Raw genomic sequence first — 57671 nt, 5'->3', positions numbered from 1 at the left:
TGAGACATGGTTCGTGAAAAGCTTGGACAAATAAGAAGTTTGGTGTTAATTGCCATAGGTGTAGCAATTTATACTTTCGGTTTTGTCAAATTTAATATGGCAAATGCTCTTGCTGAAGGTGGGGTTGCGGGTGTAACCTTGATTGCCCATGCTCTTTACGGAATCAACCCTGCTTATTCGTCACTTATTTTGAATGTTCCTTTGTTCATTCTAGGGGCTCGAATTTTTGGACGAAAATCGCTAGCACTAACTATTTATGGCACTGTTTTGATGTCATGGTTCATCTGGTTTTGGCAACATGTGCCGATTCAGATTGTTCTCGAAAATGATATGATGTTGGTTGCTGTCGTTGCTGGTTTATTTTCTGGTGTCGGTAGTGGCTTGGTCTTTCGTTACGGCGCTACAACGGGCGGAACAGATATTATCGGACGTGTTATCGAAGAAAAATTCAGTTTCAAACTTGGTCAGACACTACTTTTTGTCGATGCCGTGGTTCTTACAGCGTCGCTGGTTTACATTGATTTACAACATATGCTTTACACGTTGGTAGCAAGCTTTGTTTACAGTCAAGTTCTGACAATTGTCCAAAATGGTGGTTACACAGTGCGTGGCATGATTATTATCACACAAAAATCTGAAGAAGCTGCGCAAGCTATTCTTAATGGCATTAATCGTGGGGTTACTTATTTGAATGGTCAGGGGGCTTACTCTGGAGATGAGAAAAATATTTTGTATGTGGTTTTAAATCCAGGTGAAGTCCGTGATGTTAAAGCCATTATGGCAGATTTAGACCCAGATGCTTTTATTTCAATCATTGATGTTGATGAGGTTGTGTCATCTGATTTCAAAATTCGACGAAAAAACTATGATAAATTGTAGTCAATAAAGAAAAAAGATGCGGTATTTTTCACCCATCTTTCTTTTTTTGATATTATAATCTGGAAAATTGGTAAAATATTACTAAAACGATTGAAAACGCTTGCTGATATATTTTTTTGTGATATGATTAACTTTGTAAGGATTGTTACTGGTCAAACAGGCAAAACCTAAATAGGTACAGAAATAGGATTGTGAGACGCACTGTTCACAGGCTTATTTGGTATTTATTTAGGTTTTTCTTATGGCTCGAAACATAACTAAAAAGAGAAGGGGCTTATTCGTATGGCAAAATATACAGAATTGGCAAAAGACATTATCGCACATGTTGGTGGTAAAGAAAACATCAATAGTCTTAAACACTGTGTTACACGTCTTCGTTTTGATTTGAAGGATGAATCAAAAGCTGACGATGATTATCTTAAACAGCGTGATGGTATTGTAACTGTTGTTAAGGCAGGAGGACAGTATCAAGTTGTTATAGGTAATCACGTCCCAGATGTTTATGATGAAGTTATCAAAGTTGGTGGTTTAGCAGCTGGTGGTAGTTTAGATATTGATGAAAGGGATACCCATCCTAGAGGAAACCTTTTTGATCAATTTGTTGCCTTAGTATCAAGCCTATTCCAACCAATGCTGGGAGCTTTGTCAGCAGCAGGTATGTTAAAAGGTGTTGTTGCTTTGATGACAGCATGTGGGGTTCCGACAACCGATGGAGCCTACATCGTCTTAAATGCGGTTGGGGATGGTTTCTTCCAATTCTTGCCAATTATTCTAGCTTATAATGCAGCTAATCGTTTTAAGATGAACAAATTTACAGCAATGGCTATTGCATTTGCTTTGGTTTATCCTGATATTGCTCAAAGTTTTACGGGTGATGCTCCGCTTTATACGTTGTTCAAAGGAACAGTCATTGAGTCAGATATTTATGCAACTTTTCTTGGATTACCGATCATTTTCCCAGCATCAAGTTATCTTCAAACTGTCCTTCCTATTTTGTTAGCTATTTTTGCTGGTGCAAAACTTGAAAAGTTCTTTAATAAAATCATTCCAGATGTAGTTAAAGTTTTCATTGTTCCATTTTTTGTGATGCTAATTACAGTACCACTTGCTTTCATCATCATTGGACCTTTGATGACTTGGGCATCTGACCTTGTAGGTGTTGTTTTCCAAGCAATTTATGATTTCAATCCAATTGTTTTTGGGCTTATTTTGGGGGCATTGTGGCAAGTACTTGTTATGTTTGGTCTTCACTGGGGACTTGTACCGATTGCTATTTTGGATTTTGCAACAAAAGGTTATAGTACTCTCCTTGTAGCTTCAGTTTCAATTTGTTTTGCTCAAGCTGGATCACTACTCAATATTTTCTTAAGAACTAAGGAAGATAAGGTAAAACAATTAGCTATCCCAGCATTTATTTCTGCTTTATTTGGTGTTACTGAGCCAGCTATTTATGGTATTACTCTTCCAATGCGCACGCCATTTATCATGACTTGTATTGCAGGTGCGATTCAAGGGGCTTTCCTAGGTTTCTTTAATGTTACTGGTTATACGATGGGAGGTATGGGATTGTTTGCCATTCCATCATATATCTTGCCTGCAGGTATGACTGGTGATACTAATAATGTTTGGTACTTCATTGCTTCAATCGTTATCTCATTTATCTTGGGATTTGTTTTGACACAATTTACAAAAATACCAAAACTTTATGAAAAATAGTAACTATGTGGGTGTCATACCCACTTTACTACTTTTTAGGATATTATCAATTTAGAGGGAGAGATAAGTATGAAAAAATCACTCTCAAAGGGAATCGTTTTGAGTGCTGTTAGTTTTTTGGGAGTGTTTGCAGGAAGTCAAGTTGTATCTGCTGACACTGATGTTACTATTGCTAAAACATCAATTGTTGTAAAGGGGTATGAGTTTGGTCCAGCAGTACCAAAAGTTGTTGTAAAGTTAGACAGTAAAGTCTCTAAAGTATCAAAAGAAAATGTCACTATTACAACGGCAGGTACAGAACGCCAAGTCAGCAAGGTTTATTTATCTGATAAAAATGGAAAAAAAGTTACCAAAGATAGTAAGTACATCACTATTCAAATGCCAGTTACTTTTGACACCGAATCAAATTCTGGTGTTGCCAGTCCTTTCTTTTACAACATGGAGAATTTCCATAATACATGGGTAGATGATTACACGGTTTCAATTCAAGGGTTGACAGTAACTGTAAACGGCGAAGAAAGCGAGCTTGACAGTGAGAGCAACGCTATTAACAATCGCATTTCAACAGATGTAGCAGCATTTAGCAATCGTGGGTCTTATTCTGGAACTTACACGAATCCGTTGACCAATCAAGATGAAGAACTCACCCTTCAATATGCCGCTTATGAACCAGAAATTTTGAAAAATGGAAAGAAAAATCCTTTGATTATCTGGCTACATGGGCAAGGCGAAGGCGGTACAGATACCGATATTACATTGTTGGGAAATGAAGTTGTAGCGCTTGCTAAGGATGATATCCAATCACATTTTACAGCAGGTAAGCAAATGGGAGTCTATGTTTTAGCGGTTCAAACTCCAACGTATTGGATGGATGAGGGTGATGGTACAAATGGAGCGGGGGCAGGTGTGTCTCGCTACACAGAGGTACTCATGGATACTATTAAGGATTACGTTTCGAATCATTCAGATGTGGATACAGACCGTATTTATTTAACTGGTGGTTCAAATGGTGGTTACATGACGCTTAATTTAGCTATCAATAATACAGATTATTTTGCAGCGCTTGTTCCGCAGGCGGCAGCCTATTCTTACTATCAATATCAGCGTAATGAGGACGGTACTTATACAACTGTTCCTAGTGATACAAGCTTGTCTGGCACAGCATTTGTCAAAACAGATGATATCTACTTTGACGAGGATAAAATTGCTGCGCTTAAAGATATTCCAATTTGGTTTATCCATGCCGCTAATGATACGGTTGTCAATCCAAGCGATTATTCTTTACCAATCTATAAAGCTTTAGTAAATAGCGGAGCAACGAATAAATGGTTCTCATATTATGAAAGTGTTGAAGGTTCAGACATGAAAGATACCTCTTATCTTGGACATTGGTCATGGACGTATTTCTTCAATGATAAGGTGTCTGGTGTACAAAGCGTTTCTGATATTAAAGAGGCTGACGACCTTTCAGGTTTTTCACCAAGCAATAAAACTAATGGTGGAATAAGCACCGTAAAAGTTGACGGAACAGCTTATGATAACATTTTTGATTGGTTAAATGCTCAGAAAAAATGAGTTTAGACAAATGAAAAAAGCCGTTTAACACGGCTTTTTTGTTAGGGGTGAAATAGGCTACCTAGCATGATAGCTAAAGCGGCATTCCCTTTATATTTTTCAGGACTGTCAGCAACTTCGTTGTAAAGTGCTGTGATTTCAGATTCTGTTTTGAGATGATGTGTTAGTAAATGTTGAGAAATGGCATGTGCCAGTTTTGTACGTGCCAACTGGTCATTTTCATTTTTTTCTAAATCCTGCGCTACTGCAAAAATATCTGCTTTCAGTGGCTCGTTATCTGGTAGGCTAGCATAGGCTTTACTAAGTTTTTGCATTAATTGATTTCCTTTTTCCATAAATAAAATCTCCTTTGTTGTTATGCTTACAGTTTATAATTTTGATAGAAAAAGATCAAGAAAAAAAGAACGAGAAATAATCTCATTCTCTTCGCTTTTATAAAGAAATAATTACATTTCGTTTGGTGCTTCAACACCGAGAAGACGGAGCGCTTCTTTTAGAACAGTTGCAGTAGCGTAGCTAAGTGCTAGGCGGCTATCACGTTCTGGGCTTTCATCAAGGATACGTGTGTGTGCATAGTATTTGTTGAAGCTTTGGGCTAGATTGATAGCAAATTTTGCAACAATAGAAGGTTCAAAGTTGTCAGCGGCACGTTTGATGATGCGTGGGAAGTCTTGGATAAGTTTTACAATTTCCCAGCTTTCAGCATCATCAAGACTGTAAACTTGGTTGACAGATGGTGTAAACTCAGCTTTACGAAGAATAGATTGGATACGTGCGTGTGCATATTGTACGTAAGGTCCAGTTTCACCTTCAAATGATACCATAGCATCAAGGTCAAAGTCATAGCCATTCAAACGGTCTGTTTTCAAATCGTAGAATTTGATAGCGCCGACGCCAACAGCGTGAGCGACTGCTTCCTTGTCAGCAAGGTTAGGATTTTTAGCATTGATTTGGTCTTCAGCGCGTTTGACAGCTTCGGCAATTGTTGGTTCAAGAAGGATAACATTACCTTTACGAGTTGACAGTTTTTTACCTTCTTTAGTAACAAGTCCAAATGGAACGTGAGTAATATCTTCATTCCATTCAAATCCCATTTCGTTAAGGACCGCTTTTAATTGTTTGAAGTGAGCAGATTGTTCGTTACCAACGACGTAAATGGCCTTGGCAAAGTCGTAAGTACGTTTGCGATAAAGAGCGGCAGCCAAGTCACGTGTGATGTAAAGTGTTGCACCGTCAGATTTTTTGATAAGAGCTGGGTGTTCGATACCATATTTTTCAAGGTTAACGACTTGAGCACCTTGAGATTCTTCAAGAAGTCCTTTTTCTGTCAAGATATCGACAACTTCGTCCATTTTATCGTTGTAGAATGCTTCCCCGTTAAAGCTATCAAAAGAAACACCAAGTTCATCGTAAAGACGGTTGAATTCAACAAGACTTTCGTCACGGAACCATTGCCAGAGTGAAATAGCTTCTTCGTCGCCAGCTTCCAATTTACGGAACCATTCGCGAGCTTCTTCGTCAAGTTCTGGTTGTGTTTCAGCTTCGGCATTGATGCGAACGTAAAGTTTTAAGAGTTCGTCGATTGGGTGAGCTTTAACAGCCTCTTCGTCACCCCATTTTTTGTAGGCAACAATCAACATACCGAATTGTTTACCCCAGTCACCGAGGTGATTGATTTTAACAGCTTTATAGCCGAGTTTTTCAAAAATATTAGCCAGGCTATCACCGATAACGGTTGAACGAAGGTGTCCAATTGAGAATGGTTTAGCAATGTTTGGGCTTGACATATCGATAGCAACGTTGCGACCTTCTCCTAAATCTTGACTAGCATAGTCGCTTCCGTTTGCAATAACTTGACCCAAAATATCAGCAGAAATGCTTTTCTTATCAAGGAAGAAGTTGATGTATGGACCAACAGCTTCGATTTTTTCAAAGCCAGTTGCATCCATTTTTTCGGCAACATCAGCAGCAATCATTTGGGGTGCTTTGCGAAGGATTTTTGCTAATGAGAAAGCAGGAAAAGCAAGGTCACCCATATCAGAATTTTTTGGAATTTCAAGTAGATTAATAATTTGTTCTTGGTCTAATTCTGGAACAATATTTTGAATGCGTTCAGCAATTGTACGTTTTGTATCCATGAGTTTCTCCTAAATTAGTTAGTCATATTATTTTAACATAAAAATAAGAAATAAACGAGATTAGCTGAAAGAAAACGTTTGAAGCAGTAAAAAATAAGTTATCATAAGGAAAACAGCGCAAAAGAGAGATGAAAAATTTTCTTTTTTTTGGTATAATTTTAAGGATAAATATACACAAAGGGAAAGCTATATGAATAAAATAGAACGTCAAAATCGAATCAAACGTTTGATTCAATCAGGTCATATTGGAACACAAGAAGAAATCAAGCGTCATTTGCAAGAAGAAGGGATTAGTGTTACTCAAGCAACCTTGTCACGTGACCTTCGTGAGATTGGTCTTTTGAAATTACGTGATTCATCAGGTAAGCTTTATTATAGTTTATCAGAAACATCAGAGACAACTTTTGGTGCTAATATCCGCTCATATATTTTGAAAGTTGCTCGTGCTGGGTTCATGCTTGTTCTTCATACTAATCTTGGTGAAGCAGATGTTTTGGCAAACTTGATTGATAGTAGCGACATTCCAGAGATTCTTGGAACGGTGGCAGGTGCGGATACTTTGCTGGTTATTTGTAAAGATGAAGAGACTGCCCAAGCATTTGAAAGAGACCTATCAACGAGCTTATGAGTAAGTATGACCAAGCAGTGGACAAGTTAGTTCAAGCTATTCAAAAGCACGATAGTGTGCAAGAATTTCAAAAAGTAGAACAAAAAATCAAAACTTTTCCAGAACTTGACAGTCTTGTTGACGATATGAAAGCTTATCAGCAGGAGGCTGTGCTTTATCACAAGATTGACAAGTTAGTGGCTGAAGAAGCAGCAGGAAAACAAGCTGACCAGCTACAAAAAGACTTATCGGATCTCCCGATTGTCAAAGATTATCGTAACAAGATGCAAGATGCTAGTGATTTGGTTCAATACATCACGAAAAACTTGGAAACGAAAATTAACGAGGAGTTAACTAATAATGACAAAAGATAAAATTTCTCCAGGCATGCAACAGTATTTGGACGTAAAAAAAGATTATCCAGATGCTTTTTTACTTTTCCGCATGGGAGACTTTTATGAATTATTTTATGATGATGCGGTTAAAGCTGCACAGATTTTAGAGATTAGTTTAACTAGTCGTAATAAAAATGCTGACAACCCAATTCCAATGGCAGGTGTGCCTTATCATTCTGCGCAACAATACATTGATGTATTAGTGGAAATGGGTTACAAGGTGGCAATTGCTGAGCAAATGGAAGACCCAAAACAAGCCGTCGGTGTGGTTAAACGTGAAGTCGTTCAAGTGATTACGCCAGGGACAGCTGTTGATTCCTCTAAACCAGATAATGCTAACAATTTCTTGGTGGCTATTGATTCTGACGGCAAAACGTTTGGGCTAGCCTATATGGATGTGTCAACAGGTGAATTTTTCTCAACAAGTCTTTCTGATTTTACAAGCCTTAGAAGTGAAATTCTGAACCTTAAAGCGCGTGAAATCGTTGTTGGTTATGAGCTTTCTGAAACAGAGCAACATAGCTTAGTCAAACAATTAAATTTACTCTTATCGTTTGAACAAGAACGTTATGAAGATGTGCATTTAATCGACCCAGATTTAACAGCCTTAGAAATTTCAGCAGCTGAAAAATTGCTACAATACGTTCATACAACGCAAAAACGTGAGCTAAGCCATTTGCAAAAATTGGTTCATTATGAAATCAAAGATTACTTGCAAATGTCTTACACGACAAAATCTAGTTTGGATTTATTAGAAAATGCTCGAACAAGTAAAAAACATGGTAGCCTTTATTGGTTACTAGATGAAACTAAAACGGCTATGGGAATGCGTCTGTTGCGTAATTGGATTGACCGTCCTTTGGTGAACCAAGCACAGATTGAAGAGCGCCAAAATATTGTTCAAGTTTTCCTAGATAATTTCTTTGAGCGTAGTGATTTGACGGATAGTCTCAAAGGTGTTTATGATATTGAACGTCTAGCGAGTCGTGTGTCATTTGGAAAAGCTAATCCAAAAGATTTATTACAACTCGGTCATACCTTGGCACAAGTGCCAAGGATTAAGGCGATTTTAGAATCGTTTGAAAGCCCTCACCTTGACAAGCTTGTCAATAGCATTGACACTTTGCCAGAACTAGAATCGTTGATTCGATCAGCTATTGACCCAGATGCTCCTGCTGTTATCACAGAAGGCAGCATTATCCGTACAGGTTTTGATGAGATTTTGGATAAATACCGTAAGGTTATGCGCGAGGGGACTAGTTGGATTGCAGAAGTTGAAACTAAGGAACGTGCTGCAAGTGGGATTACCAATCTAAAAATTGATTATAATAAAAAAGATGGATACTATTTCCATGTAACAAATTCCAATCTCTCTCTAGTGCCAGATTATTTCTTCCGCAAGGCAACGTTGAAAAATTCAGAGCGTTTCGGAACGGCAGAATTGGCTAAAATTGAAGGTGAGATGTTGGAGGCGCGTGAGCAATCAGCAAGCTTAGAATATGATATTTTTATGCGCGTTCGCGGACAAGTTGAGCGTTACATTACTCGTTTGCAAGACTTGGCTAAGGCGCTTTCAACCGTTGATGTTTTACAAAGTTTAGCCGTTGTTGCAGAAAATAATCATTATGTTCGTCCAACATTCAACGATAGCCATGAGATTAAAATTGAAAAAGGTCGTCATGCGGTCGTTGAAAAAGTCATGGGAACGCAAGAATATATTCCTAATACGATTACGTTTGATGCCGATATCAACATTCAGCTAATTACTGGTCCAAATATGAGTGGTAAATCAACTTATATGCGTCAACTTGCCTTGACCGTTATTATGGCTCAAATGGGGTCTTACGTAGCTGCTGAAAGTGTCAATTTACCAGTATTTGATGCGATTTTCACGCGTATTGGTGCGGCAGATGATTTGATTTCAGGACAGTCAACGTTTATGGTGGAAATGATGGAAGCTAACCAAGCTATCAAACGTGCAAGTTCTCAATCCTTGATTCTTTTTGATGAGCTAGGTCGTGGTACAGCAACCTATGACGGTATGGCTTTGGCGCAATCAATCATTGAATATATCCATGATCATATTGGTGCAAAGACCATGTTTGCAACCCATTATCATGAGTTGACAGCTTTGTCAACGATCTTGACGCATCTTGTCAATGTTCACGTTGCGACTCTTGAGAAAAATGGTGATGTGACTTTTCTTCATAAAATTGCAGAAGGTCCAGCAGACAAATCTTACGGGGTTCATGTTGCAAAAATTGCTGGTTTACCAGAAGAATTATTACAACGTGCGGACAGTATCTTGACAAATTTAGAATCAGGTGCTGCGCAGCTTCAATTGACCCCTGAGGTGGAAGCTGAGCCAATTACTATAAAATCAGAAGTAGCAGAACCAGTGGCAGAGCAACTAAGTTTATTTGCTGATGACTCATCTAATCAAGAAGTGATTAAAGTACTCAAAAAAGTTGATTTGATGAATTTAACACCAATGCAAGCCATGAATGTTATTTATGAATTAAAAAATATGTTGTAACAATAAGAGGCAGTCTTAAAGAAGATTGCTTTTTAGTTTGTGTTATAATAGAGGATAAACAAGCAAGAATGAAAGGAATAAGGCTGCCTTTAAAAGGCTTGCTAATAAATAAATCATGAGTAAAATTATTGAGTTGCCAGAGGTTTTGGCTAACCAAATTGCAGCGGGTGAAGTTATTGAACGACCAGCTAGCGTTGTCAAAGAATTGGTGGAAAATTCGATTGATGCAGGGAGCAGCCAAATCACCATTGAAATTGAAGAAGCTGGTTTAAAGAAAATTCAAGTGACAGATAATGGCGAAGGAATTGCTCAAGATGATGTTGCATTAAGTTTGCACCGCCATGCCACAAGTAAAATTAAAAATCAAGCTGACCTTTTCCGTATTAGGACGTTAGGTTTTCGTGGTGAAGCGATACCGTCAATTGCCTCCATTAGTCATTTTACAGTCAAAACAGCAACGGCAGATGAAAATTATGGAACATTGCTAGTAGCCAAAGGTGGTGAAATCGAAAAACAAGAACCGATTTCTACACCCGTTGGAACCAAAATTACGGTTGAAAATCTCTTTTATAATACGCCAGCACGTCTTAAATACATGAAAAGTCTCCAATCCGAATTAGCTCATATTGTTGATGTGGTGAATCGTTTGAGTTTGGCGCACCCAGAGGTAGCTTTTAGCTTGATTAATGATGGTCGTCAAATGACAACAACATCTGGTACTGGTGATTTGCGACAAGCAATTGCTGGTATTTATGGGCTTAATACGGCTAAAAAAATGATTGAGATTTCGAATGCTGACCTCGATTTTGAAGTGTCTGGTTACATTAGTCTGCCAGAATTGACACGAGCGAACCGAAACTATATTACGATTTTGATTAACGGTCGTTATATTAAAAACTTTTTGCTCAATCGTGCGATTTTGGACGGTTATGGTTCAAAATTGATGGTGGGACGTTTTCCGATTGCTGTTATCGACATTCAAATCGACCCTTATTTAGCTGATGTCAATGTTCACCCAACGAAGCAAGAAGTTCGTATTTCAAAGGAAAAAGAATTAATGAGCTTAATCAGCTCTGCTATTGCAGAGAGTCTGCGTGAGCAAGATTTGATACCTGATGCTCTAGAAAATCTGGCGAAATCAAGCACACGTGGGCTTCCGAAACCAGAGCAAACGAGCTTGCCGTTGAAACAAACAGACCTTTATTATGATAAAGAACGTCGTGATTTCTTTGTTAAGTCAGATACGGTTGAAGAGCAACCAGTACAGTTATTCAATGAGGTTGACAACTCTGTCAAGGAAGTTGACAAGCAACAAACATCAGTGAAATATGCGCAGCGTTCCGAAGTAGATAATCAAGATGATGAACATGATAATCTCGATTTTAAAAACAAGACAAAAATCAATAAGATGATTGAAAGTCTTGATAATGAGGAGTCATCAACTTTCCCAGAATTAGATTATTTCGGACAAATGCACGGAACGTATCTTTTTGCACAGGGAAATGGTGGGCTTTATATCATTGACCAACACGCTGCTCAAGAACGTGTTAAATATGAATATTATCGTGAGAAAATCGGCGACGTTGACAGCTCTTTACAGCAGCTTCTCATGCCATACCTTTTTGAGTTTTCTGGAGCTGATTTTATTAAGTTGCAAGAAAAAATGGAGCTGTTAAATCAAGTTGGTATTTATCTAGAACCATATGGAAACAACACTTTTATTCTCCGTGAACACCCAATTTGGATGAAAGAAGAGGAAATTGAGACGGCTGTTTATGAGATGTGTGATATGCTGTTGTTGACAAATGAAGTATCGGTGAAGAAATATCGTGCAGAATTGGCAATCATGATGTCATGCAAACGCTCAATCAAAGCGAATCACATTCTTGATGATTATTCCGCCCGACATCTTTTGGTTCAGTTATCACAATGTAAGAATCCTTATAACTGTCCACATGGACGTCCAGTTCTTGTCAACTTTACCAAAGCTGACATGGAAAAAATGTTCCGCCGTATTCAAGAAAATCACACAAGTTTAAGAGAGTTAGGAAAATACTAAGATGTATGATTATATCAAAGGAAAATTAACTAAAATTACCGCCAAATACATTGTTATCGAGGCTGGAGGGCTGGGCTATATTGTCAACGTTGCTAACCCATACAGTTTTTCAGACCTTGTCAACCAAGAGGTTCAGATTTATTTACACCAAGTCATTCGTGAAGATGCGCAATTGTTATTTGGTTTTCACACAGAAGATGAAAAAGCTGTTTTTCTTAACTTGATTTCAGTTTCTGGGATTGGTCCGACAACTGCGCTAGCGATTATTGCGGTTGATGATAATGAAGGGCTTGTCAATGCGATTGACACTAGTGATATCAAGTATTTGATGAAATTTCCAAAAATTGGAAAAAAGACAGCTCAACAAATGGTCTTGGATTTAGCAGGAAAATTTGTCGATGTTTCGGTGGAAAATGGCAAAGCTTCTCAGACAAAAACAGCTACAAACGAGCAGCTTGAGGAAGCTATGGAAGCTCTTTTGGCACTTGGCTATAAAGCTGCAGAGCTCAAGAAAATTCGTAAGTTCTTTGAAGGAACAAATGAAACAGCAGAACAATACATCAAATCAAGCCTTAAAATGTTGATGAAAGCTTAATTTAAAGCTTTTTTGGCTATTGTTTCACATGAAACACTCCTCAACTTATCAGTTGGGGAGTGCTTTTATATGCTTAAATTTACTTGTGCTTTGCTACTTCTTGTTCAAGTGCTTCAAAAATCTTTTCTCCTTTTTCGGTTAAGTGCAGTAGAGACATTCCTTTATCAATTAAGCTATTATCATCACGACAACTGCCAAGGCGGACTTGCGCAATTCCTAAAAAGTCATAGCGTTTTAATTCCTTAGCAAGTTTTAGGGCTTCTAGAGAAAATGTTTCACATTCTTTGGTTTGATGATTGTCCAGATAAATGCTTGCGAGATTGGTTAACAAGGTCAATTGCAACGGCTTGATGTTGTAAAGGTCGGTGTATTTGACTAAGTTAGTTAAAATTTTGGGAGTGATTGTTTTCAGAGTCTCTAGTGGAAAATGGTAAAGAATTGTTAATAGTAATTTGAAATCATTCTGATACCAAGTGTTTTGTTTTTCAAGATAATACCAAATTTTCTGAGTTTTTTCTTGAAAGGTAGTATCTTTTGATTCCCCACTAAATTCTCTTACGTGGATAGTAACAGTTAGTCTGTCAAGAAGTTGTTGAATCGGTATGTCATGGTGTATTTGAAGATATTCTTGACATTGTCGTTTGAGAGATAAGAGCTCGGTGTTGTCGGTAATTGATAGATTATTATTAGCGATATTTAATAATTTTTGACGTTCACTTGGCTGATAGACATTGCAAATGTATTCAAATTCTTCCAAGTTCATGTTGATTTGCTGGAGAAGAAAAATGAAAGTATCAAATTTAGGGATAACTTGACCGCCTTCGATACGAGCCAGGGTAGAGCGGGCGAGCATGTCATCACAAATTTCTTCCTGTGTTAACCCCTTTGATTGCCGAATATCCTTATAAACTTTTCCAAAAACCCAACGCATATCCTAATCTCCTAAAAAATTTGTGTTACTAAACGCTACAAAATGTTATGTTGAGTTGTTTTTATTGTATCATATAAGTATATATTTAAAAAAATAATGTATAGTCAATATTAAATTTGGCATAGATGTGAAAGGAGAACTATTAGGATGAAAAAGTATTTTCCATTTGTAATTATAATTGCATATATTATCAGTCTCTTTTTGCCGTATGCGTCTGGTATTTCAGTTGAAAGTTATCAGTTAACGACTATTTCAGGGACTTCATTTTTGAAAAATCATTGGCTTGTTGCTAGTATTTTGATTGTTTTGCTACTGATTTATTAATGACGTGGCAAGCAATCGTTAGTGGTTGGCAATGTTCTCCTTGTTTTAATTGGGGTATTCTTGTTGTATTTTTATCTGATTCCATTTATCGGTGCTTTTGGCGAAAGTTTTATGTCAGGACTTCGACTCATCAGGGATACACTAGCGACTAGCTTAATGATTGGTTATTATTTATCTGCTCTATTTGCTTTTGTGGGATACTTTTGGCTCATTAAAAAACGCCGTAAATAGTGTTACTAAACGCTACAAAATGTTATTTTACTTTATTTTCGGTGTATGATAGACTAAAGGAGGTTTTATATGGTGAGAAAGAATATTATTATATCACTTTCAGCTTTTGCCTTATTAGGCGCATTTGGTGCTAGTTTGACAACAAAGCAAACTTCGGTTCAACCAACTAAGGTTGTGACAGCTGATACTAAAGATACAGTCGTGAAACAACAATCATCAGTTGATGACGAGGTGGCACAGATTAGTAATACAACTATTCGAGAATTTGTTCAATACTTTAGAGCCACTGGTGAAAATCCAGATGAGTTTTGTCTGATGACAAATGTATCGTTGTCATTGATGATGGAATAACACCCGCAGATAAAGCACTAGTAATTGGCTATTCAGCTGATGATGCAGAATCAACAGTTGTTGGTAGTTTGACAACTGAAGAGGGCACGATTACTTTTGACACTAGTGTCCCAATCCAATCCGCAACAATTGCTGAAATCAAAGCAGCCGCTGCACAATATCAATAAAAGGAAAGCTGGCCATTAGTGATTTGGTCAGATTTTATAGGTGAAATGGATGAAAAAAGAAGAAAACTATGTCAAATGTTTTTTAATACTACTAATTCTCCTTGTTTTAATCATTTCTGGTGTTTTAACCATGAAGTCTGGTCGATTGCTATTTCTTTTTGAGGGGATAGGGTTAAGCCTAGGTGTCGGTGTTACTTGCTTCTATTGGCAGAAACGGCATTGATGAGGTTTACATGGTTGTCAATTAGGTGTAAACGTGGTGCTAACTGCCAAAAAGATTGTTTTTCTGGTTTAGTTTAAAGTTTCAAATAAATCTTGACATCATCGGGAAATAAGAGTATCCTGTAAAGAAAAATTGATATGATGAGGGTAGGTGGGAGTTATGAAAAGTATTACTAGGAACACTTTTGTTTACCTTTGGGCAAATTTTTTAGTTACGGTGGCTTATTCCATGCCGCACTCGATTTTAACGGTTATTCTATTGTCAAAAGGGTTGAGTTTGTCGCAGATTTTGATTGTTCAATCAGCTTATAGTATTGCGATTGTTCTGTTTGAATTTCCAAGCGGGTTGATTGCAGACAATTATTCCCGCAAAAATATTTATAGTCTATCAAAGTTATTTTTGATAGTGATGTTTTTGATTGTCCTTTTTAGTAACAATTTTTACCTTATCTTCGCTGCTTGGTTTTGCTATGGGATTGCTTCGGCTTTGGATAGTGGAACGCTTGATGCCTACATTATCAATCAATTAAAAATAGCTCATCGTGAGGACGACCTTCGAAAATTTCTAGCGCTCAATAATCGTTTGGAAATTGTTGGGCTTTTATTGGGAAGTAGTCTGGGTGGTGTTCTCTATCTAAGCATTGGTATCAATATTTATGTTTTAGGTATCGCCTTTTTAGTGGCTTCAACTCTTGTGACATTTTTCTTTTTCAATGAAAATCTAAAAACTACGACACTAGAAGAGAGTCATGTTTCTGTTTTAAAACAGCAGATTACAGATAGTTTTATCGAGTTAAGAAAGCAACCACGACTGGGTGTTATTCTGATTTTTGATTTCTTGACGCAAATCTTTTTTCAAACTCATTTTCAGTTGTGGCAATCGTTTTTCCTGAGTAAAGGTGTGGATACCAAATATTTTCCAGCCTTTTACATCGCTTTTCAAATTATCACGCTGTTTTCATATTCTATCAATATGGATGGGATTAAAAAATACGCAGGGCTTATTAAGTTTTGTCTGTTGATTATTTTTCTTCCTTTGACCTTCCTTTCAAAACACCTTTGGGTGTTATTGCCAGCTTATTTTATTTTCATCTTTGTTTTTTATGTCATTGAATTTATTTTGAATTATTATTTCAACAAAATGGTGTCAATTGACAATATCTCGTCTCTTGTTTCCTTTAAATCGACCATTAGTCGCTTGGGAAGTATTTGTTTATTGTGCCTTTTGAGCTTAATGGTAAAAGTATTTGCTGTTGAAAAAGTCATGGCAGTCAACTTTATGGCATCATTACTTTTCTTGTTTTTACTAGTCATTATATGGTTAAGAAAACAGCCTAAGTTGACAAAGTAGTAAAGTAAGTTGACAACATATTAAACTAATATTTTCTCATTAAAATCTGGCTTTGTAGCAAAAAGCAGCAAATTTGTTGCTTTTTTTGATAGAATAAAACTAAATTACGAATAGATAAGTAGGTGGCAATTATGAAAGCTGAAATCATTGCTGTGGGAACAGAAATTCTAACAGGACAAATCACAAATACAAATGCTCAATTTTTATCGGAAGAATTTGCCAAGTTAGGAATTGATGTGTTCTTTCAAACAGCTGTTGGTGATAATGAAGAACGTCTTTTATCAGTTATTGATTTAGCAAGCAAGCGAAGTGAATTAGTTGTCTTATGTGGAGGGCTTGGTCCGACAGAAGACGATTTAACAAAACAAACGTTAGCAAAATATTTGGGACGCGATTTAGTCTTTGATGAACAAGCTAACAAGCGTTTGGACGAATTTTTTGCGACACGTCCGCAGTTTGCTAGAACGGCTAATAACGAACGTCAAGCACAGCTGATTGAAGGGTCAATACCGTTGCAAAATAGCACTGGTTTGGCTGTTGGTGGCGTGCTAGAAGTAAATGGCGTGACCTACGTTGTTCTCCCTGGACCACCGAGTGAATTAAAACCAATGGTATTGGATTCTCTAGTGCCTTTGTTGTCTGGAGACCATAAGCAGCTTTATTCACGTGTGTTGCGTTTCTTTGGGATTGGTGAAAGCCAGTTAGTGACCGTCTTGGCAGATTTGATTGATAACCAAACAGACCCAACGATTGCTCCGTATGCGAAAACAGGTGAGGTGACCCTTCGTTTATCAACCAAGGCAGATGATGTGACGTCAGCAAAAGCGAAATTGGATGCTCTAGAGCATAAAATTCTAGCCAAAAAAACATTAAATAGTATTCCTCTTGAACAGTTACTTTATGGCTACGGTGATGATAACAATATGGCGCGTGTTGTTTTTGATTTGTTGAAAGAAAAGCACAAAACTATTACAGCTGCAGAAAGTTTGACCGCAGGGCTATTCCAATCTAGTATCGCTGATTTTTCAGGGTCATCTGCAGTATTTAATGGCGGATTTGTGACGTATAGTATAGAAGAAAAATCAAAAATGCTTCACATTCCTCTTAAAGATTTGCAAGAACATGGTGTAGTAAGTCACTTTACAGCTGAAAAAATGGCAGAGCAATCACGTTTATTGACAGATGCTGATTTTGGTATCGGTTTGACAGGTGTTGCAGGACCAGATAGCTTAGAAGGACATCCAGCAGGAACAGTTTTCATTGGTATTGCGACTAGAGAAAAAGTTCATTCTATTCGTGTTGTTATAGGTGGGCGAAGCCGTTCAGACGTCCGTTATATTGCTACTTTATATGCTTTCAACTTAGTACGTCAAGCTTTATTACAAGGCTAAAATTTGGTATAATGGAGTTAGTATCTCGAACAAACAGAAAGGGAAAAATTTGGCTAAAAAGACAAAGAAAACAGAAGCTATCACTAAAAAATTTGGTGATGAGCGTAAAAAGGCACTTGATGATGCCTTGAAATTAATTGAAAAAGATTTCGGTAAGGGAGCTGTTATGCGCCTTGGTGAACGTGCTGAACAAAAAGTTCAAGTCATGAGTTCAGGTAGCTTGGCTCTTGATATTGCTTTGGGTGCAGGTGGTTACCCTAAAGGGCGTATCATTGAAATTTATGGACCTGAAAGTTCTGGTAAGACAACTGTTGCGCTTCATGCAGTAGCACAAGCTCAAAAAGAAGGTGGAATTGCTGCCTTTATCGATGCCGAACACGCACTTGACCCAGCTTATGCTGCGGCTCTTGGTGTTAACATTGATGAGCTTCTCTTGTCACAACCTGACTCTGGGGAACAAGGTCTTGAAATTGCAGGAAAATTGATTGACTCAGGTGCTGTTGACCTCGTCGTTGTCGATTCCGTTGCTGCCCTTGTACCTCGTGCCGAAATCGATGGTGACATTGGTGATAATCACGTTGGTTTGCAAGCTCGTATGATGAGTCAAGCAATGCGTAAGTTGTCAGCTTCAATTAATAAAACAAAAACAATTGCTATTTTCATCAACCAATTGCGCGAAAAAGTTGGTGTGATGTTTGGTAACCCAGAAACAACACCTGGTGGACGCGCGCTTAAGTTCTATGCGTCAGTTCGTCTTGATGTTCGTGGTAACACACAAATCAAAGGTTCTGGTGACCAAAAAGATAGCAATATCGGTAAAGAAACTAAAATCAAAGTGGTTAAAAACAAAGTTGCGCCACCATTTAAAACAGCTGAAGTTGAAATTATGTATGGTGAAGGAATTTCACGTACGGGTGAGCTTGTTAAGATTGCTAGCGACCTAGACATCATCAAAAAAGCAGGTGCTTGGTTCTCGTATAACGGTGAGAAAATCGGACAAGGTTCTGAAAATGCGAAGAAATATTTGGCAGAGCACCCAGAAGTCTTTGATGAAATCGACCACAAAGTACGTGTTCACTACGGTCTCGTAGAAGAAACCGAATATGAAGAAGCTGCAGATGTTGTTGAAGAATCAGCAGCAACTAATGATAATGTTGACGAAGTTGTTCTTGATTTAGATGATGCTATCGAAATCGAAGAATAATTCATAATAACGTTGAAACTCTGGGACAATTGTCTCGGGGTTTTCTTGTGTAAGAATGTCAATCTAAGATGAAAATATTTGACCTGATTTTCGATTTTTTCAGAAATAAATGGAGCGTTTTCAAAATTACAAATGATTTTTTTAGATTTTTATTGAAAAAAATAATCTTTTTAATTGACTTTTTGAAAAAATAGGTCTTAGGTCCTATGTTTTCGTTAAGGTTGGTGTGCTATAATACAACTATCATGGGATAGAAAGTGAGAGTGCACATGATTAAAATTTACACAATTTCAAGTTGTACAAGCTGTAAGAAAGCCAAGACATGGCTAAACGCTCATCAGCTCCCTTATAAAGAACAGAATTTAGGAAAAGAACCACTAACACGAGAAGAAATTTTAGCGATATTAACTAAAACAGAAAACGGGATTGAAAGTATCGTTTCATCTAAAAACCGTTATGCAAAAGCACTTGACTGCGATATTGAGGATTTAAATCTGAGCGAGGTTATTGACCTTATTCAAGAAAATCCGCGTATTTTGAAGAGTCCAATTTTGATTGACGATAAACGCCTTCAAGTAGGGTACAAAGAAGATGATATTCGTGCTTTCTTGCCACGTTCCATTCGTAATGTGGAAAATGCAGAAGCTCGCCTTCGTGCAGCGTTGTAATAGATAGTCTAAAAGCTCCGTTTAGGAGCTTTTTTGATATTTTCCTTAGCGTATATTGTTAGAATCGAGGAATTTTTAAGGGTTATAGTAGTTGATTGTGCGTGGAAAAAACGAGTGCTTTGCTTTTTTATTTTTATAAAAATAGTAAAAAGTTTGGTGATAGTTGAGGGATGGGGCAAAGGTTGCTTAATGGGACAATTGAAATGAAGGATTTGAAAATGAAAATAAACTTTGGTGAAATAAAGTCAGATTCTTGTGAAATCTTTGTGAATAAGCTATAATAAATAGTGACAGCTATTTTAGAAAGAAGGTGTAAGTATGGGATTTACAGATGAAACTGTACGCTTTAATTTAGACGATAGCAACAAGAAAGAAATTAGTGAAACCTTAACAACTGTGTATCGTTCTCTCGATGAAAAAGGGTATAATCCAATCAATCAGATTGTTGGTTATGTCTTAAGTGGGGACCCTGCTTATGTTCCTCGTTACAATGATGCCAGAAATCAAATTCGTAAATACGAACGAGATGAAATTGTTGAAGAGCTTGTCCGCTACTATCTCAAAGGAAATGGAATTGACTTGAAATGAGAATTATGGGACTAGACGTTGGCTCAAAGACAGTTGGTGTTGCTATCAGTGACCCGCTAGGATTTACAGCACAGGGCGTAGAAATTGTCAGAATTGACGAAGAAGCTGGCGAATTTGGTTTTGAACGACTTGAAGAGTTAGTTAAACAGTATAAGGTTGATAAGTTTGTTGTTGGTTTGCCTAAAAATATGAATAACACAGAAGGTCCTCGCGTAGAAGCTAGTAAGGCATACGGTGATAAAATCAACGAACTTTTCAATATTCCTGTTGATTATCAAGATGAACGTTTGACAACTGTTCAAGCAGAGCGAATGTTGGTTGAACAAGCTGATGTTAGCCGTGGAAAACGTAAGAAAGTTATTGATAAATTGGCTGCGCAGCTTATTTTGCAAAATTATTTAGATAGAATGTTTTAATCTAATCATTAATTCATTAAAGGAGAAACTTTATGGCACATAACCATAATCACGATCACGAACATGAAGTTATTACACTGGTAGATGATCAAGGTAATGAAACACTTTTTGAAATTCTTTTGACTATTGATGGACGTGAAGAGTTTGGGAAAAACTACGTTCTCTTGGTACCAGCGGGTGCTGAAGAAGATGAACAAGGACAAATTGAAATTCAAGCTTACTCATTTACTGAAAATGAAGATGGAACTGAAGGTGACCTTCAACCAATTCCTGAAGATTCAGATGCTGAGTGGGATATGATTGAAGAAGTTTTCAATAGCTTTTTAGATGAGGACTAATATTGTCTTGATATGTTGAAGGGAAGTATAGGTTATGCCTATGCTTTTTTTCATGCTCTTTTACGAATACTAAGTAAAGGAGGTGTGAATCATGGCAAAGAAAGCGTGTTTGAGCAAAGAAGAAAGAAGCTTCTTGAAGCGCTATAAAACCAAACCTTATCACCGTTTTAGGGAAATTTTAGTTTACTGTGCTATACTCCCCAAATTGACTAATGATTAGTTTCTGTTATACTTAAAGTATGACAATTCAAGGAGAGAATAAGTGAATACATCAGAACAAGTAAATGTAGATCAGAGTACTGCACAATCTTACAGCCGTTCAAGTCGTTCAGTTCGTAAGGTTAGTGAGAACAAAAGTCACCAAGAGGCGTCTAGAAGAACAAAGGTCCCACGACCTCATAAACTTTACCTTTTAATATTGAGTGTTGTTGTTAGTTGTTTGTCGGTATCAATACCAGTCTTTACAGATATGGCAAATAGTGTGCAATCTCAAAACCTTTACATTGGTTTAATGTTTACCAAAGGACAACTTCCGTTTACAGATATGTTTGCGACAGGTGGCTTCCTTTATTATGCTTTGATTGCTTTGGCTTACTATCTTGGTTCTACGTTGTGGTTGGTGCCAATTCAAATTGTAACGTTCTACTTATCAGGAATCTATTTCTATAAATTGGTTAATTACTTTACTAGTAGCCAACGTGTAGCAGTTGCTTTTAGTGGTATTTTTTACCTATTAAACGTTGCTCTTGGTTTTGGTGGTTTGTATCCTATCCAATTTGCGACGCCATTTGTTATGGTATCTTTGTGGTTCCTAACAAAATATTTTGCGGATATCATTAAAGACGAAGCCTTTATCCTTTATGGATTTGCTGGCGCAGCAGCAATGCTTTTAGAGCCACGTACTTTGGTGTTCTGGGGGCTTTCTTTCCTAACCATTATCGTTTATAATTTAACACAAAAGCATTTTGCTCGAGGATTATATCAATTATTGTGTATCATTTTCGGAACAATTCTTGTCTTTTACACAGTTGGTTACTTTATCCTGAATTTGCAGGTGTTGTCATCCTATATTTCTCAAGCAATTGTTTATCAATTTACGTATTTTGCGACAAATGATAGTAATTTTATCTTGACATTGCTATTCCAAGTTGTTGTAGCTCTAGTTTCAGGGATTTTACTTGGTGCGCTTACTTTTGGAAAAATCACTAAGGGAGCTAGTGACAAGGTATCTAAATGGCTTATCTTCCTTGTTTTCTTAGGCTTCTTAGTTATGGACCTTTTGTCACAAAGTTATCATTTCTATCATTTGTTAACAGTATTGCCTTTTGGTTTGTTGTTAACCGCAATGGCATTGGGTGAACGTTATCAACGCAGCTTGACGAAAATATCACATCGTCGTAAGAAATCATCTTGTGGTGACAATGGTATTTTTGGATTATATCTAAGTTGTCATCTTTATTTGCCGATTTTGGTGCTTGTCATTGGTGTGGGACAACCTGTGGTTTCTCATCTTTTGTCAGCTAGTACTGATAGTGAGCGTTCAACGATTGCAAGCTATTTGAAGAAGCAAACATCTAGTGATGATACGATTTACGTTTGGGACACATCATCTAAGGTTGGGATTGAGAGTCAGTTAGCAAGCAGTTCACAATTTACATCGCCTGTTGTGAATACGACTAAAACATCTAATGAAAAAACATTAGAAGATGAATTATTACAAAATCTAGCGTCGTATATTGTTGTTAATAATGATGAAAAAATTTCTGATACAATAAAAAATGATATTTCTTCAAACTATGAAGAGGTCTCAATCAGCGGTGTATCAGGCTTTACCGTCTATCATAAAAAATAGAGGATAAACGCAATATCTTGTGGTCTAATAAAAAAACGACCACAAGATATTGATTTTTTTTTCTTACGTGTTATAATAGACGAGTGAGAAGGAGTGTTCATATGATTACATTAGAAAAAGAAACAATTGCGACTCAACCAGCTGTTAAAGTTATCAAACGTGATGGACGTTCTGTAAACTTTGATGCAGATAAAATTTATAATGCTTTGGTAAAAGCAAGTATTAATGTGACAAAAATGTCACCAGTTGTTGAAGCAAAATTGGAAACTATTTCAGATAACATCATTGCTGAAATTTTTGATCGCTTCAAAGATAATGTCAAAATTTATGAAATTCAAAATATCGTTGAGCATGAGCTTCTAGAAGCAAATGAATATGCGATTGCACAAGAATATATTAATTATCGTACAAAACGTGATTTTGCGCGCTCTCAAGCGACAGACATCAATTTTACGATTGATAAACTATTGAACAAAGATCAAACTGTCGTTAATGAAAACGCCAACAAAGATAGTGAAGTTTTTAATACTCAACGTGACTTGACTGCAGGTATTGTTGGTAAATCAATTGGTCTTAAAATGCTGCCAGCTCATGTTGCCAATGCTCACCAAAAAGGTGATATTCATTATCATGACCTTGATTACAGCCCGTACACTCCAATGACAAACTGCTGTTTGATTGATTTCAAGGGTATGCTTGCAAATGGCTTCAAGATTGGTAATGCGGAGGTAGAAAGTCCAAAATCTATCCAAACTGCAACAGCGCAAATTTCACAAATCATTGCGAACGTTGCATCAAGCCAATATGGTGGTTGTACAGCTGACCGTATCGATGAATTTTTGGCACCATATGCTGAGCTTAACTATAAAAAACATCTTAAAGATGCTCAAGATTGGGTAGCAGAAAACCGTCGTGAAGATTATGCTTGTACAAAAACGAAAAAAGACATTTATGATGCTATGCAAAGTCTTGAATACGAAATCAATACGTTGTTTACATCAAACGGACAAACACCATTTACTTCTCTTGGATTTGGTTTGGGAACAAACTGGTTTGAACGTGAAATCCAAAAAGCTATCCTAACTATCCGTATTAAAGGTCTTGGTAGTGAACATCGTACAGCTATTTTTCCTAAACTTATCTTCACTTTGAAGAGTGGTTTGAACCTTGAAGTGGGGACGCCAAACTATGATATTAAACAATTAGCTTTGGAATGTGCAACAAAACGTATGTATCCAGATGTTCTTTCATACGATAAAATCGTTGAATTGACAGGTTCATTTAAAGCGCCAATGGGATGTCGTTCATTCTTACAAGGTTGGAAAGATGAAAATGGTGTCGAAGTTAACTCAGGTCGTATGAACCTTGGTGTTGTGACTGTAAATCTTCCACGTATTGCCATGGAATCAAATGGCGACATCAATAAATTCTGGGAAATCTTCAACGAACGTATGGGCATTGCTAAAGATGCACTTGTTTACCGTGTAGAACGTGTTAAAGAAGCGACACCAGCAAATGCGCCAATTCTTTACCAATACGGTGCTTTTGGTAAACGTCTCGGCAGATATGATAATGTTGATGAACTTTTCCGTCATCGCCGTGCAACGGTTTCACTTGGTTATATCGGACTTTACGAAGTTGGTACAGTCTTTTATGGTCCAGAATGGGAAACAAACCCAGAAGCCAAAGAATTCACAGTTGATATCATTCGTAAGATGAAAAAATTGTGTACAGAATGGTCAGATGAATTTGATTATCATTTCTCAATCTATTCAACACCGTCTGAAAGCTTGACAGACCGTTTCTGCCGTCTTGACACAGAAAAATTCGGTATCGTTAAAGACATTACAGATAAAGAATACTACACAAATTCATTCCACTATGATGTTCGTAAGGATCCAACACCATTTGAAAAATTAGACTTTGAAAAAGCTTATCCAGAAGCTGGTGCAACAGGTGGCTTTATCCATTACTGTGAATACCCAGTTCTTCAACAAAATCCAAAAGCTCTAGAAGCTGTTTGGGATTATGCTTACAGCCGTGTTGGTTACCTTGGAACAAATACGCCAATTGATCGTTGCTATAGCTGTGGATTTGAAGGTGACTTTACACCAACTGAACGTGGTTTCGTTTGTCCAAACTGTGGTAACAGCGACCCGAAAACAGTAGATGTTGTTAAACGTACTTGTGGATATCTTGGAAACCCACAAGCCCGTCCAATGGTTAATGGTCGTCACAAAGAAATTTCTGCTCGTGTGAAACACATGAACGGTTCAACAATTAAAAATCCTGGTGATTACAGCAAACATAAAGCTTAAAATGGGAAAATAACAGGGCTCTCAGTTCTTGACAAAGTCACCAACCTGTCAATTCGGGAGTTTTTCCTGCTTATTTTAAACGAGTCATTTTCCTTGTTTGAGACTTCTTATCACTTATATCAAATATGGAAAACGCGTTAATAAATATGGTTTAGACAGTTTCAGGACATATTGAAGCTGGAGACATTTGTCCCAGCTTCTTTATTGTATTAAATAGATAGTTTAATGAAAGGAAAGCATATGGGAAAATATCAGTTAGATTATAAGGGTATGCAACAAGTTGAACGTTTTCACGAAAAACATTCAAATGTGAAAACTGACAAAAAAGCGCGTGTTAATCAGTTGAAAGCGCAGTTTTTAGAAAAAGCTAAAAAGAAAAGCAAATAGAGGTACCGTTTATGCAATTACGAAGACCTGAATTATCAGATAAAGCAGCTGTTATTGACATGATGAAAGAATTTGAGGCAAGTCAATCTGCTCATGATGGCGGTTTTTGGTCTGTGGATAACTTTGTTTATGAGGACTGGATTGAAAGAAATCAATTAAGTGAAATGGGTATTGATGTGCCGTCAACGTTTGTTCCAGCGATTCAATTTGTTTCTTTTGGTGATAACGGAAGGGCTCTAGGATTTTTGCATTTACGTTTATGTCTAAATGATAATCTCTTAAATAAGGGGGGACATATTGGGTATTCGATTCGTCCGTCAGAGCGTCATAAGGGATTGGCTAAGGAACAGCTTCATCTAGGTTTACTAGAAGCTAAAAAGAAAAATATCAAGCAAGCTTTGGTGACTTGTCACATGGATAATATTGCTAGCCGAAAAGTGATTTTGGCAAATGGTGGTGTTTTAGAGGATGTCCGTGAGTCAACCGAGCGTTATTGGATAAATTTGGATGAAGAATAACCTGTGGATAAGTGGAAATTAAAACTAGAAAGAGGCTAGGATGGAAGAAAAAAATTGGAATACTCCCGAGCCTGGTGAATGGAAGTCAGAGGAATTAAGTCAAGGACGAATCATTGACTACAAAGCTTTTAACTTTGTTGACGGTGAGGGTGTACGCAATTCTCTTTATGTTTCTGGGTGTATGTTTCACTGCAAAGGATGCTACAATGCGGCAACGTGGTCTTTCAAGGCTGGTATGCCTTATACACAAGAGCTTGAAGAGCAAATCATGGCTGATTTGGCACAACCTTATGTTCAAGGGCTAACGCTTCTTGGTGGTGAACCATTTCTTAATACGGGGATTCTGTTGCCATTAATCAAACGTGTGCGTCGTGAATTGCCTGAAAAGGACATTTGGTCTTGGACAGGTTATACATGGGAAGAAATGATGCAAGAAACGCCAGATAAGCTGGAAATGCTTAGCTTAATCGATATTTTGGTTGACGGACGTTTTGATATTACCAAGAAAAATTTAATGTTGCAATTCCGTGGTTCTTCTAATCAACGTATCATTGACGTTCAAAAGTCGTTGAAAGCTGGTGAGGTTGTCATTTGGGATAAATTAAATGACGGTGACCAAAAGTTTGAACAAGTCAGCCGTGATGATTTAATTTAAGGAAGTGAGATTGAAGAAAATTTATTCTTCGATCTTTTTTATTAATAAAATTGCTGGTTATCATTGTATTAGTGGGATTTCCTAGTTAAACAATTCACTGTAGGTCTTGGTTTTGGTATAATAAGGGTATGAGCAGAATTTTAGATAATGATATTATGGGTGATGAGGAATTTGCGGAGCGCACGCTTCGTCCTCAGTTTTTAAAAGAATATATCGGACAAGATAAGGTTAAAAATCAGCTAAAAATCTTTATTGAGGCAGCAAAATTACGTGACGAGTCTTTGGACCATGTGCTATTGTTTGGACCTCCAGGTCTTGGTAAAACGACAATGGCATTTGTGATTACTAATGAATTAGGGGTGAATTTAAAACAGACATCTGGACCTGCTATCGAAAAAGCTGGTGATTTGGTTGCTATCTTGAATGATTTGGAACCTGGTGATGTGCTTTTTATTGACGAAATTCATCGTATGCCAATGGCTGTGGAAGAAGTACTTTATAGCGCCATGGAAGATTTTTATATTGACATCATGATTGGCAATGGCGAGACTAGTCGTAGTGTTCACTTGGATTTACCGCCGTTTACCCTGATTGGTGCGACAACACGTGCTGGTATGCTTTCTAATCCTTTACGTGCTCGTTTTGGCATTACTGGGCATATGGAATACTATGACGTTGAAGATTTGACAGAAATTGTTGAACGCACGGCAGATATTTTTGAAATGGAAATTGTCCATGAAGCTGCCCAAGAATTGGCACGACGTAGTCGTGGAACACCTCGTATTGCTAATCGTCTCTTAAAACGTGTACGTGATTACGCCCAAATTATGGGAGATGGTATTATCACAAAAGATATTACCGATAAAGCATTGACGATGTTAGATGTTGACCATGAGGGGCTTGATTACATTGACCAGAAAATTTTGCGTACCATGATTGAGGTTTATAACGGTGGTCCTGTCGGTTTAGGAACGCTATCCGTTAATATCGCTGAAGAGCGTGATACTGTTGAGGATATGTATGAGCCGTATTTGATTCAAAAAGGCTTTATTATGCGCACTCGTACTGGTCGTGTGGCAACTGAAAAAGCTTATGAACATTTGGGCTATCCTTATTCGGAAAAATAATTTTTTAGCTTAAGGTAAGTTTAAGCAAGTCTTTATATACTGTAAACAATCCTAAAACTTTTCTTTTTCATAATCTCCTGAAAGAACTCCGCTAGTGGGGTTCTTTCTTTTTTTGTTTTGAACCGCAAAATGAGTAGAAAAATAGTAAATTTAAGCCATAGGTAACGAAAAATAGCACAGAAAAGAGTAAATTTTGGGCAATTTCTCCTAACTTGTGGAAGTTTAGTCAAGAATAATAGCTGTGGAAAAGTACACAACTCTTTTTTTGTGAAAATCTTAGAACTCCCTTTAGGGTAAGGTTTCTAGTAAGTTTTGAGGTAACTTCTTCTTGTGAAAAAATGAGTTATCAACAAGGTGTTTTCAAATTTTGTGGAGTAGTGATAAATATTGATATTATAGGATTATTTAGGTATTTATACACAAGTTATCCCCAATGTATAACCATACTTATCCACAGGTTGTGAATAAGTGTTGATATCTGTGTAAAAAAGCTGGTGATTTTCGGCTTTTTTTACGTATTTGCAGAATACTTTGACTTGTCCACAGAAAATTTCATGAATAAAAGCCTAACACGTATAATAAACCTAACCCCAATTGTTAGATTCTTGTCTAATTCTTGGGGTTAGGTCCGTTGTCTATGTTAGGCTTTTTGATGCTACTATAACATGTAGTTATAAACTTGTGAGAACATAAAGAGTGACTAATGTGTGCTTCGTAATACATTGTTACCTAAGGGCGATTTGTTATTAAATTTTGCAGTTAAAAGCGAGAAATGTCTACTTTCGACAAGTGAGCGGATAAATTCACGATTATAGGAGATGAAATTTGTAGAATCTAGGACAAGTGTTCCAACTGTTGAGAAAAATCTAAAAGATATTAACGATACAACTGGTGAAACTACTGGTTGGCAAGATTCTGCTGATTACGATATTAACGATTCAGTACCTTTCCAATTGACTGCTACATTACCGGATAATCTTGCTTCGTATGATGAATACTATCTTGAATTATCAGATACACTTTCAACTGGTTTAACTTACAATAAAGATGCCAAGGTCTACCTTGTAAATGGTACTGAAAAAACTGATATTACTTCTTCATTCACAATTGCTGCTGATAGTTCGAGTTTCAAAATTAATAATTTAAAATCACTTAATGGTGTTACTTCTCAGGTAAAACCTTTGATGGTTGCACCATTCCTTGTAATATTTATTCTAATCGTGCTTTTATTGGTGGTAAATGTTTACCGCAGATTACGACATTAATGCAAAAGCAGCTGGACATTTTATATCCAGCTGCTTTTTGATTGAAGAAAATTTTTAATGCCTTTCTTAGCTTTTTCGCTTTTCAATTTCTAGGTTCAGGCTATGTGAACAGCAGTAAGTATCGTTTTTGTGCTCGCTTCGTTCACAAATCATTCTGAAATTGGCTAGTAACAATAATTATTTGTAACTAGTTTCTTTTTGATAATCCCCTTAGGCGCTGTGAGTGGTAGGGCTGACAGTTCAGCAGGAAATCCAAGGTATTTCAAAACTTTCGAGATATGGGAGAGACTGCGTTTTTTTATTCTCAAATAGGTGTCACGTGTTACTGTGGTTTTCGGGTTGCGAAGTCAACGAAGCGGAATTTTTCGAGTTTGTGTCTGCTTTCGGTGAATTGGAATTGGTGTTTGTTGGCGAGGTAAACTTTTGATTTGACAGAGACAACGTGGTGTTCGGCACCGATGTCAAGGAGTAGTTTGTCACGGTCAGTTAGCTGGTCAATGGTGATTTCTTTTTGAGCGAAAGCGATGATGAGGTGGAGTTGGTTTTCAAGGTAATCGTAAATGGATTGTTCGGCGATTTCTCGTGTCATATTTGGCACGATTTTTTTGTCTAAATAATCAATGTCAAGGACAGAAGCGGTGCCGTCAACGACACGTTGGCGAATGATTCGCCAGACAAGGTTATTTTTCTTGAAACCTGTCAGCGCAGCTAATTTTTCATCAACGATAAGTTTATCAATGGCAATGACATTGGTTTTGGAATTGATATGGTGAGCATCGACCAGTTCTTTATAGCTTGTGAGCTGTGAAACGGGAAAATCAATCTGCTCGTGTTTGATGACTTGAGAGCCAGAACCATGAATTTTCTGGATGAGCCCTGCTTCAGCAAGGAGACTAAGCGCTTTGCGGATAGTGTCACGGCTCATATGGTAGGTTTGGGTTAGCTCGTTTTCGGTGGGGAGATAGTCACCAGCTTGGTAAATGCCAGAGGTAATATCGTGTTCAAGGTCTTTAAAGATTTGTTCGTATTTTTTCATGAGTTATGTTGAGAAATTCCTTTAGTTTTATAAAGTTGTTTTTAAATTACCATACGACTTGGAAAAAATCAAGAAAAAATGTGCTTATTTACAGCAAACAACTTGCAGACAAAATAGGAAACGATTACAATAACCTTGTAAATAAAGCTAGCAACTATTTATAGACTAACAAAGGAGTCGGTTTTACCGAAGACATATGGGAAAATTTGAAAGAGATGCCCGTGAAATGCTTGAAGCTATCGGCGGGAAAGAAAATATTGCGGCGGTAACGCATTGTGCGACGCGGATGCGTTTTGTTTTAAATGATGAGAGTAAGGCGGATGTTAAGCGTTTGGAAGCCATCCCTGCGGTTAAGGGGACATTTACAAATGCAGGGCAATTCCAAGTAATTATCGGAAATGATGTTCCTATTTTTTATAATGATTTTACAGCGGTTTCTGGTATCGAAGGGGTATCAAAAGAAGCGGCTAAATCAGCTGCGCAGAAAAATCAAAATTGGTTACAACGTGCGCTTGCAATGTTGGCGGAAATTTTTACACCTATCATTCCAGCGATTATCGTTGGTGGTTTGATTTTAGGTTTTCGTAATATTCTTGAAGGTGTTGAATGGTCAGCATTGAATGGTAAGACGATTGTTGAGGTTTCTCAATTTTGGTCTGGTGTGAACTCATTTTTGTGGCTGCCAGGTGAAGCGATTTTCCACTATTTACCAGTAGGAATCGTCTGGTCTGTGACACGTAAAATGGGAACTAGCCAGATTCTGGGGATTGTTCTGGGGATTTGTTTGATTTCTCCAAACCAACTGTTAAATGCTTATAATGTTGCCAGCACATCAGCTGCTGAAATTGCGGCAAACTGGACTTGGGATTTTGGTTTCTTTACGGTTCAAAAGATTGGTTACCAAGCTCAAGTTATTCCAGCGCTGTTGGCAGGGTTGTCTTTGGCTTACCTGGAACGGTTCTGGCGTAAGCATATTCCAGAAGTGATTTCGATGATTTTTGTGCCGTTTCTATCATTGATTCCAGCATTGATTTTGGCACATACGGTGCTTGGTCCGATTGGTTGGACAATTGGTAAAGGTATTTCGGCAGTGGTACTTGCTGGATTGACTGGTCCTGTGAAATGGCTCTTTGGTGCTATCTTCGGTGCACTTTATGCGCCACTTGTTATTACTGGTTTACACCACATGACTAATGCGATTGATACACAATTGATTGCGGATGCTGGTGGTACTGGGCTTTGGCCAATGATTGCTTTGTCAAATATTGCTCAAGGTTCTGCTGTTTTGGCGTTTTATGTGATGAATCGTCATGATGAACGTGAAGCTCAAATTTCATTGCCAGCAGCGATTTCAGCTTATCTTGGTGTCACAGAACCAGCACTTTTTGGGGTTACCTTGAAGTATGTTTACCCATTTGTTGCAGGGATGATTGGTTCAGGTATTGCAGGGCTATTCTGTACAAGTTTCAATATCACGGCTAATGCGATTGGTATCGGTGGTTTGCCAGGTATTCTTTCGATTCAAGCAAAATACATGGGCTTATTTGCCATTGATATGGTGATTGCAATTGTTATTCCATTTGTTTTGACATTTATTTTCCGTCGTGTTGGTTTCTTGACAAAAGCTGAAGATGAAGTGAAGTCAGATGAAAATTCACAAGTTCAGGCAGTTGTTGAGGCTAAAAAGGATGCGGAAGTGCCTGCAGGAACAGTGATTTCTATCCAAAGTCCGCTTGCAGGACGCGCTAAAAATTTGAGTGAAGCACCAGACCCTGTTTTTGCCCAAGGTGTTATGGGACAAGGTGTTGTGATTGAACCGACAGAAGGAGAATTGGTTGCGCCAGTTGACGGTGTAGTATCAGTTCTTTTCCCAACAAAACACGCGATTGGTTTGGTTTCAGATGAAGGTCTTGAATTGCTGATGCATATCGGTATGGACACGGTAAATCTTGACGGAGACGGCTTTACGGCTCATGTTAAGCAAGGTGATAGAGTGTCGGTTGGTGATGCTTTGATTAGTTTTGACATGGCAGCTATTCAAGCGGCTAGCTATCCTGTGGTGACACCTGTTATTGTGACCAATCAAAATGATTTCCAGACGGATGTTACGCGAGAATTGCCGTGTGATGTTGCGCGTGGGGAAGCGATTTTTACAGCAAGTAAATTGTGATAAAGGAGCAAAAATTGGCATTTGATAAGAGAAAAGTCGTTTATCAGATTTACCCAAAATCTTATAAAGATACGACAGGCAATGGCGTAGGGGACTTGCGTGGGATTATTGAAAAATTACCCTATTTGGAAGAATTAGGTGTTGATGTCATCTGGCTCAACCCTTTCTATCCAAGTCCTCAACGTGATAATGGGTACGATATTTCAGATTACACAGCGGTCAATCCCTTATTTGGGACAATGGCTGATTTTGAAGAATTAAGTCAAAAAGCTAAGGAACATGGTATTGAATTGATGCTTGATATGGTTTTGAATCATTGTTCAATAGAGCATGAATGGTTCCAAAAAGCTTTAGCTGGGGGCAAATATTATCAAGAATTCTTCATTTTACGTGATACGCCGACGAATTGGGTTTCAAAATTCGGTGGTAATGCTTGGGCACCATTTGGTGATACTGGCAAATATTATTTGCATTTGTTTGACATTACACAAGCTGACTTGAATTGGCGCAATCCGCATGTGCGTGAGGAATTGTTCAAGGTGGTTAATTTCTGGCGTGAAAAAGGTGTCAAGGGATTTCGCTTCGATGTGATTAATCTAATTGGTAAAGATGAAGAGCTGAAAGATAATACTGCTTTTGATGGTAAACCTGAATACACAGACCGTCCGATTGCGCACGATTATTTGAAAATGTTAAATCAAGCGACATTTGGTCAAGATGACAATAGCATGACGGTTGGTGAAATGAGCTTTACAGACATTCCAAATTGTATCCAGTATAGCAACCCTGACAGTCATGAATTGGATATGGTTTTCAATTTTCATCATCTTAAGGTTGACTACGAAAATGGTCAAAAATGGACGTTAAAATCATTTGATTTTGAAGAATTAAAAACCCTTTTCCACACTTGGGGGGAAAAAATGAGTGAGGGTGGTGGCTGGTCAGCACTTTTCTGGAATAATCATGACCAACCTCGTGCGATTAATCGTTTCATAGATGTTAAAAACTTCCGTAATGAGGGAGCGACCATGTTAGCGGCAGCTATTCATTTGTCTCGTGGTACACCATATATTTACATGGGCGAAGAAATTGGTATGCTCGATCCAGATTATGACAGCATGGCTGATTATGTTGATGTTGAATGTTTAAATGCTTACCAAGAATTACTGACATCAGGCAAGACAGAAGCGGAAGCATTTGCCATTATTCAAGCAAAATCACGTGACAATAGCCGTACGCCGATGCAATGGGATGCTTCAGAGAATGCGGGATTTTCAACAGGCACACCATGGTTGAAAGTTGGTAAAACGTATCGTGACATTAATGTTGAAAATGAAAAAAGCGGACCAATCTTCACTTTCTATCAACAATTGATTCGTCTTAGAAAAGACTTACCAATTATTGCGGAAGGAAGTTATCAGTCAGCTTATCAAGATAATTCTTATATTTATGCGTTTGAACGTCATTTTGACGGAAAACAGTTGTTGGTGTTGAATAATTTTTTTGCTAAAGAAGTTGAGCTTGATTTGCCAGAAGCTTATCAGTCAGGACAAGTTTTGTTAAGCAATTATCCAGAAACAAACCTTTCTGAAAAAATCACTTTAAAACCTTATCAAACACTTGCCATTTATCAAGAAAATTTATCAAGTAAGCAGGATAATGACCAGAATGGTAATTATCAATACAATGGCTAAACCGTAGCTGATTTTTCCAAGACGGCTATGTGGATTAATGGAAACACCGAGCGTTCTGATACGCGTCAAGTCGTCTGTTTGGGCAAACTTATCACATTCATACCGATAACCAGCGATAATCATGCCAAGAATAGCAAGACATGATGTGCAAATAAGCAGTTTAGATACTCCGCTAGACAACGATTTTCCCAAAAAGATGTCAATACCCATAAGGATGATAAATAGTACTAAACAAGCATAACGAATAATCACATTTTTTCGGTTGGTATGTGTCGTTTCCATTTTATCCCCTTCTAACTCTCTCTTTAAGGCTTATTATAGCACTTTGAGGCGAATCTGTTGGGTGAAAATATAAGAGCGGGGAGATTTCCCTGCTCATTTTGTGTGTTGTCATTCTTCTTCTGGGTAAGTGAGGTTCCAGTCTTTGCGGAGTTTTGTCATAATGTCCATGACGTCTTTGGTGTAGTCGAGGTGCATGGCATTTTCTTGACCAGAAACGGCATTTTCCATGTCAGCGACTTCGTAGGAAAGAGCGAGTGCGGTACTTCCAGCTTCGATGACTTCTTGATGTCCGTCCTCGGTATAGGTAATCACCGCTTTTTGCCCACGAGGGTATTCGTAAAGTTCGATATAACCTTTACCGTAGGCGATTGTTCCACGTTTTGGTTGTTTGGCGTGAAGGCTTAACGTCAGAGTTGCCATTTCGCCTTGGCTGTTAGTTAGCAAAATCCCAGCTTGTTCATCGACTCCTGTCGGAGCTAATTTTACTTGGGAAGCAATTTGAGTCGGCGTTGATGTCATAAACCAACGGACAAAAGAAAGAGCATAGACACCAATATCAAGAAGTGCACCGCCAGCTAACTGACGATTAAAGAAACGGTTTGTCATATCGTATTCTTTGTAGCTGCCAAAATTCATTTGAATGAGCTTCAATCCACCGAGTTTTCCAGTCGCAATGATTTCTGAAAGTTTGCGGTAAATTGGCATATGGAAAATGGTCATGGCTTCTGCTAAAATGACGTGATTTTCTTCAGCTAGCTTGATAGCTTCGTCCAATTCGTCAGCGTTAAGCGTAATTGACTTTTCACATAAAACGTGTTTGCCGTTTGCTAGGGCTTTACGCAAAAAGTTAATGTGTGTATTGTGTGGCGTTGAGATGTAAATAATATCTACGTTAGGGTCGTCAAATACCTCATCAATAGTTTGATAAACTTTGTCAATGCCATATTTTTCAGCGAAAGCTAGCCCCTTATCATAAGTGCGGTTAGCAACAGAATAGAGTTTTCGCCCTTGTTGTTGAAGTGCTTGCGCTAATTCATTAGCAATGACACCAGTTCCCAGGGTTGCCCAATTATAATGTTTTTTAGTCATAGTTGCCTCCTTGCTCTAAGTATAGCAAAAAAGTGTCAGAAAGTCTGTTATTTAATTTCTGACAAATGTGCTTTATATCTGCTATTCTCACCTTTTTTTGATAAAATGGTTCTAATAGATTAAAGGAGATTTTTTATGACTCGATATCAAGACGATTTTTATGATGCTGTCAATGGCGAATGGGAAAAAACAGCCGTTATTCCTGATGATAAACCACGTACAGGTGGTTTTTCAGATTTAGCCGATGAGATTGAAGATTTAATGTTGGCAACAACAGATAAATGGCTTAGCGGCGAAGATGTACCAGAGGATAGTATTTTACAAAACTATATCAAGTTTCATCGTATGACTTCAGATTATGATAAACGTGAAGAAGTTGGTGTCGCACCAGTTCTTCCATTGATTGAAGAATACAAAAACTTGGATTCTTTTGCTGAATTTGCAGGCAAAATTGCAGATTTTGAAATGGCAGGAAAACCAAATGAATTTCCGCTTGGTGTTGCCCCAGATTTCATGAATGCGCAGCTCAATGTTCTTTGGGCAGAAGCTCCTGGAACAATCTTGCCTGATACGACTTACTATGCCGAAGATAATGAAAAAGGTAAAGAATTACTAGCTATCTGGCGCCAAATGCAAGAAGAATTATTGCCAAAATTTGGTTTTTCAGCTGAAGAAACGAAAGACTTGCTTGACAAGGTGATTACATTAGATGCCAAAGTCGCTAAATATGTTTTGTCACGTGAAGAATCTTCTGAATACGTCAAACTTTATCACCCATATGATTGGGCTGATTTTACAAAATTAGCACCAGAATTGCCTTTGGATGCTATTTTCACGCAAATTTTGGGAGAAATTCCTGATAAAGTGATTGTTCCTGAAGAACGTTTCTGGACAGAGTTTGCTGCTGACTATTATTCAGAAAAGAACTGGGATTTGCTAAAGGCGGATTTGGTTTTATCAGCTACGGGGGCGTTTAACGGTTACTTAACAGATGACATTCGTGTGCTTTCAGGTGCTTATGGTCGTGCGCTTTCAGGGACACCACAAGCTATGGATAAGAAAAAAGCATCTTACTATTTAGCTTCGGGCCCTTATAACCAAGCACTTGGTCTTTGGTATGCTGGGCAAAAATTCTCTCCAGAAGCCAAAGCCGATGTGGAACATAAAGTAGCGACAATGATTGATGTTTACAAGAAACGTTTGACGTCAGCAGATTGGTTAGCAAAAGAAACACGTGATAAAGCCATTGTTAAATTAAACGTCATTACACCACACATTGGTTATCCTGAAAAATTGCCAGAAACTTATGCTAAGAAAATCATTGATGACTCGTTGTCATTAGTTGAAAATGCGCAAAACCTTGCTAAAATTTCAATCGCACATAGCTGGAGCAAATGGAACAAGCCTGTTGACCGTAGTGAATGGCATATGCCTGCCCATATGGTTAATGCTTACTATGACCCACAACAAAATCAGATTGTCTTTCCAGCGGCGATCTTACAAGCCCCATTTTACAGTTTAGAACAAAGTTCATCTGCTAACTATGGTGGTATTGGTGCGGTTATTGCCCATGAAATTTCACATGCTTTTGATACCAACGGTGCATCATTTGATGAACATGGTAGCCTCAATAACTGGTGGAAAGAAGCAGATTACCAAGCCTTTACAGAACGTACGGATAAAATCGTTGACCAATTTGACGGTTTAGATTCATATGGTGCGAAAGTCAATGGTAAATTAACCGTTTCTGAAAATGTGGCTGACCTTGGTGGTGTGGCTTGTGCACTCGAAGCCGCAAAACAAGACGAGGATTTCTCAGCACGTGATTTCTTCATCAACTTTGCAACGATTTGGCGCATGAAAGCGCGTGATGAATATATGCAAATGTTAGCAAGCATTGACGTTCATGCACCAGGAAAACTTCGTACCAATGTTACATTGACAAACTTTGATGAATTCCACACAGAATTTGACATCAAAGCAGGTGACCCAATGTGGCGCGCACCAGAAGACCGCGTTATCATTTGGTGATTTGTTGAAAAAGTTTGAAGCTGAGCATTTTTGCTTGGCTTTTTTGTGTCATGAAAAGAGATTATTTTAAAGTTTATTATTAAGAGTTGCTTATTAAATAAGTGGCAAAAGCAAAAAGATAAGAATAGGTAATAAATTAAATAAGCGTTTCAGCATAGTAGATTTCCTCCATAGATTATAACCTCATTTTAGCAGAGGAATTGATGAAATCGCTTTATTTGTAAATCTGCAAATGAAAATATTTTAATTATTCTTTTTTAGGGTATTTATTCCTCGATGTGAATGCTTAAAGTGTCAGTGTCAATGCTTGCTTGTGCGCCGATAGTGATTGTAAAGAGTGGCTGAGTGTGGGCAAAATCAAGGTCATACATGACAGGAATGGTTTTAAGAAGTGGGTGCTTGTCTAGGATATAGGTTAATATTTCGGGTGTCATTTGGCATTCCTTTGGGAAGCGTCCGATAAGCACCGCTTTTGGATTGGGGTAAGCTTGTAAAATGGCTGCTAAATTGCGGTCAAACTCATGATAGTCATCTTCTTCTGCCTCTTCTAAGAAAAGGACATAATCGTTGACTTGAGGGGCGTAAGGTGTTCCGCGAAGAAGTCCAAAAGTAGATAAATTTCCACCAATAATGGTGCCAGAAGCTTTCCCTGCGTTGTAAATTTTCCATTCTGTTGGCATAAAATGACGTGGTTGTGTTGGGTCATACCAAGGGTCGCTTGACCACTCTTGACTTGGAACAAGGTCATAAGCTGATTTTGTCATAGCGTTTAACCAAGCCTTGCTTTGGTAATCTTGACCTTCTTTCATTTTAAAACTAGAATATGACGGTCCCATGTAAGTGAGGTTTCCAGTTTTAGCAAAAATAGCATTCAAAAAAGCTGTCGAATCCGAATACCCACAGATAATTTTAGGGTGTTTGGCAATTAAGTCGTAGTCAAGATAAGGCAATAGTTCGTTAGAATTAAAACCACCAATCGTAGCCAGAATAGCATCAACAGAGTCATCAGCAAAAGCAGCGTGCAAATCAGCAATACGGCTCTTGATTGAAGAAGAATAGAGCATATCAGATTCTAAGTAATGCTCTGAAAATGACACACGAAATCCTAGATTTTCTAACGTTTCTTTGGCAGAAAGATTGGCTTCAAATCCACCCAAGCGAGCAATTGAATCTGACGGGCTGAGTACGCGAATATGACTGTTAGGACTTAGTTTTTTCATAAAACACCTCCAAAGATTTTTAGTATTATAGCATAAATGCCGTATTTTACAAGGGAAATAGAATTGGTCGATAAGTTCAGAATTTAAGAAATTTACTTGACGCCGCTTAGATTTTAAGGTAGAATATTATTTGTTATGGCGGTATAGCCAAGTGGTAAGGCACGGCTCTGCAAAAGCTTGATCGTCGGTTCAAATCCGTCTACCGCCTTTATATATAATGTGTTTACGCCAAAAGCCCGACAGAGTCGGGCTTTTGTTTTTGTGATAAGGATAAGGGAATAAGAATTTATCATGGCAGAGATTTAATGATAGGAGGTAGTGCCAAAATACTTTAAAGAAAAGCTTTTTAAGGTTGCATTTGACTTGTCAAAATAGAGGTTTTATGGTAAACTATAACAGTTGTTTTATGCAACAAATACTCATTCTGGATGTATTGTGAACCTGTTGCTCTTTATGGGTGGGTTTGCAAGATGAAGTCTGGGAGAGGAAAAAACATTATAAAAAAGGAGAAACTACTCATGGCAGTAATTTCAATGAAACAACTTCTTGAGGCTGGTGTTCACTTTGGTCACCAAACTCGTCGCTGGAACCCTAAGATGGCTAAATACATCTTCACAGAACGTAACGGTATCCACGTTATTGACCTTCAACAAACTGTAAAAATGGCTGATGTAGCTTACGAATTCGTTCGTGATGCAGCTGCTAACGACGCTGTTATCTTGTTTGTTGGTACTAAAAAGCAAGCTGCTGATGCTGTTAAAGAAGAAGCAGAACGTGCTGGTCAATACTACATCAACCACCGTTGGTTGGGTGGAACTCTTACAAACTGGGATACTATCCAAAAACGTATCGCTCGTTTGAAAGAAATCAAACGCATGGAAGAAGATGGAACTTTTGAAGTTCTTCCTAAGAAAGAAGTTGCTCTTCTTAACAAACAACGTGCTCGTCTTGAAAAATTCTTGGGTGGTATCGAAGATATGCCTCGTATCCCAGACGTAATGTACGTTGTTGATCCACACAAAGAACAAATCGCTGTTAAAGAAGCTAAAAAACTTGGTATCCCTGTTGTTGCAATGGTTGATACAAACGCTGATCCAGATGATATCGATGTTATCATCCCAGCAAACGATGACGCTATCCGTGCCGTTAAATTGATTACATCTAAATTGGCTGATGCTGTTATCGAAGGACGTCAAGGTGAAGATGCAGATGTTGATTTTGCATCAGAAGCACAAGCTGACTCAATCGAAGAAATTGTTGAAGTTGTAGAAGGCGACAACGAATAAGATTTTAAGGCTTAACAGTCTTTGATATGCTTTAAAACGGGGCAGAAAGCAAACCGCTCTGTCTCGTTTTTATTATTTTGGAAAACAAAAAAATCCTGGAGGACATAAAAAATGGCAATTACTGCAGCTCAAGTAAAAGAATTGCGCGAAAAATCAGGTGCTGGTGTCATGGACGCTAAAAAAGCACTTGTTGAAACTGATGGTGACATGGAAAAAGCAATTGAATTGCTTCGCGAAAAAGGTATGGCTAAAGCAGCTAAAAAAGCTGACCGCGTAGCCGCTGAAGGTTTGACTGGCCTTTATGTTGACGGTAACGTTGCAGCAGTTGTTGAAGTTAACGCTGAAACTGACTTCGTTGCTCAAAACGCACAATTCGTTGAATTGGTTAAAGAAACAGCTAAAGCTATCGCTGAACAAAAACCTGCTGATAACGAAGAAGCACTTAAAGTTACTTTGACTTCAGGTGAAACTTTAGAAGCAGCTTATGTTAATGCAACTGCGACTATCGGTGAAAAAATTTCATTCCGTCGTTTCGCTCTTATCGAAAAAACTGATGATCAACACTTTGGTGCATACCAACACAACGGTGGACGTATCGGTGTTGTAACTGTTATTGAAGGTGGCGACGAAGCTCTTGCTAAGCAAATCTCAATGCACGTTGCAGCTATGAAACCAACAGTTCTTTCATACGAAGAACTTGATCAAGAATTCATTCACGATGAATTAGCTCAAATGAACCACAAAATCGATCAAGATAACGAATCACGTGCAATGGTTAACAAACCAGCTCTTCCACACTTGAAATTCGGTTCTAAATCACAATTGTCTGATGAAGTAATCGCTCAAGCTGAAGAAGATATCAAGGCAGAACTAAAAGCAGAAGGCAAACCAGAAAAAATCTGGGATAAAATCATCCCTGGTAAAATGGATCGCTTCATGCTTGATAACACTAAAGTTGACCAACAATACACACTTCTTGCACAAGTTTACATCATGGATGACAGCAAAACTGTTGAACAATACCTTGATTCAGTAAATGCTAAAGTTATCACTTTTGCTCGCTTTGAAGTTGGTGAAGGTATCGAAAAAGCAGCTAACGACTTTGAATCAGAAGTTGCAGCAACAATGGCAGCAGCACTTAACAAATAAGAATAGCTTGCTAATAAAATAACCATCTGAGATAGAAATCTCAGGTGGTTTTGTATGCTTGAGAAATCTTGCTAACAGTTGATAAAAAACAACATTAAAAGAGCTTGGTTTGCTTCCTAAGCTCTTTTTTAGCTAAATGCTCCTAAGCCGAGAATTGTTAGTGTTCCCATGATTAGTCCTGCGAGGATAACCCCGAGCATAACTGCAACGACGCTTTGTTTGAAGTTCCAATCGAGGATTGATGCGGCTAATATTCCGGACCAGGCTCCTGTTCCAGGAATGGGGATACCAACAAAGAGTAATAAGGCGATAAATAGTCCACGGTTACCAGCAGTCGCAGCTAGTTTTTTACCACCGCTGTGACCTTTTTTCAAACACCAAGTAAAGAAACCACCGATAACTGGTTTATCTGCTCCCCATTCAAGCACACGACGTGCGAAGAAGAAGATAATTGGGATGGGGAGCATATTACCGACAACGCCGATAATAAGTGCTTGCCACATTGGAATACCAGTGGCGATTGCATAAGGAACAGCGCCACGAAGTTCTACAAGAGGAAGCATGGAAATCAAAAATGTAATAATATAGTTCATTTACTTGAAACCTTTCATTTGTTACAGATTTTATTGTATCCTATCTCTTGAGCAAACACAACCAAAATCTGTCTTTCGGTGATTGTTTTAGGCTGAAAATAGTATCATGATTGGTGTGATTGACTATTTGAGTGCCTTTCTTTGACAAGAGATGTTAGCTCATGCTATAACAACAGCAAGGAGAATTTCAGAGTAATATCTGAGTACAAGAAAAGCACCTTGCCGGCCAAAGCTAAGGTACTTTTTATCATCGCTTACAACTTTGCAATGTCTCAGAGAAGGACAACTATTTTTCAATATCATCAAAATGCTTCTCTATCCATTTTTTACGTATAGCTGTGCTAAAGTGAATTACAACAAGATTTACTATGTTGCGCACGATAATTAAAAGAAAAACTTGGTACAATACGCTAACGCACATTCTTTCGCAAGCGATTAGGGGAGTTGCCAAAGCGTACACAATGGGTTAATGCACTCAATTCTTACTTGCTCAATATACTGGATTGGTGTGATTGACTTTATTTTTATGAAACTTGAGATGATGATATTAAATTTATCTAAATTAGTAGGGCTTATTTTCCCCTAAAAAGGATATTTTTGTTATAATGATAGTCAGTTATAGTCAAAGATAGTCTATTTGGAAATGGTCATTAATCTTGAAAAGGAGGAAGCTAATGGCAAAAAATACATCTGATAGTATTGAAGAATACATTAAGCAATTACTTGCCCAATCAGGTATTGCCGAAATTAAGCGGTCAAACTTGGCAGATACCTTTCAAGTTGTTCCTAGCCAGATTAATTATGTGATTAAAACGCGTTTCACGGAAAGTCGTGGTTATACTGTCGAAAGTAAACGTGGTGGCGGAGGTTATATCCGCATTGCCAGAGTGCGTTTTTCAGATCAACATCAAATGTTTGGTAATCTTATGGCAAACATTGGTGAACGTATTAGTGAGCAGGTTTTCACGGATTTGATTCAGTTGCTGTTTGATGAAAAAATCATTACTGAACGTGAAGGAAATTTGATTTTAGCAACAGCTTCGGATGATGTTCTTGGCAAAGATGCTCCAGAGATTAGGGCACGTATGTTGCGGAAAATTTTACAAAGATTAGATAGAAAAGGATTCCATTTATGAGTGAGTATTCGATAAAAATGCAAGAGGTTTTCAGTGTTGCTCAATACCAAGCAGCGCGTTTTGAAAGCCCATATTTAGAAAGTTGGCACGTCCTTTTAGCTATGGTTGCTATCCATGACTCAGTCGCAGGGCTAACATTTGCGGAATACCAAACTAAAATCGCCTATGAAGAATATGAAGCGGCAGCTGTTTTAGCCATTGGGAAATCACCGTTAACGGACGTTGACAGAGTTCATTTTGTAGAACAATCTAAAGCTCTTAGTGACGTTTTAGCATTTGCTGAGTCTATTTGTCAGGTGACTGGCGGTAACGAAATCGGGACAGAACACGTGCTTTATGCGATGTTGTTAAACCTTGATTTATTTGCCACACGTTTGCTAGAAGTTGCTGGTTTTAAAAATAAAGAAGACGGTGACGCTGCTCGTTTGATTGATTTGCGTAAGAGTTTGGCACGTAATGCTGGTTTTACAAAGGAAAATATCAAGGCTATTCATGGGCTTCGTAAGCCGAAAAAAGCGACAATGGGCGGTGCTTTTTCTGAAATGATGAAACCACAGTCAACAGCGGGGGATTTGTCAGATTTCACGCGTGATTTGACAGAGATGGCAGGTCAAGGAAAATTAGAACCTGTTATCGGTCGTGAAAAAGAAATTTCTCGTATGGTGCAGGTGCTTAGTCGCAAAACGAAAAACAATCCAGTTTTAGTAGGGGAAGCTGGTGTTGGTAAAACGGCTCTTGCTTACGGTTTGGCACAGCGAATTGTCAATGGTGCGATTCCGTATGAACTCCAAGACATGCGTGTTTTAGAGCTTGATATGATGAGCGTTGTGGCTGGTACGCGATTCCGTGGTGATTTTGAAGAACGCATGAACCAAATCATCTCAGATATTGAGGAAGACGGTCATATTATTCTTTTCATTGACGAAGTGCATACGATTATGGGTTCAGGCTCTGGAATTGACAGCACTTTGGATGCGGCTAATATTCTAAAACCAGCGCTTGCGCGTGGTACGCTTCATATGGTTGGTGCGACAACGCAAGAAGAATATCAAAAACATCTTGAAAAAGATGCGGCGCTTTCTCGCCGTTTTGCTAAGATTACCATTGAAGAACCAAGTGTTGAAGATGCTTACCAAATCTTGCTTGGGTTAAAGAAATCATATGAAGATTTTCATAATGTGGTGATTTCTGACGAAGCTGTTTTAACGGCTGTCAAAGCTGCGCATCGCTATTTGACAAGTAAAAATCTTCCTGACTCAGCGATTGATTTGCTTGATGAAGCAAGTGCAACGGTTCAAGGTTTGGTGAAAAAAGAAGCGCCAGCTACTTTGACACCTGCTGATAAAGCTATTTTGGAAGGTGATTTCAAATTGGCAACGAAATTGCTGAAAGAGTCACGCAAGAAGCCAAATCGTAAACCAACTGCTGTGACAGAAGATGATATTATGGCAACGCTCAGTCGTTTGTCAGGTATTCCTGTTGAGAAAATGACACAGGCAGATAGTAAGAAATACTTGAACCTTGAAAAAGAACTCCATAAGCGTGTGATTGGCCAAGATTCAGCTATTTCAGCGATTAGTCGTGCTATTCGTCGTAATCAAGCGGGCATTCGTACAGGCAAACGTCCGATTGGGTCGTTTATGTTCTTGGGTCCAACGGGTGTTGGTAAAACAGAGTTGGCTAAAGCACTAGCAGAACTGCTATTTGATGATGAATCTGCTCTTATCCGTTTTGATATGTCTGAGTATATGGAAAAATTTGCGGCGAGTCGTCTTAACGGAGCTCCTCCAGGATATGTCGGTTACGAAGAAGGTGGCGAATTGACTGAAAAAGTTCGCAACAAACCTTATTCTGTGCTTCTATTTGACGAAGTTGAAAAAGCCCACCCAGATATTTTCAATGTGCTTCTCCAAGTGTTGGATGACGGTGTGCTGACGGATAGTCGTGGTCGTAAAGTTGATTTTTCAAACACGATTATCATCATGACATCAAATCTTGGGGCAACCGCTTTGCGTGATGAAAAGACAGTTGGTTTTGGTGCGCGTGATATGGCTCATGATTATGAGGCAATGCAAAAACGCATCATGGAAGAACTCAAAAAAGCTTACCGACCTGAATTCATCAACCGTATTGATGAAAAGGTTGTTTTCCACAACTTAACTCAAGAAAATATGCGTGATGTCGTGAAAATCATGGTTAAACCATTGATTGCGACACTAGCTGAAAAAGATATTACGCTAAAATTCCAACCATCAGCATTGAAATATTTAGCCGAAATTGGATACGACCCAGAAATGGGAGCTCGTCCGCTTCGCCGTACTCTGCAAGATAAAGTTGAAGATGAATTATCAGAGCTTATTCTATCAGGCGAATTGGCAAGTGGAAATACCCTTAAAATCGGCGTTTCTAAAGGGAAACTCAAATTTGATATTGCTTAATAATAAAATAAAAACAGCTGCTAAGTTTAACTTAGTAGCTGTTTTTGGGTTTGTTATCGGTGAAATTTCCCAATCATCGTAAGCTGTTAAAGATTTCTTTGACTTCGTCAATAGTTTCTGCGCGTGAGACGGCTCCACGGATTTTGGCAGCGCCAGCGGTACCACGGAGGTAGTGTGGGGCTAAACCACGGAATTCACGGACAGCGATTTTTTCACCTTTGAGGTCGATGAGACGTTTGAGGTGATCTTCTGCGATGTCCAATTTTTTGACAAATGGAAGGTCTGGCAGTTCTTCGCCTGTTTCAAAGTAATGATTGATTTGAGTGAAGATGTATGGATTGTTCATGGCTGCGCGTCCAACCATAACGGCATCAACACCGATTTCTTCAATCATGTATTTAGCATCGTGAACGTTACGGACATCACCGTTTCCAATAAATGGAATTTTGGTAATGGCTTTTGAAACACGAGCAAGTGTCTCGTGGTCACATGTTCCAGTGTACATTTGCTCACGTGTACGTCCATGCATAGCAAGGGCAGACACTCCAGCTGATTCGGCAGCAAGTGCATTTTCAACAGCGAGCTCACTATCTGACCAGCCAGTACGCATTTTGACAGTCAATGGAATATCGAGAACAGAAGTGACTTCATTGATAATGTGATAAATTTTATCAGGGTCTTTGAGCCATTTTGCGCCTGCTTCATTTTTGACAACCTTATTCACAGGGCAGCCCATATTGATGTCAACGATGTCAGCTTTGGTATTTTCTTGGATGAATTCAGCTGCGCGTTTAAGTCCGTCTGCGTCACCACCAAATAATTGAATTGACATTGGATGCTCATTTTCATCAATGTGAAGCATGTGAAGAGTTTTTTCGTTATTGTAGAGGAGACCTTTTTCAGAAATCATCTCCATGACAACTAAGCCCGCTCCAAATTCTTTTGCAATCGTACGAAAGGCAGAATTTGTCACTCCTGCCATGGGTGCTAGCACCGTACGGTGAGGAATTTCAACATCACCAATCATAAATGATGAGCTGAGTTTAGTCATTGATTAATCCCTCCAAGTCATTTTCGGTGAAGTTGTAAGTTTTACCACAGAATTGGCAAGTGATTTCGGCACCGTGGTCCTCGTCTTTCATGGCTTTGAGTTCTTCTTTGCCAAGAGTGACAAGAGCAGCTTCAAAACGTTCACGTGAACAATCACAATTAAAGCCGATTTCTTCTTCAGCAAGGACTTTGTACTCATCCTCGCCATAGATTGCTTTTAAAAGAGCTTCAACGTGGTCGTCAGATTCCAAAAGTTTTGAAATAGCAGGCATTTCTTGGATACGTTTTTCATAGCGGTTGATTTCTTCTTCAGAAGCACCTGGAAGGACTTGCAACATAAAGCCACCAGCAACTTCGACCTTGTCATTGTCGTCAAGAAGAACGTTAAGCCCAACGGCAGAAGGTGTTTGTTCAGATTCAGTCAAATAAAAAGCCAAATCTTCACCGATTTCACCTGAGACAAGTGGTGTTGAAGAAGTGTAAGGGTTACCTGTACCGTAGTCTGTGATGACAACGAATTGACCAGCACCCATGAATGGTCCAACCATGACTTCGCCAGTAGCGGTTTTCTTAATATCAACGCCAGTATTTTGAATATAGCCTTTGACATGTCCTTTAGTATCAGCCACAGAGATAATGTGACCAAGTGAGCTATCACCAATAACTTTGACGGTTACTTTGCTGTCTCCTTTCTGATTGGCAGCTAGGATTTGATTGGCAATAAGCGTTCTACCTAGGGCAACAGTAGAGCTAGAAAGTGTCTGATGTTTTTCTTGTGCAGATCTAACCGTCTCAGTGCTATTAAGCACATAAGCACGGAAAGAACCAGATTTTGAAATTGATTTTATAAGTTTATCCATAAGAACATTATAACACAAAGCAAATTTGATGGGCTAGTATTGTGGTTGGTAAAAGCGTAATCATCTGGGAGAAAATTAGGGCTTTAAGTCTGGTAGTTTGTTTGGAAAAGTAAAACTGCCCTATTCCTTAAAGTGAGGAGCAAGGCAGTTGGTAATTTTTATGATGTTGCAGTTAGTTGATAGCGAGTTGCTCGCATTATACTAGTCGATTCTCTTAGTCGTTTTCTGGTGTGATGTCTTTCTTTTTAACATTTTCTTGGCTTTCTTTACCTTCGTTGAGGAGAGCTTCGATGATTTTTTGGTCACGAATTTTAACAGAATCGTTGATTGTCTCAGCAGATTTAACAACGGCTGCTTCGAGTTGAGCACGCTGTTGTCGACCGTTGTCGATTGCAGCAATAATGCCGTTATTTTGTTCGACGAGGCTTTCAGCAAGTGCGGTCACGGATTGGATTGAAACGGTTGGGCTTTGTGCTGTGCGTTCAAGCATTGGAATGGCTTCTTTGCTTGTTTCAGCAAGCATTTGAAGCGCAGCGTTATTAGCATTGACAATAGCATCAGCAGTTACGCCAGATTTGACCGATTGTTGTAGAATACCGAGTTGGGCAATTGACAATTTCATTGTCGGAATGGTGTTGCGACGTAGCATGCCAAGTTTTTGACGCATATCTGATGACACTTTAACCATGTTGCGCATTTGTGGCGTTGTTGTCCAAGCGACATAAAGGCGACTGAGGTATTCGGTGTGTTGTTGTTCCAATGTATTGATGACTTCGGTCATGCGTGCCAATTCGTCTGATTTTGTTTGGTATTCAGGCGTTGCGCTATCAAGTGTAGTAATTTCATTTTGCAATTGGCTAGCACGGTTGGCGCCTTCGGTTTGAGCGGCTTCGATGAAAGCAATGACACCGACAAGATTTTCGATAGATTTGTTATTGTCCTCAATAAGCATTTCAGCAGAGACAATGTTACGTGCTAAGGTTTCTTCTTGTTTGACAACAGCGGCAGCCATGCCATCCATTTTTTGTTCAATATTTTGCGAATCAAAATAGAATTCTTGCAAAGTGTCTTTACCTTGTTTGAAAAGTTTTTGCAAGAAATTTGGTTTCTTTTCAAGCTCAGCAGGTTTAGCATCTTTGTATTTGGCGATAAAGCCGTTTAGTTCGCGGTTGGTGTTTTTGAGCAATTCATCTACTTGAGGAATTTCAAGTTTCTTTTGCTCTGACAAAATGCGATTGACAGTCGTGTTGACTTCCTCAACAGCTGATGTTCCAAAATCAAGAAGAGCATTTTGGTCAGCAACGAAATTATCGATCAAAGCAGGTGCTTTAGCTGTAATTGCTGATTGTTGTTCAGGTGACAATTTGTCGTAGAATGAGACTTGTCCTGTTGAGCTGGTGTCGCTTGAAACAATAATTTCAGTTGTTTTATCTGTTTTTGTAATCGCATTTTCAGCGATTTTATCAATATCAAAGTTGAAAGTATCAGCCATTAGAATTCTCCTTTATGTGCAAGGCAACATTATAAGTTTGTGTCATCGTCAGCCATCATACGAAGGCTAATATCAAAGTCTTTTAAATCACTTTCGTTCAGTTTTCTCAATGTTTCGTCTAATGCCAAGTCAAATTTTTCCATAGCTGTTTTGGCCTGTGCCAAACGTTCCTCGGCATTGTAATAATCTTTTGGAGATTTTTTGATTTTGAGATAACCCTCTAAAATATCTCGAAAACGTTCCATGTCTGCTTCGTGAAGGGCGGTTAATTCTTCTTTGTTATCCGCATTTTCAATCTTTTCCAGAATGGTTAAGTGGTCTTTTTGAATGTTGTTGTAAAGCTTGGTCAACTCGGGAGCGTATTGAAGCAATTCTTTTTCTTCACCTGAAGCTTGCGGTGTTGCTGGTGAAACGTCCAATTTTTCCAGTTGTAACAAGATATCTTCCTCAACACTCTCTGCTTTCTGAAGGATACGTTTAGAGATTTTGAGGTCCATTTTAGATTTTAAGTCAGTGACTTCAGTTTTGATGTTGCGGATTTTGGGCAATAGCTGGCGCGCAACGACAACATATTGCGTGTAATCTTTTTCATCAAGGTAATTATCCAAAAGTTTAACTTGGCGGTCAGCCAGTCTAATACTATCTTTTAAATCTTGTAAACGTTGTTCGGTATTGACTTTTTCAAGTCGTGTCTGCTTGGTTGCCAAATAATAAACACCATATCCAACCCCTGCAATAAGAACAATAGGTAAAATGATTTCTAAAAGGCTCTCAAGCAAAGCAATAAGAATAATAACTCCGATAATAGCGGTGAAAATACCGTTTCCACCTCTTGGAGGTCTACCATAACGTGGCATAATGTTAGTCAGTCCATTTCTATCTGATTTTGTATTTATTTTATCGCAAAATGGTGCTTGATGACAAGTAATGACTGTACTTTGAGACAGATTTTTTATTTACAGGTGTGATAGAAATTTTTTTAGATTTCTGGGAAGAGTTTTGCTAGGATTTTTGGTGTCAATGCTTGCCCTTTTCCTGCGTGGCAATAAGTGTGCATGTACATTGCTGGATTGAAATTCAGCTCGATACACGAGCAGTTTGGCTCTTCTTTACTAGCATTGAGATTTTCGTCAGGAATAATCAAATCTACCCCACAAACCCAAGCACCGATAGCGCTAGCCATTTGAGCTGCTAGTTGTTGATAAGATTTGTTCATGGCTTCGGTAACGTCAATGGAATCACCGCCAGTTGAAATGTTAGAGTTACGGCGTAAATCAACCTTGACACCTTCAGGGAGAATGTCATCTGGTGTGTATCCTTGTTGCTCTAACATGAGGCGTTCAATGTCGCCTAGTTCAATGATTTCAAGTGGTGAACGGTGATTGTAGCCACGGAGTGGATTTTGATTTTTAAGGTCAACCAATTCCGCAATCGTGTGTGTACCATCACCAACCACGTTAGCAGCAATTCGCAGAAGCACCGCTTCGCATTTACCATCAAGAACGAAGAAGCGATATTCAGTTCCAGAGATAAATTCTTCAACTAAAATCGTGTCATCTTCAGCAAAGGCAATGTCTAGAGCGCTTTGGTAAGAAGCAAGGTCAGCAGATTCTTTGAAAATTGAGATACCTAGTCCGTAGTTAGTCGATTTTGGTTTGACAACGATAGCCTTGTCTTTGACTTGTGAAAAATAGCGGAGAGCGGTATCTTTGTCGTCGAATTCTTGTCCAGCTGGGACTGGGAAGCCTGCTTGTGCTAGCAATTTCTTCGTGACTACCTTATTTTCCATGACAAGTGGTGTAATGTAATTATCTTTGGCAGTCATATTGGCATTTTTGACGTATTCAACATGGTCACCATGCCAAAGTTTGAGAAACTGGTCATTTTCATCAAGAATATTAACGTTTACTCCCTTTTGAATGGCATCAAAAAGTAATAATTGAGTGGAAAGCTCCATATTCTCATAGCCTTTGAGGGCATAATGAGCATGCCAAGCATAGTCGTGATAGGCTTGCCCTTTTTCTTGCCCAAATGTTTCCAAAGAGAGGTGGTCAATTTCTGTCACTAAACGTCCACCAATGGTCAATTCAGGGTGTTCAATCTGTGCTTTGACATTTTCGAGTAGGGTGTGATAATGCTCTGGCAAATCAAAGTGTTCAACGACTGCTTGCATGGCAGAAAGGATAAGGTCAGCAGGTGCTTCTTGTGGCAATTTCTCAAGTGGGTGGCTAAGAGCGATGCGGTCATTAAGCGCTTTTGCGTCAGCAATATCTTGGTCAATAGCAAAGCTATCATCTAACCAAAGAAGTGCCAAGGCGAAAAGGTGCACCGTATCAAGTGTTTCTTGGGTGATGCCGCGATGGTCAAAAGGATTGATATCAAAACAACGGAACTCAAGGTAAGTAATGCCTTTTTTTAAATAATCGCGATTGTGTTTGCTGCCACGAAGTCGGACAGCTGAGTAAAATTCTTTTTCAGCAATGAGCTGACCAGAATTGACATAATGTTCAATGTCAGAAATATAACGTTCAAGGCTTTGGTAGGATACTTGAATGTCGTCATGATTAACATAGCCAAGGTGACTATTGCGGAGTGAGCGAACAGGCTTATCAAGTGGTTTGTCAAGAAATCCCTGCTCTGCTATTGGCGAAGCCCCATACAAATAAGTCAATAACCAACGAAAACGTAGGAAGTTTTGAGCTAATTTGAGGTAGAGGTCGTTTTTAAAGGCGATTAGAGAGGTATAGTCACTTTCTTCAAAAAGAGCAGTCACAAGGTTAGCACCCAGCTCCATGTTGTAATGGATTCCAGACATGGATTGAAGCACCTTGCCATACACTTTTGCTAAATGGTCGCGGTATTGGCGTTCCCAGTGATCCTCTAGACTGGCAATAGCAATCTCATCAGCCGTTAGTTTTGGTGGCATTGATAAAGGCCAAAGGTACTCATCTTTGTTGATTGATCGCCCAATGACATCTGTGATAGCGCCAAGAAAACGTAGAACTTCACTAGTTGAGTTGGCAATCGGAGTGATTAACTCTATCTGTGGCTCGCTGTAATCCGTCTGAATGTAAGGGTGAAATGAGCGACTCCCCAAAATTTCAGGGTGCTTAGTTTGGGCAACTCTGTGATTTATTTTACTAATGCGAAGGCTCTCTCTTTCTAAGCCAAAAGTTGCTTGAAGGATAGGGAGACTTGCGGGTGATTTTTGTAATAATCCGTTCAATGTCATGGTAATCTCCTCATTAATAATCTATAATAATCTATCTGAAATCTGACAGTTCTTTAGTGATAAATATTTGTCAAAAAATAGTCGGTCGTTGTTGATAAATGTAAAACTATTCTAGGGAAAAGTTGCTAAAAAAGCAAGATTTTTGACACGTTTTACCAGAATTTTCAGGCATTTTTTCAGGAAATGCAGTGGCTATCGCATTTGCGGGCAAGGATTACTGGATGAACTTTTAACGGAGGGGCGAAAAAGTATCTGTTTAAAGCTGCTTTTTTTTAAAATCTAAAAACGTTCGGGAAAAATAATATTTTGTCATCAAATATTGAAAAAAAATCAGAAATTGCATATAATAAGTTGTAAGACAAACTCGCAGGTGAGATTCCTGCCATGTTGTACAAGAAAGGATGAAGATACAATTTTATAGCTTGGAGATAGATACGTGACGCTTTGTTTTAGCTAGTATCGTTTTTATTTGCTCGCTGTATAAATGTTAGTATCCATATCGAACAGAATATGACATCAGTAGTAGTTGTTGGTACCCAATGGGGTGATGAAGGAAAAGGTAAAATCACAGACTTTTTGTCTCAAGATGCTGAAGTGATTGCACGTTATCAAGGTGGAGACAATGCAGGTCACACTATCGTTATTGACGGTAAGAAATTTAAGCTGCATTTGATTCCGTCAGGTATTTTCTTCCCAGAGAAAATCTCTGTTATCGGAAATGGTGTGGTTGTCAATCCAAAATCATTGGTAACTGAATTGAAATACTTGCATGATGAGGGAATTACAACAGATAGTCTTCGTATTTCTGATCGTGCACACGTTATTTTGCCATATCATATTAAACTTGATCGTTTGCAAGAGTCTTCTAAGGGTGATAATAAAATTGGGACAACAAATAAAGGAATCGGACCTGCTTACATGGATAAAGCAGCACGTGTCGGTATCCGAATTGCTGACCTTTTGGACAAAGAAATCTTTGCAGAACGCTTGCGCGTGAATTTGGAAGAAAAAAATCGTCTCTTCGAAAAAATGTACGAATGCGAACCAATCAAATTTGAAGACATCTTCGAGGAATACTATGAATATGGTCAACAAATCAAAGATTACGTTACAGATACATCAGTTATCTTGAACGATGCTCTTGACGCTGGAAAACGTGTCCTTTTCGAAGGTGCACAAGGTGTCATGCTTGATATTGACCAAGGAACATACCCATTTGTAACCTCATCTAACCCAGTCGCAGGTGGTGTAACAATCGGTTCTGGTGTTGGTCCAAGTAAAATCAACAAGGTTGTCGGTGTATGTAAAGCTTACACAAGCCGTGTTGGTGATGGACCATTCCCGACTGAACTTTTAGACGAAGTTGGCGACCGTATCCGTGAAGTCGGTCATGAATATGGGACAACAACTGGACGTCCACGTCGTGTCGGTTGGTTTGACTCAGTTGTCATGCGCCACAGCCGTCGTGTATCTGGTATCACGAACTTGTCACTTAACTCAATCGACGTTCTTTCAGGTCTTGATACTGTCAAAATCTGTGTGGCATACGATCTTGATGGTGAGCGCATTGACCATTACCCAGCAAGTCTTAAACAATTGAAACGTTGTAAACCGATCTATGAAGAATTACCAGGTTGGTCAGAAGACATCACAGGTTGCCGTAGCCTTGACGAACTTCCAGAAAATGCTCGTAACTACGTTCGTCGTGTTGGTGAACTTGTTGGTGTTCGCATTTCAACATTCTCAGTTGGACCGGACCGCGACCAAACGAATATTCTTGAGTCTGTTTGGGCAAATATTTAAGAAAAAGACACTTATCGGAAAAATTTAGGATAGTTTAAGTTGTTCTCACTATACTAACATTACTCCTAAACTTTTCTTTTCATATTTATATTTTCTAATACCATCGGAACTTCGGTTTCGGTGGTTTTTAAATATCATGGAATCTATTATATGAAATGTAACTTCCTAATAATTCTATCATTGTAAATCTAATAGAGATCCTAAGTTTTAATGTTATGAGCTAATTATGCATTACTGAACGGAAACATGATATAAGATATTTAAATGTTCCAAAAAATCTGGAGCTGTTCTTATGTTGTTGAAATTTATGTTAATAAAAAGTTAGCTAGAATAGTTGACATATCATAACTGGTTTTACCTCCACAAAAGTATGATTCAAAATTAAATATCAGATTTTCGTAAGAATATGTAACTTATAATATATTTTGCACATATGGTGTCTAAGTGATAAAAAAGAAATGTAGGTGATGTGGGAAAAACGATTAGTTAATTTCTACTTAGTTGTAAAAGAATTCCTAATACAGGATAAAAGCTATTTTTTAGAAATGTTAATAGATAAGAGAAAATCAGGGAATTGCTGCATATGGTTCAGTACATTTTTGCACACTTCCTTGTGTTTTTTTTGCCCTTTTTGTTTGCGCTTACATTTTCTATAATAAACATAAAGAAATTACAAAACTAATATAGAAAAGGAGTAATCTCATGGATTTCCTATTATCAATTCTTAACTGGTTTTCACAAAATATTTTGCAAAAACCAGCGTTCTTTGTAGGTATCTTGGTTTTAATCGGATATATTCTTTTGAAGAAACCTTGGTATGATGTGTTTGCTGGATTTGTTAAGGCAACAGTAGGTTACATGATTTTAAATGTAGCTTCTGCGGGACTTGTTAGCACATTCCGTCCAATTCTTGCGGCATTGAATTATCGTTTTAATATTGGTGCGGCAGTTATTGACCCTTACTTTGGTTTGACGGCGGCTAATAATTATATTATGGATAATTTCCCTAAATTCGTTGGGACAGCAACAACAGCTTTGTTGATTGGTTTTTTCTTAAATATCTTCTTGGTGGCGTTTCGTAAGATTACAAAGGTGCGTACTTTGTTTATCACTGGTCATATCATGGTTCAGCAAGCAGCTACGGTTACTTTGATGATTATTCTATTGATTCCAAGCTTCCGCAATCAATTTTGGGGAACGTTGGCAGTAGGTATTGTTTGTGGGCTTTATTGGGCTGTTAGTTCAAATATGACTGTTGAGCCAACACAACGTTTGACTGGTGGCGGTGGGTTCGCTATTGGACACCAACAACAATTTGCTATTTGGTTTGTTGATAAGATTGCTCCGAAAATTGGGAAAAAAGAAGAAAATCTTGATAATCTTAAATTACCAACTTTCTTGAATATTTTCCATGATACTGTCGTCGCTTCTGCGACATTAATGTTGGTATTCTTTGGTGCCATTCTCTATATTTTGGGACCAGATATCATGTCAAATGCAGACGTTATCACATCTGGTACGGTTTATAATCCTGCAAGTCAATCGTTCTTTATGTATGTGATTGAGACATCGTTCACTTTCTCAGTTTATCTTTTCATTTTGATGCAGGGTGTACGTATGTTCGTTGCTGAGTTGACGAATGCTTTCCAAGGAATTTCAAGTAAGCTTCTTCCTGGTTCATTCCCAGCGGTCGATGTTGCAGCATCATTTGGCTTTGGTTCACCTTCAGCGGTACTGTTTGGTTTTGCGACAGGTCTTATTGGACAGTTGATTACCATTCTCTTATTGATTATTTTCAAAAATCCAGTTCTGATTATCACAGGATTTGTGCCAGTATTTTTTGATAATGCGGCTATCGCTGTTTACGCTGATAAACGTGGTGGTTGGAAAGCTGCGGTTGTCCTTTCTTTCCTATCTGGTGTTATTCAAGTGGCACTTGGTGCCGTTGCGGTATCACTTCTTAATCTCGGTGCATATGGTGGTTACCATGGCAATATTGACTTTGAAATTCCGTGGGTTCCATTTGCTTATCTTTTCAAATATGCTGGTGCGATTGGTTATGCTATTGTCTGCCTCTTCTTGCTTGCAATCCCTCAAATTCAGTTTGCAAGAGCAAAAGACAAGGAAGCTTACTATGCTGGTCAAGTTCAGCCTGAAGAGTAACAGTTTAAAAAGTAAATGCTATTTATAATGCTTTTCTATAAAGAAAAAAAGAATTCAAACGGAGGAAAATAAAATGGTTAAAGTTCTTACAGCATGCGGTAATGGTATGGGTTCATCTATGGTTATCAAAATGAAAGTTGAAAATGCACTTCGTCAACTTGGTGTTAGTAATATCGAATCAGCTTCTTGTTCGGTTGGAGAAGCTAAAGGCTTGGCAGCTAATTACGACATTGTAGTCGCTTCAAATCACTTGATTCATGAATTAGATGGTCGTACTAGCGGTAAATTGATTGGTCTTGATAATTTGATGGACGATAATGAAATAAAAACAAAATTGGAAGCAGCTTTAAAATAATTTAGAACTTGGATTCATAAAGGTGGCATTTTCAGGTGACAGATGATTTCCACCAATCTAGGAAGAATTTTGCAGGAATAATGGATGTCTTAAAAAACTTTAACGACGAGTAACAGAAAGCAACTTTCTAGATGGAATGTCATCTATGAATATAAGTTCTGGACATGGGTGTTTTCAGACAAACGAAAACACCCACGATTTTTGATAAGTATGAAAGGAAGCAGTTTATGAATTTGAAACAAGCTTTGATTGATAATGATTCTATTCGGCTAGGGGTGACAGCATCAGATTGGAAAGAGGCGGTTAAGTTAGCGGTTGAACCTCTGGTTGAAAGTGGTGCAGTTAAGGCAGAATATTATGATGCTATTATCGCATCCACGGCTCAGTATGGTCCGTATTATATTTTGATGCCAGGTATGGCGATGCCTCATGCGCGTCCAGAAGCTGGTGTACAACGTGATGCCTTTTCGTTAATCACATTGACTCATCCTGTTAAATTTCAAGACGGTAAAGAAGTTTCTGTACTCCTTGCCTTGGCAGCTACGAGTTCAAAAATCCATACTTCGGTAGCTATTCCGCAGATTATTGCGCTTTTTGAGTTAGAAAATTCAGTAGAACGTCTACAATCTTGTCAGACCAAAGAAGAAGTGTTGGCTATGATTGATGAATCAAAGGACAGTCCGTATTTGGAAGGCTTGGATTTAGAGAGTTAATATCACATTTTTAAAACTAGCAATGAAGAGAAAGGAAATATGATGACAAAACAATTACCAAATTTACAAGTTGCTCTTGATCATTCTGATTTGAAAGGAGCTATTGCAGCTGCCGTTTCGGTTGGCAATGAAGTTGATATTATTGAGGCTGGGACAGTATGTCTTTTGCAAGTCGGCAGCGAGTTAGTCGAAGTGCTTCGTAATCTTTTTCCAGATAAATGGATTGTGGCGGATACTAAATGTGCAGATGCTGGTGGAACAGTCGCTAAAAATAATGCTGTACGCGGAGCAGACTGGATGACTTGTATTTGCTGTGCTACCATTCCAACCATGAAAGCTGCACGTAAGGCCATTGAAGAAGTGCGTGGTGAACGTGGTGAGATTCAAGTTGAACTTTATGGCGATTGGACTTATGAGCAAGCACAACAATGGCTTGATGCGGGGATTTCACAAGTTATTTATCACCAATCGCGTGATGCGCTCCTTGCTGGTGAAACTTGGGGTGAAAAGGATTTAAATAAAGTTAAAAAGCTTATTGATATGGGCTTTCGCGTATCTGTGACTGGCGGTCTTAGTGTTGACACACTCAAACTCTTTTCTGGTGTAGATGTTTTCACTTTTATTGCAGGTCGTGGTATTACAGAAGCAGCAGATCCAGCTGCGGCAGCGCGTGATTTTAAAAATGAAATCAAACGTATTTGGGGGTAGGCTATGACGCGTCCAATTGGTATTTATGAAAAGGCGACTCCTAAGAATTTTACATGGAGAGAACGTCTAGCGTTTGCAAAAGAACTCGGCTTTGATTTTGTTGAAATGTCGGTAGATGAATCGGATAGCCGTTTGGCACGTCTGGATTGGACAAAAAAAGAGCGTTTGGATGTTGTTCAAGCTATTTACGAAACAGGTATTCGGATTCCAAGTATTTGCTTTTCGGGGCATCGTCGTTATCCTCTTGGGTCTAATGACCCTAAAACTGAAGCAACATCGCTTGAAATGATGAAAAAATGTATTGAATTAGCGCAAGACCTTGGTGTTCGTACCATTCAATTGGCGGGGTATGATGTTTATTACGAAG

The 57671-nt window shown here is 38.4% G+C and carries 52 protein-coding genes, 1 tRNA gene and 2 pseudogenes (1 of these 55 running past the window's edge); 42 read left to right on the top strand and 13 right to left on the bottom strand.

Going from position 1 to position 57671, the window contains the following annotated elements:
- Positions 1-6 precede the first annotated feature (6 nt).
- The 3 genes and pseudogenes from E8M05_RS10810 (at position 7) to E8M05_RS10800 (ending at position 4170) form a co-directional block, all read left to right on the top strand.
- Positions 7-879: a YitT family protein gene (locus tag E8M05_RS10810; protein WP_003066939.1), complete on the top strand. Its 873-nt coding sequence runs from the start codon at positions 7-9 to the stop codon at positions 877-879.
- Between the two features lie 282 nt (positions 880-1161).
- Positions 1162-2586, top strand: a pseudogene (locus E8M05_RS10805) (PTS transporter subunit EIIC); the annotation flags it as partial.
- Between the two features lie 78 nt (positions 2587-2664).
- On the top strand, positions 2665-4170 hold the full coding sequence (locus E8M05_RS10800) for a prolyl oligopeptidase family serine peptidase (RefSeq protein WP_003066936.1): 1506 nt from the start codon (positions 2665-2667) through the stop codon (positions 4168-4170).
- Positions 4171-4211: 41 nt separating this feature from the next.
- Here the strand turns inward: E8M05_RS10800 and E8M05_RS10795 are convergent, their stop codons facing one another.
- A complete protein-coding gene (locus E8M05_RS10795) occupies positions 4212-4505 on the bottom strand; it encodes a bacteriocin immunity family protein (protein WP_003066934.1) in 294 nt (97 codons plus the stop codon).
- A 111-nt stretch (positions 4506-4616) separates the two neighbouring features.
- A complete protein-coding gene (argS, locus tag E8M05_RS10790; RefSeq protein ID WP_003066932.1) occupies positions 4617-6308 on the bottom strand; it encodes an arginine--tRNA ligase in 1692 nt (563 codons plus the stop codon).
- Positions 6309-6498: 190 nt separating this feature from the next.
- On the opposite strand from argS, the gene argR reads away from it, so the two are divergent.
- The 5 genes from argR to ruvA all read left to right on the top strand — a co-directional run bounded on the left by argR (position 6499) and on the right by ruvA (position 12500).
- Entirely contained in the window at positions 6499-6936 is a 438-nt protein-coding gene (gene argR, locus E8M05_RS10785) for an arginine repressor (protein WP_003066930.1), read from the top strand.
- Positions 6933-7289 carry a YlbF family regulator gene (locus E8M05_RS10780; protein WP_003066927.1) on the top strand — a complete coding sequence of 119 codons (357 nt, stop codon included), beginning with the start codon at positions 6933-6935 and terminating at the stop codon, positions 7287-7289. The genes argR and E8M05_RS10780 overlap by 4 nt, the downstream gene beginning before the upstream one ends.
- Positions 7276-9846, top strand: coding sequence for a DNA mismatch repair protein MutS (mutS, locus tag E8M05_RS10775; RefSeq protein ID WP_003066925.1), 2571 nt, complete (start codon positions 7276-7278; stop codon positions 9844-9846). Before E8M05_RS10780 ends, mutS begins: the two co-directional genes overlap by 14 nt.
- A 115-nt stretch (positions 9847-9961) precedes the next feature.
- Positions 9962-11905, top strand: a complete 1944-nt coding sequence (mutL, locus tag E8M05_RS10770) for a DNA mismatch repair endonuclease MutL (RefSeq protein WP_003066924.1) — start codon at positions 9962-9964, stop codon at positions 11903-11905.
- A 1-nt stretch (position 11906) separates the two neighbouring features.
- Positions 11907-12500, top strand: a complete 594-nt coding sequence (gene ruvA / locus E8M05_RS10765; protein ID WP_003066922.1) for a Holliday junction branch migration protein RuvA — start codon at positions 11907-11909, stop codon at positions 12498-12500.
- 79 nt (positions 12501-12579) lie between these two features.
- Here ruvA and E8M05_RS10760 read toward each other — a convergent pair whose 3' ends face one another.
- Positions 12580-13431: a helix-turn-helix domain-containing protein gene (locus E8M05_RS10760; RefSeq protein WP_003066919.1), complete on the bottom strand. Its 852-nt coding sequence runs from the start codon at positions 13429-13431 to the stop codon at positions 12580-12582.
- A 147-nt stretch (positions 13432-13578) separates the two neighbouring features.
- Here E8M05_RS10760 and E8M05_RS11700 point away from each other — a divergent pair, with 147 nt between their 5' ends.
- From E8M05_RS11700 to E8M05_RS10680, 20 genes and pseudogenes are all read left to right on the top strand, one after another.
- A complete protein-coding gene (locus E8M05_RS11700) occupies positions 13579-13755 on the top strand; it encodes a hypothetical protein (protein WP_003066916.1) in 177 nt (58 codons plus the stop codon).
- Positions 13756-13776: 21 nt separating this feature from the next.
- Positions 13777-13986, top strand: coding sequence for a hypothetical protein (locus E8M05_RS11695; RefSeq protein WP_003066913.1), 210 nt, complete (start codon positions 13777-13779; stop codon positions 13984-13986).
- A gap of 69 nt (positions 13987-14055) precedes the next feature.
- Positions 14056-14337 carry a hypothetical protein gene (locus E8M05_RS11690; RefSeq protein ID WP_003066911.1) on the top strand — a complete coding sequence of 94 codons (282 nt, stop codon included), beginning with the start codon at positions 14056-14058 and terminating at the stop codon, positions 14335-14337.
- A complete protein-coding gene (locus tag E8M05_RS11685; protein ID WP_231729899.1) occupies positions 14295-14504 on the top strand; it encodes a hypothetical protein in 210 nt (69 codons plus the stop codon). Before E8M05_RS11690 ends, E8M05_RS11685 begins: the two co-directional genes overlap by 43 nt.
- Before the next feature lie 49 nt (positions 14505-14553).
- The gene (locus E8M05_RS11260) at positions 14554-14727 is read left to right on the top strand and encodes a hypothetical protein (protein WP_048790985.1); all 174 of its coding nucleotides are present in this window, start codon (positions 14554-14556) and stop codon (positions 14725-14727) included.
- 159 nt (positions 14728-14886) lie between these two features.
- A complete protein-coding gene (locus E8M05_RS10745) occupies positions 14887-16077 on the top strand; it encodes an MFS transporter (protein WP_048790986.1) in 1191 nt (396 codons plus the stop codon).
- Between the two features lie 131 nt (positions 16078-16208).
- On the top strand, positions 16209-17468 hold the full coding sequence (locus E8M05_RS10740; protein WP_003066899.1) for a competence/damage-inducible protein A: 1260 nt from the start codon (positions 16209-16211) through the stop codon (positions 17466-17468).
- Positions 17469-17517: 49 nt separating this feature from the next.
- Entirely contained in the window at positions 17518-18672 is a 1155-nt protein-coding gene (recA, locus tag E8M05_RS10735) for a recombinase RecA (protein WP_003066896.1), read from the top strand.
- 269 nt (positions 18673-18941) lie between these two features.
- Complete coding sequence (gene spx / locus E8M05_RS10730; protein ID WP_003066893.1) at positions 18942-19340, top strand: transcriptional regulator Spx; 399 nt, start codon at positions 18942-18944, stop codon at positions 19338-19340.
- 318 nt (positions 19341-19658) lie between these two features.
- Entirely contained in the window at positions 19659-19928 is a 270-nt protein-coding gene (locus E8M05_RS10725; RefSeq protein ID WP_003066890.1) for an IreB family regulatory phosphoprotein, read from the top strand.
- Complete coding sequence (gene ruvX / locus E8M05_RS10720) at positions 19925-20344, top strand: Holliday junction resolvase RuvX (protein ID WP_013852327.1); 420 nt, start codon at positions 19925-19927, stop codon at positions 20342-20344. Before E8M05_RS10725 ends, ruvX begins: the two co-directional genes overlap by 4 nt.
- 32 nt (positions 20345-20376) lie before the next feature.
- The gene (locus tag E8M05_RS10715; RefSeq protein WP_003066884.1) at positions 20377-20682 is read left to right on the top strand and encodes a DUF1292 domain-containing protein; all 306 of its coding nucleotides are present in this window, start codon (positions 20377-20379) and stop codon (positions 20680-20682) included.
- A 91-nt stretch (positions 20683-20773) separates the two neighbouring features.
- Positions 20774-20902: a hypothetical protein gene (locus E8M05_RS11760; protein WP_259293846.1), complete on the top strand. Its 129-nt coding sequence runs from the start codon at positions 20774-20776 to the stop codon at positions 20900-20902.
- A 42-nt stretch (positions 20903-20944) separates the two neighbouring features.
- Positions 20945-22534 (top strand): glycosyltransferase family protein, encoded by a 1590-nt coding sequence (locus E8M05_RS10710; protein ID WP_041972992.1) that lies wholly within the window; start codon positions 20945-20947, stop codon positions 22532-22534.
- Between the two features lie 101 nt (positions 22535-22635).
- The gene (gene nrdD, locus E8M05_RS10705) at positions 22636-24852 is read left to right on the top strand and encodes an anaerobic ribonucleoside-triphosphate reductase (RefSeq protein WP_003066874.1); all 2217 of its coding nucleotides are present in this window, start codon (positions 22636-22638) and stop codon (positions 24850-24852) included.
- Between the two features lie 225 nt (positions 24853-25077).
- Positions 25078-25239 carry a hypothetical protein gene (locus E8M05_RS11255; protein ID WP_003066871.1) on the top strand — a complete coding sequence of 54 codons (162 nt, stop codon included), beginning with the start codon at positions 25078-25080 and terminating at the stop codon, positions 25237-25239.
- A gap of 11 nt (positions 25240-25250) precedes the next feature.
- Positions 25251-25757 carry a GNAT family N-acetyltransferase gene (locus tag E8M05_RS10700; RefSeq protein ID WP_003066869.1) on the top strand — a complete coding sequence of 169 codons (507 nt, stop codon included), beginning with the start codon at positions 25251-25253 and terminating at the stop codon, positions 25755-25757.
- A gap of 40 nt (positions 25758-25797) precedes the next feature.
- Positions 25798-26412 carry an anaerobic ribonucleoside-triphosphate reductase activating protein gene (gene nrdG, locus E8M05_RS10695; RefSeq protein WP_003066866.1) on the top strand — a complete coding sequence of 205 codons (615 nt, stop codon included), beginning with the start codon at positions 25798-25800 and terminating at the stop codon, positions 26410-26412.
- A gap of 128 nt (positions 26413-26540) precedes the next feature.
- A complete protein-coding gene (gene ruvB / locus E8M05_RS10690) occupies positions 26541-27539 on the top strand; it encodes a Holliday junction branch migration DNA helicase RuvB (protein ID WP_003066863.1) in 999 nt (332 codons plus the stop codon).
- Between the two features lie 827 nt (positions 27540-28366).
- A pseudogene (locus E8M05_RS10680) lies at positions 28367-28717 on the top strand (isopeptide-forming domain-containing fimbrial protein); the annotation flags it as partial.
- 409 nt (positions 28718-29126) lie between these two features.
- Here the strand turns inward: E8M05_RS10680 and treR are convergent.
- The gene (gene treR, locus E8M05_RS10675; RefSeq protein ID WP_003066857.1) at positions 29127-29840 is read right to left on the bottom strand and encodes a trehalose operon repressor; all 714 of its coding nucleotides are present in this window, start codon (positions 29838-29840) and stop codon (positions 29127-29129) included.
- A 196-nt stretch (positions 29841-30036) separates the two neighbouring features.
- On the opposite strand from treR, the gene treP reads away from it, so the two are divergent.
- A complete protein-coding gene (treP, locus tag E8M05_RS10670) occupies positions 30037-32010 on the top strand; it encodes a PTS system trehalose-specific EIIBC component (protein WP_048790987.1) in 1974 nt (657 codons plus the stop codon).
- 14 nt (positions 32011-32024) lie between these two features.
- Positions 32025-33704 carry an alpha,alpha-phosphotrehalase gene (gene treC / locus E8M05_RS10665; protein ID WP_048790988.1) on the top strand — a complete coding sequence of 560 codons (1680 nt, stop codon included), beginning with the start codon at positions 32025-32027 and terminating at the stop codon, positions 33702-33704.
- On the opposite strand, the gene E8M05_RS10660 is transcribed toward treC, so the two are convergent.
- Positions 33654-33986, bottom strand: coding sequence for a hypothetical protein (locus E8M05_RS10660; protein WP_003066848.1), 333 nt, complete (start codon positions 33984-33986; stop codon positions 33654-33656). The genes treC and E8M05_RS10660 overlap by 51 nt on opposite strands.
- Positions 33987-34094: 108 nt before the next feature.
- Positions 34095-35075 (bottom strand): Gfo/Idh/MocA family protein, encoded by a 981-nt coding sequence (locus E8M05_RS10655; RefSeq protein WP_048790989.1) that lies wholly within the window; start codon positions 35073-35075, stop codon positions 34095-34097.
- Between the two features lie 135 nt (positions 35076-35210).
- Here E8M05_RS10655 and E8M05_RS10650 point away from each other — a divergent pair, with 135 nt between their 5' ends.
- Positions 35211-37106, top strand: coding sequence for a M13 family metallopeptidase (locus E8M05_RS10650; protein ID WP_048790990.1), 1896 nt, complete (start codon positions 35211-35213; stop codon positions 37104-37106).
- Positions 37107-37372: 266 nt separating this feature from the next.
- Here the strand turns inward: E8M05_RS10650 and E8M05_RS10645 are convergent, their stop codons facing one another.
- A complete protein-coding gene (locus E8M05_RS10645) occupies positions 37373-38326 on the bottom strand; it encodes a S66 family peptidase (protein ID WP_013852318.1) in 954 nt (317 codons plus the stop codon).
- Positions 38327-38463: 137 nt separating this feature from the next.
- Here E8M05_RS10645 and E8M05_RS10640 point away from each other — a divergent pair.
- From E8M05_RS10640 to tsf, 3 genes are all read left to right on the top strand, one after another.
- Positions 38464-38534 (top strand) — tRNA-Cys (locus E8M05_RS10640).
- Between the two features lie 310 nt (positions 38535-38844).
- Positions 38845-39612: a 30S ribosomal protein S2 gene (gene rpsB, locus E8M05_RS10635; protein WP_013852317.1), complete on the top strand. Its 768-nt coding sequence runs from the start codon at positions 38845-38847 to the stop codon at positions 39610-39612.
- A 111-nt stretch (positions 39613-39723) separates the two neighbouring features.
- Positions 39724-40761: a translation elongation factor Ts gene (gene tsf / locus E8M05_RS10630; protein WP_048790991.1), complete on the top strand. Its 1038-nt coding sequence runs from the start codon at positions 39724-39726 to the stop codon at positions 40759-40761.
- Positions 40762-40889: 128 nt separating this feature from the next.
- On the opposite strand, the gene E8M05_RS10625 is transcribed toward tsf, so the two are convergent.
- Positions 40890-41354 carry a COG2426 family protein gene (locus E8M05_RS10625; RefSeq protein ID WP_003066829.1) on the bottom strand — a complete coding sequence of 155 codons (465 nt, stop codon included), beginning with the start codon at positions 41352-41354 and terminating at the stop codon, positions 40890-40892.
- A gap of 674 nt (positions 41355-42028) precedes the next feature.
- Here E8M05_RS10625 and E8M05_RS10620 point away from each other — a divergent pair.
- A complete protein-coding gene (locus E8M05_RS10620; RefSeq protein WP_003066826.1) occupies positions 42029-42490 on the top strand; it encodes a CtsR family transcriptional regulator in 462 nt (153 codons plus the stop codon).
- Positions 42487-44928 (top strand): ATP-dependent Clp protease ATP-binding subunit, encoded by a 2442-nt coding sequence (locus E8M05_RS10615; RefSeq protein WP_048790992.1) that lies wholly within the window; start codon positions 42487-42489, stop codon positions 44926-44928. Before E8M05_RS10620 ends, E8M05_RS10615 begins: the two co-directional genes overlap by 4 nt.
- A gap of 73 nt (positions 44929-45001) precedes the next feature.
- Here E8M05_RS10615 and dusB read toward each other — a convergent pair whose 3' ends face one another.
- From dusB to gshAB, 5 genes are all read right to left on the bottom strand, one after another.
- Positions 45002-45979 (bottom strand): tRNA dihydrouridine synthase DusB, encoded by a 978-nt coding sequence (dusB, locus tag E8M05_RS10610; RefSeq protein WP_003066823.1) that lies wholly within the window; start codon positions 45977-45979, stop codon positions 45002-45004.
- Positions 45972-46838, bottom strand: a complete 867-nt coding sequence (gene hslO, locus E8M05_RS10605) for an Hsp33 family molecular chaperone HslO (RefSeq protein ID WP_003066821.1) — start codon at positions 46836-46838, stop codon at positions 45972-45974. The genes dusB and hslO overlap by 8 nt, the downstream gene beginning before the upstream one ends.
- 214 nt (positions 46839-47052) lie before the next feature.
- On the bottom strand, positions 47053-48330 hold the full coding sequence (locus E8M05_RS10600; RefSeq protein WP_003066819.1) for a toxic anion resistance protein: 1278 nt from the start codon (positions 48328-48330) through the stop codon (positions 47053-47055).
- A gap of 29 nt (positions 48331-48359) precedes the next feature.
- Complete coding sequence (locus E8M05_RS10595; RefSeq protein WP_003066817.1) at positions 48360-49187, bottom strand: membrane protein; 828 nt, start codon at positions 49185-49187, stop codon at positions 48360-48362.
- 122 nt (positions 49188-49309) lie between these two features.
- Positions 49310-51562, bottom strand: a complete 2253-nt coding sequence (gene gshAB, locus E8M05_RS10590) for a bifunctional glutamate--cysteine ligase GshA/glutathione synthetase GshB (RefSeq protein ID WP_048790993.1) — start codon at positions 51560-51562, stop codon at positions 49310-49312.
- A 510-nt stretch (positions 51563-52072) separates the two neighbouring features.
- Between gshAB and E8M05_RS10585 the strand changes: the two genes are divergently transcribed.
- The 6 genes from E8M05_RS10585 to E8M05_RS10560 form a co-directional block, all read left to right on the top strand.
- Positions 52073-53365, top strand: a complete 1293-nt coding sequence (locus E8M05_RS10585; protein ID WP_003066779.1) for an adenylosuccinate synthase — start codon at positions 52073-52075, stop codon at positions 53363-53365.
- 702 nt (positions 53366-54067) lie between these two features.
- Complete coding sequence (locus E8M05_RS10580; RefSeq protein WP_003066778.1) at positions 54068-55528, top strand: PTS ascorbate transporter subunit IIC; 1461 nt, start codon at positions 54068-54070, stop codon at positions 55526-55528.
- A 73-nt stretch (positions 55529-55601) separates the two neighbouring features.
- Positions 55602-55883: a PTS sugar transporter subunit IIB gene (locus E8M05_RS10575; RefSeq protein WP_003066776.1), complete on the top strand. Its 282-nt coding sequence runs from the start codon at positions 55602-55604 to the stop codon at positions 55881-55883.
- A 227-nt stretch (positions 55884-56110) separates the two neighbouring features.
- Entirely contained in the window at positions 56111-56596 is a 486-nt protein-coding gene (locus E8M05_RS10570; protein ID WP_013852310.1) for a PTS sugar transporter subunit IIA, read from the top strand.
- 42 nt (positions 56597-56638) lie between these two features.
- Positions 56639-57304, top strand: a complete 666-nt coding sequence (locus tag E8M05_RS10565) for a 3-keto-L-gulonate-6-phosphate decarboxylase UlaD (protein ID WP_048790994.1) — start codon at positions 56639-56641, stop codon at positions 57302-57304.
- Between the two features lie 3 nt (positions 57305-57307).
- On the top strand, positions 57308-57671 hold the start of the coding sequence (locus tag E8M05_RS10560) for an L-ribulose-5-phosphate 3-epimerase (RefSeq protein ID WP_048790995.1). Its footprint extends 500 nt past the window's final position; 364 of the gene's 864 nt are visible here — the first part of the coding sequence; its start codon is at positions 57308-57310; the stop codon falls past the right edge of the window.

The sequence above is a fragment of the Streptococcus pasteurianus genome (genome assembly GCF_004843545.1).
In the GTDB taxonomy this organism is placed as follows: domain Bacteria; phylum Bacillota; class Bacilli; order Lactobacillales; family Streptococcaceae; genus Streptococcus; species Streptococcus pasteurianus.
The sequence above is the reverse complement of the archived record's forward strand: the minus strand, read 5'-3'. Positions and strand labels throughout refer to the sequence as shown.

Bases quoted from the DNA above. Each gene is read 5' to 3' on its own strand.
- E8M05_RS10810 (WP_003066939.1), top strand. From the start codon at position 7: ATGGTTCGTGAAAAGCTTGGACAAATAAGAAGTTTGGTGTTAATTGCC.
- E8M05_RS10800 (WP_003066936.1), top strand. From the start codon at position 2,665: ATGAAAAAATCACTCTCAAAGGGAATCGTTTTGAGTGCTGTTAGTTTT.
- E8M05_RS10795 (WP_003066934.1), bottom strand. From the start codon at position 4,505: ATGGAAAAAGGAAATCAATTAATGCAAAAACTTAGTAAAGCCTATGCT.
- argS (WP_003066932.1), bottom strand. From the start codon at position 6,308: ATGGATACAAAACGTACAATTGCTGAACGCATTCAAAATATTGTTCCA.
- argR (WP_003066930.1), top strand. From the start codon at position 6,499: ATGAATAAAATAGAACGTCAAAATCGAATCAAACGTTTGATTCAATCA.
- E8M05_RS10780 (WP_003066927.1), top strand. From the start codon at position 6,933: ATGAGTAAGTATGACCAAGCAGTGGACAAGTTAGTTCAAGCTATTCAA.
- mutS (WP_003066925.1), top strand. From the start codon at position 7,276: ATGACAAAAGATAAAATTTCTCCAGGCATGCAACAGTATTTGGACGTA.
- mutL (WP_003066924.1), top strand. From the start codon at position 9,962: ATGAGTAAAATTATTGAGTTGCCAGAGGTTTTGGCTAACCAAATTGCA.
- ruvA (WP_003066922.1), top strand. From the start codon at position 11,907: ATGTATGATTATATCAAAGGAAAATTAACTAAAATTACCGCCAAATAC.
- E8M05_RS10760 (WP_003066919.1), bottom strand. From the start codon at position 13,431: ATGCGTTGGGTTTTTGGAAAAGTTTATAAGGATATTCGGCAATCAAAG.
- E8M05_RS11700 (WP_003066916.1), top strand. From the start codon at position 13,579: ATGAAAAAGTATTTTCCATTTGTAATTATAATTGCATATATTATCAGT.
- E8M05_RS11690 (WP_003066911.1), top strand. From the start codon at position 14,056: ATGGTGAGAAAGAATATTATTATATCACTTTCAGCTTTTGCCTTATTA.
- E8M05_RS11260 (WP_048790985.1), top strand. From the start codon at position 14,554: ATGAAAAAAGAAGAAAACTATGTCAAATGTTTTTTAATACTACTAATT.
- E8M05_RS10745 (WP_048790986.1), top strand. From the start codon at position 14,887: ATGAAAAGTATTACTAGGAACACTTTTGTTTACCTTTGGGCAAATTTT.
- E8M05_RS10740 (WP_003066899.1), top strand. From the start codon at position 16,209: ATGAAAGCTGAAATCATTGCTGTGGGAACAGAAATTCTAACAGGACAA.
- spx (WP_003066893.1), top strand. From the start codon at position 18,942: ATGATTAAAATTTACACAATTTCAAGTTGTACAAGCTGTAAGAAAGCC.
- E8M05_RS10725 (WP_003066890.1), top strand. From the start codon at position 19,659: ATGGGATTTACAGATGAAACTGTACGCTTTAATTTAGACGATAGCAAC.
- ruvX (WP_013852327.1), top strand. From the start codon at position 19,925: ATGAGAATTATGGGACTAGACGTTGGCTCAAAGACAGTTGGTGTTGCT.
- E8M05_RS10715 (WP_003066884.1), top strand. From the start codon at position 20,377: ATGGCACATAACCATAATCACGATCACGAACATGAAGTTATTACACTG.
- E8M05_RS11760 (WP_259293846.1), top strand. From the start codon at position 20,774: ATGGCAAAGAAAGCGTGTTTGAGCAAAGAAGAAAGAAGCTTCTTGAAG.
- nrdD (WP_003066874.1), top strand. From the start codon at position 22,636: ATGATTACATTAGAAAAAGAAACAATTGCGACTCAACCAGCTGTTAAA.
- E8M05_RS11255 (WP_003066871.1), top strand. From the start codon at position 25,078: ATGAAAGGAAAGCATATGGGAAAATATCAGTTAGATTATAAGGGTATG.
- E8M05_RS10700 (WP_003066869.1), top strand. From the start codon at position 25,251: ATGCAATTACGAAGACCTGAATTATCAGATAAAGCAGCTGTTATTGAC.
- nrdG (WP_003066866.1), top strand. From the start codon at position 25,798: ATGGAAGAAAAAAATTGGAATACTCCCGAGCCTGGTGAATGGAAGTCA.
- ruvB (WP_003066863.1), top strand. From the start codon at position 26,541: ATGAGCAGAATTTTAGATAATGATATTATGGGTGATGAGGAATTTGCG.
- treR (WP_003066857.1), bottom strand. From the start codon at position 29,840: ATGAAAAAATACGAACAAATCTTTAAAGACCTTGAACACGATATTACC.
- treP (WP_048790987.1), top strand. From the start codon at position 30,037: ATGGGAAAATTTGAAAGAGATGCCCGTGAAATGCTTGAAGCTATCGGC.
- E8M05_RS10660 (WP_003066848.1), bottom strand. From the start codon at position 33,986: ATGGAAACGACACATACCAACCGAAAAAATGTGATTATTCGTTATGCT.
- E8M05_RS10655 (WP_048790989.1), bottom strand. From the start codon at position 35,075: ATGACTAAAAAACATTATAATTGGGCAACCCTGGGAACTGGTGTCATT.
- E8M05_RS10650 (WP_048790990.1), top strand. From the start codon at position 35,211: ATGACTCGATATCAAGACGATTTTTATGATGCTGTCAATGGCGAATGG.
- E8M05_RS10645 (WP_013852318.1), bottom strand. From the start codon at position 38,326: ATGAAAAAACTAAGTCCTAACAGTCATATTCGCGTACTCAGCCCGTCA.
- rpsB (WP_013852317.1), top strand. From the start codon at position 38,845: ATGGCAGTAATTTCAATGAAACAACTTCTTGAGGCTGGTGTTCACTTT.
- tsf (WP_048790991.1), top strand. From the start codon at position 39,724: ATGGCAATTACTGCAGCTCAAGTAAAAGAATTGCGCGAAAAATCAGGT.
- E8M05_RS10625 (WP_003066829.1), bottom strand. From the start codon at position 41,354: ATGAACTATATTATTACATTTTTGATTTCCATGCTTCCTCTTGTAGAA.
- E8M05_RS10620 (WP_003066826.1), top strand. From the start codon at position 42,029: ATGGCAAAAAATACATCTGATAGTATTGAAGAATACATTAAGCAATTA.
- E8M05_RS10615 (WP_048790992.1), top strand. From the start codon at position 42,487: ATGAGTGAGTATTCGATAAAAATGCAAGAGGTTTTCAGTGTTGCTCAA.
- dusB (WP_003066823.1), bottom strand. From the start codon at position 45,979: ATGACTAAACTCAGCTCATCATTTATGATTGGTGATGTTGAAATTCCT.
- hslO (WP_003066821.1), bottom strand. From the start codon at position 46,838: ATGGATAAACTTATAAAATCAATTTCAAAATCTGGTTCTTTCCGTGCT.
- E8M05_RS10600 (WP_003066819.1), bottom strand. From the start codon at position 48,330: ATGGCTGATACTTTCAACTTTGATATTGATAAAATCGCTGAAAATGCG.
- E8M05_RS10595 (WP_003066817.1), bottom strand. From the start codon at position 49,187: ATGCCACGTTATGGTAGACCTCCAAGAGGTGGAAACGGTATTTTCACC.
- gshAB (WP_048790993.1), bottom strand. From the start codon at position 51,562: ATGACATTGAACGGATTATTACAAAAATCACCCGCAAGTCTCCCTATC.
- E8M05_RS10585 (WP_003066779.1), top strand. From the start codon at position 52,073: ATGACATCAGTAGTAGTTGTTGGTACCCAATGGGGTGATGAAGGAAAA.
- E8M05_RS10580 (WP_003066778.1), top strand. From the start codon at position 54,068: ATGGATTTCCTATTATCAATTCTTAACTGGTTTTCACAAAATATTTTG.
- E8M05_RS10575 (WP_003066776.1), top strand. From the start codon at position 55,602: ATGGTTAAAGTTCTTACAGCATGCGGTAATGGTATGGGTTCATCTATG.
- E8M05_RS10570 (WP_013852310.1), top strand. From the start codon at position 56,111: ATGAATTTGAAACAAGCTTTGATTGATAATGATTCTATTCGGCTAGGG.
- E8M05_RS10565 (WP_048790994.1), top strand. From the start codon at position 56,639: ATGACAAAACAATTACCAAATTTACAAGTTGCTCTTGATCATTCTGAT.